Annotated in this window: 40 protein-coding genes and 3 pseudogenes; 5 read left to right on the top strand and 38 right to left on the bottom strand. The window is 47.2% G+C overall.

Annotated elements, in window-relative coordinates:
• Both ACVBDQ_RS13295 and ACVBDQ_RS13290 read left to right on the top strand, forming a co-directional pair.
• The coding region (locus ACVBDQ_RS13295) for an integrase core domain-containing protein (protein ID WP_446663267.1) at positions 1-997 on the top strand (997 nt) is incomplete at its 5' end.
• Positions 990-1,790, top strand: a complete 801-nt coding sequence (locus tag ACVBDQ_RS13290; RefSeq protein ID WP_446663266.1) for an ExeA family protein — start codon at positions 990-992, stop codon at positions 1,788-1,790. The genes ACVBDQ_RS13295 and ACVBDQ_RS13290, both read left to right, overlap by 8 nt.
• A 207-nt stretch (positions 1,791-1,997) precedes the next feature.
• Here ACVBDQ_RS13290 and ACVBDQ_RS13285 read toward each other — a convergent pair.
• A pseudogene (locus ACVBDQ_RS13285) lies at positions 1,998-2,390 on the bottom strand (transposase); the annotation flags it as partial.
• Positions 2,391-2,395: 5 nt separating this feature from the next.
• On the bottom strand, positions 2,396-3,922 hold the full coding sequence (locus tag ACVBDQ_RS13280; protein ID WP_446663265.1) for a YifB family Mg chelatase-like AAA ATPase: 1,527 nt from the start codon (positions 3,920-3,922) through the stop codon (positions 2,396-2,398).
• Positions 3,923-4,026: 104 nt separating this feature from the next.
• Here ACVBDQ_RS13280 and ACVBDQ_RS13275 point away from each other — a divergent pair.
• Positions 4,027-4,482: pseudogene (locus ACVBDQ_RS13275) on the top strand (alkaline phosphatase family protein); the annotation flags it as partial.
• A gap of 383 nt (positions 4,483-4,865) precedes the next feature.
• Here the strand turns inward: ACVBDQ_RS13275 and ACVBDQ_RS13270 are convergent.
• The 21 genes and pseudogenes from ACVBDQ_RS13270 to ACVBDQ_RS13170 all read right to left on the bottom strand — a co-directional run bounded on the left by ACVBDQ_RS13270 (position 4,866) and on the right by ACVBDQ_RS13170 (position 29,357).
• Complete coding sequence (locus ACVBDQ_RS13270) at positions 4,866-5,612, bottom strand: HIRAN domain-containing protein (protein ID WP_011232761.1); 747 nt, start codon at positions 5,610-5,612, stop codon at positions 4,866-4,868.
• A gap of 1 nt (position 5,613) precedes the next feature.
• Positions 5,614-6,486, bottom strand: a complete 873-nt coding sequence (locus ACVBDQ_RS13265) for a HipA domain-containing protein (RefSeq protein WP_014196909.1) — start codon at positions 6,484-6,486, stop codon at positions 5,614-5,616.
• A 148-nt stretch (positions 6,487-6,634) separates the two neighbouring features.
• Positions 6,635-8,068 carry a caspase family protein gene (locus ACVBDQ_RS13260; protein WP_014196910.1) on the bottom strand — a complete coding sequence of 478 codons (1,434 nt, stop codon included), beginning with the start codon at positions 8,066-8,068 and terminating at the stop codon, positions 6,635-6,637.
• A 211-nt stretch (positions 8,069-8,279) separates the two neighbouring features.
• The gene (locus ACVBDQ_RS13255; protein WP_446663264.1) at positions 8,280-9,902 is read right to left on the bottom strand and encodes a DUF262 domain-containing protein; all 1,623 of its coding nucleotides are present in this window, start codon (positions 9,900-9,902) and stop codon (positions 8,280-8,282) included.
• 826 nt (positions 9,903-10,728) lie between these two features.
• Positions 10,729-11,877, bottom strand: coding sequence for a DegT/DnrJ/EryC1/StrS family aminotransferase (locus tag ACVBDQ_RS13250; protein WP_446663263.1), 1,149 nt, complete (start codon positions 11,875-11,877; stop codon positions 10,729-10,731).
• 59 nt (positions 11,878-11,936) lie between these two features.
• Positions 11,937-12,563 (bottom strand): acetyltransferase, encoded by a 627-nt coding sequence (locus tag ACVBDQ_RS13245; RefSeq protein ID WP_446663262.1) that lies wholly within the window; start codon positions 12,561-12,563, stop codon positions 11,937-11,939.
• Between the two features lie 5 nt (positions 12,564-12,568).
• Positions 12,569-13,177: a sugar transferase gene (locus ACVBDQ_RS13240; protein WP_446663268.1), complete on the bottom strand. Its 609-nt coding sequence runs from the start codon at positions 13,175-13,177 to the stop codon at positions 12,569-12,571.
• A 38-nt stretch (positions 13,178-13,215) separates the two neighbouring features.
• Complete coding sequence (gene galE / locus ACVBDQ_RS13235) at positions 13,216-14,238, bottom strand: UDP-glucose 4-epimerase GalE (protein WP_069304548.1); 1,023 nt, start codon at positions 14,236-14,238, stop codon at positions 13,216-13,218.
• 24 nt (positions 14,239-14,262) lie between these two features.
• Positions 14,263-15,405, bottom strand: a complete 1,143-nt coding sequence (locus ACVBDQ_RS13230; protein ID WP_069304549.1) for a glycosyltransferase family 4 protein — start codon at positions 15,403-15,405, stop codon at positions 14,263-14,265.
• A gap of 60 nt (positions 15,406-15,465) precedes the next feature.
• Positions 15,466-16,794 (bottom strand): UDP-glucose dehydrogenase family protein, encoded by a 1,329-nt coding sequence (locus tag ACVBDQ_RS13225; RefSeq protein ID WP_446663261.1) that lies wholly within the window; start codon positions 16,792-16,794, stop codon positions 15,466-15,468.
• A 53-nt stretch (positions 16,795-16,847) separates the two neighbouring features.
• Positions 16,848-17,852, bottom strand: coding sequence for an NAD-dependent epimerase (locus ACVBDQ_RS13220; protein ID WP_069304551.1), 1,005 nt, complete (start codon positions 17,850-17,852; stop codon positions 16,848-16,850).
• Positions 17,849-19,009: a glycosyltransferase family 4 protein gene (locus tag ACVBDQ_RS13215; protein WP_069304552.1), complete on the bottom strand. Its 1,161-nt coding sequence runs from the start codon at positions 19,007-19,009 to the stop codon at positions 17,849-17,851. Before ACVBDQ_RS13215 ends, ACVBDQ_RS13220 begins: the two co-directional genes overlap by 4 nt.
• Positions 19,010-19,028: 19 nt before the next feature.
• Positions 19,029-20,168 carry a glycosyltransferase family 4 protein gene (locus ACVBDQ_RS13210; protein ID WP_446663260.1) on the bottom strand — a complete coding sequence of 380 codons (1,140 nt, stop codon included), beginning with the start codon at positions 20,166-20,168 and terminating at the stop codon, positions 19,029-19,031.
• A gap of 46 nt (positions 20,169-20,214) precedes the next feature.
• A complete protein-coding gene (locus ACVBDQ_RS13205; protein ID WP_069304554.1) occupies positions 20,215-21,696 on the bottom strand; it encodes an O-antigen polymerase in 1,482 nt (493 codons plus the stop codon).
• Between the two features lie 56 nt (positions 21,697-21,752).
• Positions 21,753-22,847, bottom strand: a complete 1,095-nt coding sequence (locus ACVBDQ_RS13200; protein ID WP_446663259.1) for a glycosyltransferase — start codon at positions 22,845-22,847, stop codon at positions 21,753-21,755.
• Positions 22,848-22,880: 33 nt separating this feature from the next.
• Positions 22,881-23,888 (bottom strand): glycosyltransferase family 2 protein, encoded by a 1,008-nt coding sequence (locus ACVBDQ_RS13195; protein ID WP_014196925.1) that lies wholly within the window; start codon positions 23,886-23,888, stop codon positions 22,881-22,883.
• 46 nt (positions 23,889-23,934) lie between these two features.
• The gene (locus tag ACVBDQ_RS13190; protein ID WP_014196926.1) at positions 23,935-25,335 is read right to left on the bottom strand and encodes a flippase; all 1,401 of its coding nucleotides are present in this window, start codon (positions 25,333-25,335) and stop codon (positions 23,935-23,937) included.
• A 26-nt stretch (positions 25,336-25,361) separates the two neighbouring features.
• Positions 25,362-27,200, bottom strand: a complete 1,839-nt coding sequence (locus tag ACVBDQ_RS13185) for a polysaccharide biosynthesis protein (protein WP_446663258.1) — start codon at positions 27,198-27,200, stop codon at positions 25,362-25,364.
• Between the two features lie 54 nt (positions 27,201-27,254).
• Positions 27,255-27,491: pseudogene (locus ACVBDQ_RS13180) on the bottom strand (UTP--glucose-1-phosphate uridylyltransferase); the annotation flags it as partial.
• A gap of 126 nt (positions 27,492-27,617) precedes the next feature.
• Positions 27,618-28,172, bottom strand: coding sequence for a hypothetical protein (locus tag ACVBDQ_RS13175; protein WP_100659036.1), 555 nt, complete (start codon positions 28,170-28,172; stop codon positions 27,618-27,620).
• 420 nt (positions 28,173-28,592) lie between these two features.
• A complete protein-coding gene (locus ACVBDQ_RS13170) occupies positions 28,593-29,357 on the bottom strand; it encodes a tyrosine-protein phosphatase (protein WP_014196930.1) in 765 nt (254 codons plus the stop codon).
• Positions 29,358-29,590: 233 nt separating this feature from the next.
• Between ACVBDQ_RS13170 and tagU the strand changes: the two genes are divergently transcribed.
• Positions 29,591-30,532: a polyisoprenyl-teichoic acid--peptidoglycan teichoic acid transferase TagU gene (tagU, locus tag ACVBDQ_RS13165; RefSeq protein ID WP_033026594.1), complete on the top strand. Its 942-nt coding sequence runs from the start codon at positions 29,591-29,593 to the stop codon at positions 30,530-30,532.
• A gap of 31 nt (positions 30,533-30,563) precedes the next feature.
• Here the strand turns inward: tagU and ACVBDQ_RS13160 are convergent, their stop codons facing one another.
• The 10 genes from ACVBDQ_RS13160 to spoIIID form a co-directional block, all read right to left on the bottom strand.
• Entirely contained in the window at positions 30,564-31,349 is a 786-nt protein-coding gene (locus tag ACVBDQ_RS13160; RefSeq protein WP_014196933.1) for an SGNH/GDSL hydrolase family protein, read from the bottom strand.
• Between the two features lie 59 nt (positions 31,350-31,408).
• Positions 31,409-32,107, bottom strand: a complete 699-nt coding sequence (locus ACVBDQ_RS13155) for a CpsD/CapB family tyrosine-protein kinase (protein ID WP_014196934.1) — start codon at positions 32,105-32,107, stop codon at positions 31,409-31,411.
• Complete coding sequence (locus tag ACVBDQ_RS13150) at positions 32,097-32,840, bottom strand: YveK family protein (RefSeq protein WP_013146583.1); 744 nt, start codon at positions 32,838-32,840, stop codon at positions 32,097-32,099. The genes ACVBDQ_RS13155 and ACVBDQ_RS13150 overlap by 11 nt, the downstream gene beginning before the upstream one ends.
• A 149-nt stretch (positions 32,841-32,989) precedes the next feature.
• Complete coding sequence (locus tag ACVBDQ_RS13145) at positions 32,990-33,358, bottom strand: hypothetical protein (RefSeq protein WP_144329654.1); 369 nt, start codon at positions 33,356-33,358, stop codon at positions 32,990-32,992.
• Between the two features lie 141 nt (positions 33,359-33,499).
• The gene (gene fabZ / locus ACVBDQ_RS13140) at positions 33,500-33,937 is read right to left on the bottom strand and encodes a 3-hydroxyacyl-ACP dehydratase FabZ (protein ID WP_023633276.1); all 438 of its coding nucleotides are present in this window, start codon (positions 33,935-33,937) and stop codon (positions 33,500-33,502) included.
• Between the two features lie 33 nt (positions 33,938-33,970).
• Positions 33,971-34,312: a DNA-directed RNA polymerase subunit beta gene (locus ACVBDQ_RS13135; RefSeq protein ID WP_023633277.1), complete on the bottom strand. Its 342-nt coding sequence runs from the start codon at positions 34,310-34,312 to the stop codon at positions 33,971-33,973.
• An 11-nt stretch (positions 34,313-34,323) separates the two neighbouring features.
• Complete coding sequence (locus ACVBDQ_RS13130) at positions 34,324-35,145, bottom strand: flagellar hook-basal body protein (protein WP_033026599.1); 822 nt, start codon at positions 35,143-35,145, stop codon at positions 34,324-34,326.
• Between the two features lie 18 nt (positions 35,146-35,163).
• Positions 35,164-35,994, bottom strand: coding sequence for a flagellar hook-basal body protein (locus tag ACVBDQ_RS13125; RefSeq protein ID WP_434411333.1), 831 nt, complete (start codon positions 35,992-35,994; stop codon positions 35,164-35,166).
• Positions 35,995-36,334: 340 nt separating this feature from the next.
• On the bottom strand, positions 36,335-37,336 hold the full coding sequence (mreB, locus tag ACVBDQ_RS13120) for a rod shape-determining protein (RefSeq protein ID WP_011232800.1): 1,002 nt from the start codon (positions 37,334-37,336) through the stop codon (positions 36,335-36,337).
• Positions 37,337-37,439: 103 nt separating this feature from the next.
• Entirely contained in the window at positions 37,440-37,703 is a 264-nt protein-coding gene (gene spoIIID / locus ACVBDQ_RS13115; protein ID WP_011232801.1) for a sporulation transcriptional regulator SpoIIID, read from the bottom strand.
• 310 nt (positions 37,704-38,013) lie between these two features.
• Here spoIIID and ACVBDQ_RS13110 point away from each other — a divergent pair, with 310 nt between their 5' ends.
• Positions 38,014-38,523 (top strand): BsuPI-related putative proteinase inhibitor, encoded by a 510-nt coding sequence (locus ACVBDQ_RS13110; RefSeq protein WP_011232802.1) that lies wholly within the window; start codon positions 38,014-38,016, stop codon positions 38,521-38,523.
• Between the two features lie 210 nt (positions 38,524-38,733).
• Here ACVBDQ_RS13110 and ACVBDQ_RS13105 read toward each other — a convergent pair whose 3' ends face one another.
• From ACVBDQ_RS13105 to spoIID, 5 genes are all read right to left on the bottom strand, one after another.
• The gene (locus ACVBDQ_RS13105; RefSeq protein WP_011232803.1) at positions 38,734-39,267 is read right to left on the bottom strand and encodes a chromate transporter; all 534 of its coding nucleotides are present in this window, start codon (positions 39,265-39,267) and stop codon (positions 38,734-38,736) included.
• Positions 39,264-39,845, bottom strand: coding sequence for a chromate transporter (locus ACVBDQ_RS13100; RefSeq protein ID WP_011232804.1), 582 nt, complete (start codon positions 39,843-39,845; stop codon positions 39,264-39,266). Before ACVBDQ_RS13100 ends, ACVBDQ_RS13105 begins: the two co-directional genes overlap by 4 nt.
• A gap of 25 nt (positions 39,846-39,870) precedes the next feature.
• Positions 39,871-41,475, bottom strand: coding sequence for a gamma-glutamyltransferase family protein (locus tag ACVBDQ_RS13095; RefSeq protein ID WP_446663257.1), 1,605 nt, complete (start codon positions 41,473-41,475; stop codon positions 39,871-39,873).
• Between the two features lie 416 nt (positions 41,476-41,891).
• Complete coding sequence (locus ACVBDQ_RS13090; protein ID WP_021321921.1) at positions 41,892-42,779, bottom strand: M23 family metallopeptidase; 888 nt, start codon at positions 42,777-42,779, stop codon at positions 41,892-41,894.
• Between the two features lie 188 nt (positions 42,780-42,967).
• Entirely contained in the window at positions 42,968-43,999 is a 1,032-nt protein-coding gene (spoIID, locus tag ACVBDQ_RS13085; RefSeq protein WP_011232807.1) for a stage II sporulation protein D, read from the bottom strand.
• Between the last annotated feature and the right edge of the window lie 548 nt (positions 44,000-44,547).

Raw genomic sequence — 44,547 nt, 5'->3', positions numbered from 1 at the left:
CGATGATGAGGATCATATTCTAGCATTGAGGAAGGAACATCCCACCATGCCCGTGACCCTATTCTACGAACAACTCACCAAGCAGGGGGACATTCCCACCACCCTCTCATACTTTACTATATACCGACTGTTGAAAAAACACAACCTGGTGGGGAAAGAAATCTTGCCGATGCCAGAGCGAAAACGCTTTGCGTATGACCAGATCCATGAGTTATGGCAAGGGGACTTATCCCATGGACCCACGATTCGCGTCCATGGGAAAGCCCAGAAAACGTTTTTGATCGCGTATATCGATGACTGCTCGCGGTTGGTGCCGTACGCCCAATTTTTCCCTTCGGAGAAATTTGACGGGCTGCGGATCGTCACAAAGGAAGCGGTGCTTCGTTGCGGGAAGCCGAAACGCATTTACTCGGACAACGGGAACATTGATCGGTCCGAGGTGCTGCAGTATGCGTGCGCCGAGATGGGGATTACGCTCATCCACACTCAGCCGTATGACCCGCAAAGCAAAGGGAAAATCGAACGGTTCTTCCGCACCGTACAGACACGGTTTTATCCGCTGTTGGAGCTGAATCCGCCGAAGTCGCTTGATGAGTTGAACGAGCGTTTTTGGAAGTGGCTTGAAGAAGAGTATCATCGAAAACCTCACGCCTCGCTTGATGGGAAAACGCCGCATGAGGTGTTTCAGTCTCAGGTGGAACAGGTGATGTGGATCGAAGACATCGATTGGCTGGACGCGATTTTTCTGAAACGGGAACACCGCAAGGTGAAAGCCGATGGCACGATCACCCTGAATAAGCAGCTATACGAAGTGCCGCCTCGGTTCATTGGGCAATCGATTGAGCTCCGCTATGACGAACGAGGCGTCTATGTGTACGAAGAGGGCAAACGGGTGGCGGAAGCCATTCGGGTGCGTATGGAGGACAATGCCTATGTAAAGCGCCATCGGTCGCCGTTTGCGGCGGTTTCGGCGAAGGAGGGCGAACAGGATGTATAAAACGTTTTATTCCCTCTCGCGGGAGCCGTTTGCGAAAGAAACCGACCCGTCTGAGGCGTATCAAGGGGCAGCGTTTCAAGAAGCGCTGCGGGCGCTGGAGTACGTGAAGCGAACGCGGGGAATCGGGCTGTTGATCGGAGAGCCGGGGGCGGGCAAGACGTTCGCCCTTCGGGCGTGGAAGGAATCGTTGTCCCCTTCGTTGCATCATGTGGTCTACTTCCCGTTATCGACCGGAGGCGTGATGGATTTTTACCGTGGGCTGGCCCTTGGGTTGGGGGAAGAACCGAAATACCGCAAGGTGGACCTCTTCCGCCAAATCCAGCAGGCGATCGAGCGATTGCATCATGAACGACGGATCACGCCGGTGTTCATTTTGGACGAGATGCATTTGGCCAAAGATGCCTTTTTACAAGACATCGCCATCTTGTTCAACTTTGAGATGGATTCGACCAACCCATTTGTCTTGATGTTGGCCGGGCTGCCCCATTTACAGGGAAAGCTGCGGCTCAATCAGCACCGTCCGCTTGACCAACGGATCATCATGCGATGCCGGATGGGGCCGCTCGAGAAGGAGGAGGTGGCGGGCTACATCGAGCATCGGATGAAACAGGCCGGGGCGAAGCATCCGATCTTCACCCCATCGGCATTAGAGGCGATTGCCCTGCAGTCGCGGGGATGGCCTCGGGTGATCAACACGTTGGCCACGACATGCCTGCTGTACGGGCATCAGCTGAAAAAGGACGCCATTGACGAAGAAGTGGTGCGCATGGCCGCAGAGGAAATGGGGTATTAGCACGAAAGGGGCCGAATCGGCCTCTTTTGTGCTTTCACTTTTCCATTTTCCATCGGTCCATCAGGCGCGCTGGAAATCTTCATCTGAAAGAGCGTGCAAACGTTCCGAAAGAATGTGCAAAATCCGGAACAATCCGCAAAAATTTTGCACATTATTTCAGAATCCATCTGAAATAATTTGAAAAAGGGATTCTGAAATAATGTGCTAATTTACAATATGAGCTTCTACAGGATTGAGATGAATATATCGACTCACTTCCAACATTCCACTGTCATTGTCAATCCATTTACCATAATAACGTTTTTCAAATACATGTCCCGTCAAACGATAGCGAGTATTATAATAATTCGCATACCGTTTGTTCATGAGCGCCATGACTTTCGAAATCGGCTCCTGTTTTGAGCGCAGCTGCAGGTGAAAGTGATTCGTCATAAGGCAATATGCGGCTACTTCAAATGGGATTTTTTCGTGAAGCTGGTGGAGGATATGAAGAAAAGCGAGAAAATCATTTGTTTCCTTGAATAGGGGATCACGCCGATTGCCGCGGCAAACGATATGATAAAACCGATGGGGCACCCAGATCCGCTTTTGCCGTCCCATTCTTTTTACCTCGCTGTTGCCTGTTGCTTCGTATATGTTTTCAGCCATCTTAGCGTCATCGCTTCCCAAAGCGATTCATCCGCTATCTCTTCGGTTCCCTTTAAATCGGAAATGGTCCTTGCCAACCGAATGATTTTCGTTTGTACACGATTGCTCCATTGATGTTGGGATGCCCATTGCTGCAACAGAAGTTGCTGCCTGTTGGCAAGCGGGCTTTTTTCCATTAATAACTCAAAAGAAACACGCCCATTCGTTATTTCTTTTCCGTAACGTTCATATTGCTTTCTTCTTGCTTCTTCTACTCTTTTCCTTATGGTTTCCGAAGATTCCGAAACCCTCGTTTCTTTGGTGAAATCAATGACTTCCAATGATAATAAAACATCCATCCGGTCATAAATCGGCCCGGAAACACGATTTCGATACGCTTGAATTTGTTTCGGACTGCATGTGCAATAGCGCGTTCTTGAGCCTAAATATCCACACGGACACGGATTCATCGCCCCAAGCAAAATAAAGTCCGCGGGATATGTCACCGTCGACGAAATACGGCTAATCGTCACTTTCCCCGTCTCTAACGGCTGGCGAAGCATATCCAGCGTCTTTTTCGCAAATTCCGCCATTTCATCGAGAAACAAAACACCGCGATGTGCCAGCGACACTTCGCCAGGCTTTGGGTGCGTTCCCCCGCCAATTAAAGAAACCGATGAAGCGGAATGATGCGGATGACGAAAAGGCGGATGGCCGCTCTCGATTTTTTCCCCTGCCAGCTGGTACAAACTGATCACCTCTAACTGTGCATCATGAGTAAGGCTCGGCAAAATCGTCGGAAACGTTTCCGCCAACAAACTTTTCCCGCACCCAGGCGGTCCAACCATTAACACGTTATGTCCGCCTGCCGCTGCGATCTCCAATGCACGCTTTGCTTGATGATGGCCAATAATCGATTGAAAATCCCGATGATGCTTTCGCGGGGAGTCCATGATTTCAGGAGTGCGAAAAGCTGGGGATAACGAAAGAACACGTTGTCCTTGCAGATATTGCACCGTTTCTTCCAATGTCTGAACAAAGATACAATCGAGATCTTTCAAATGATGAAGCGGAAGTGTGGGATCATACGGAAGGTATACTTTTTGAAAACCGAGCTTCTTTGCCGCCAATATCGCTGGAAGCATGCCATCCACCGGCTGAATCGCTCCATCCAACGATAACGAACCTAAAAACGCTGCATCGGGGAAAACCGGCGCTGTCAGCTTGCCCATTGCCTTCAAAATCCCAATCGCCATCGCCAAATCAAACATCGGGCTATGCTTTTTCCTCTCCGGCGGAGACAAATGAACAACGAGCCTTTTATCAAAAAAGTCGCATCCGAAAGCATAAAGCGAAGCAAGAACACGTTCCTTTGCCTCTTTCACCGACGCATCCGGCAACCCAACAATCACCATCGCCGCAATCCCAGGCACCTCCTGCACCTCCACCTGCACCCGATACCCTTCTAACCCCCTCAACCCAATGCTTAAAATCTTCACCGTCACTCATCCATCCCTCCCAATCACAGAACATTAGTTCTCACCCATCATTGTAATACCCTCCCCTTTATCTTTCAATTACCAATATTTCGACAAATTTCGGGTGGTGAGCGCCACTTCCGGATATCGCGAAAACGCTGCAAAAAGACGACAGAGTGGATGTCATTGCCTGGATGGAAAAAGAATCCGTGCACGTCATATCTGGAGTTCGGCCGGGAAGACTCATTTTTAAACCGAATGGGCCATTGGTGGATGAGTATGAACAATCGTGGGATCTAGCAGGAGATGCAGGCGTTTTGAATCTTACGGTAAAGAACAATAAGATTTTTTATGATGAATATCCGGATGCACTGGCCCGATTGTACAGCTCGCTGACTTCTCATGGAGGAAATTATCTTGTTGCAAGTGCTAAACCGGGATTTGAATTTATCGGTGAAGGCTCTCCAACTCATGTTGGAGGAGCAAGCCACGGGGGGCTTCATAAACAAGATTCGCTAGTGCCGATGATTATAACTGGCACCGATTCGTCCCCAAAACATTTGCGCATTATTGATCTAAAAGATTAGATTTTAACAATGATTGATTGATGAAGACGGGCAATTCAGCCTCCCGCTGACAACACTCATTCAGCAGGAGGCCTTTGTATTTCCTTCACCTTTCCACTATGCCATTTCTATGCGCTTGCAATAATTTCTTCAAGCGAATATTCCGCTTCTCAGTCCAGTTTCCTTATCCATCTTCTCCGATGAGGCGACAAAGCACGTCGGAGCGCTCAGTCAGTCGTTGGATTCCATGACGGCTTTGCGACTGGTCCCTTTTTCATCTGTTTCAACGACTTCGTTGGCGGAATAGCCTAAGCCGTTGCCGAGGGTTATAAATAGCCATGGCAATGGATCAAGCCATCCCTGCTAATGTTAAATCTTTGACAAACTTCGAAGCACGGCAGGTATTATCCCATAACAGGGGCTAATTCATCCAATGTTGCACCTTGGAAAGAAGGAATCTCGCACTCAAAGGCTACTTTCAGCCACCAATGAGGAGTTGATTTTTCATTCATATACACAACACGAACAGAAGGGTTCGCTCCATTTTCTAACAAGGAAAAGACGGCCTTACTATAAAAGGCTGGAACATATCCAAGCTTCTTCCCTCCGTGAGTATAGATAGCAACAGCATGGGGATCATAAGTGTTTGTTGGTTCTTGTACTAATTTCAACGTTTCGTTAATGGCTAGCCATGTTGCCCAATTTTGAGGAAGATTTTGATAGCGCATGCCATGAACAAAAAAGCTGACACACAGCTTTCCATCGTCTTCAAGACGCAGCGGTTGCTCAAAAGAATAAGTGTCGCTGGCTAACCGCCCACGTGTTTGTTGAAGCAAGTCCATCTTAGTGGAATTCTCATCCAGACCTAAATCGGACAAAATGGCTTTAAAATCCGCACGATCTGGTGACGGCAATCGGCGTTCAAACGCCGGAAACAGCTCCTTTGATCGATATATTTTAGTTGGGTCTGGGAAAGCCGGATGCAACATATACCCGTTATTCAATGCATCTTTCAGTTTTCCGTGACCAGAGGCATTATAGGTGTAAGTGAACTCATAATAGCCATCATAATGAGAAAGAGTTCCTATATGATAAAAAGAACGGGTTTTAGGATTTTGCCAAACCACTAAAAGTGTATGAACTTTTTTCATGTTATTGATCATCCCTTCCAATCCACTCCAATATTTTCTTTCTTCGAAAAGGCACTATATTCAATAACCAGTCTTTTTGTGCCTCGCTTAAAATATCTAATGATTGAATAAAATCAGAATACCTTATTAAATCAAATTCAACTAACTTTTGGATACTTTGATTAAACTCATCTGTAAAGTTTTTACTAATATATGTTAACAAGTCTTTAGCTTTGACCTTTTTCTTTTCAAATATACCCGCCTTAACCCTTGTTTTTTCCGTATATTTGTTCATTTCTTGGGGATTCGAGACCATTTGTATCAGCTTTTCATCTTCAAATCGAAACCCTAAAGAAGCACCGTTATCATAAATGGGAGAGAATTTTGCTCCTGTTTCAAGAAATAGCAATTGCCAATTAAATGGGTGCCTATCTTGATTGCCAATAAGAATATCAAACAATTGCATATCTATAAACTCTGATTTTATGGTCTCCCAATACACAAATTTCTTCATTATTTTGAATCCAGCATCAATGAGTTCCATGTCCTTCAACGAGGATTCTTGGAGCTCCTTATAATCGTCGACTAGCGCTGATAATAAAACTCCACCTTCTTCAGTCATTTTTGCATCATATTCCTTTACAAAATTTCGTAGAAGACATCCTCTTCTACCGTTTCTGGTTACAATCTCAACACTCATCATTTCTAAACCAAATATAGCTCCAATTTCAGCGGCAATTAGTTCTGTAATATCCTCCCAAGAAACTCCTTCTTTAAACTGCCGCGGGTATTTTATAAGATAATGTATTTTCTCTGGAGATATCAATTCCTCTTTCTCCAGTGTACTTTTTCTACCATACCCGACTCGTTCCCACTTACTGACATCTCTCAACAATGCTAATCGTTCCTTTTTCGTACAATCTTACTATGTATTTTAACACTAAATGATGCAAATTTATCATTCATCATAAAATTACGGCGTAACGATTTAAAATTTCGGTCATCAAAAACCAAAAAAGGACAATATGATTGGAAACTATTTTTTAAATATTTACTGATTCATTGATTTCTATTTTTGTTGGTTCCACATTTGCGTAATATTTTGGACGATAACCTTGGAGGCACACTTTTTTGATTACCCCATTCTCAACAACAAATGTTAAATCCTCAATTTCCTGTAGTGTCCCAGTTAAAATGAGTTGTTCTACCACTTTTCCTCGGATCTGTTCCATAGTGTAACCTTTTTCTTTCAAGATACGCAAAAGGTTTGAAATCACTTGTATCTTTGCATTAGAGGGGTTTATAATCATACTTTCTAACAATACGGAAGAATGATCATACCGAGGTAATTCTTCACCAAATAATATTCTCCTTACTCGCAACATAGCAATATCATCCGCTGATAATCTTTTTCCCATCAAATTGATAGACATTTCAGGAAAGGTAAATGAACTATAGTCCCCCAAACTTACTAGGGTTATAGTAACTGTTGTATCCTCCTTTTGGGATTCAACACGAATATTTTCAATCGTAACCATATCAGCAAAATTTCGGACTGAAAGAGCATATTGACCGCTATTTTGTTGCATCAATTTTAACGTTCTTTCCGTTTTGCTATCAGGATTCTTCAATACCAATTCATATGTGCCTGCTTTTGGTTCACGGTATTCGTCATATTCGCAAGTTAAATCACCTAACCAAAAATACGCTCCTGAAGAATTTACGATTTTCGTTTCAATAGCTGGACTCGTTCCGAAACTTTGACCTTCTCTTTTCACTACTCTTTTTAATAATAACGGTTTCCCTGTGAGGGTGCTTTTCATTACAGGTGTTTGATCCTTAAACTCTTCAGCAACTTTTTTGCTTACATAGGAGTACAAATTATATACATCAATCTCACCGTTTGCATCAGCAGCTTCGCCTTCCAACCCTCTAATGAGATAATCCGTAAAAGCACCGTGGCCATTTCTGTCCCACGCCCATTGATTTGACGTACATGCAGCGATCAATACTTTCCCCGACCCTTTTACCTCTAGGCCTCTTACCATTTCATGTTGTATATTTCTTGCAATGGCACCACTATGACAAGTATCAAAAAACGCCAGTACAGTACTAGCAATAGTATGATCAATCAAATCTCTTACATCTGTCATTTTAATCATGGAATCTTCTGGATTATAAGCATCGCCATCGAAAGGAACAAAATAACCTTCATTATTATGCAAAAAGCCATGACCTGCCCAAAAAAGAAATAATATATCATTTGGAGAAGCATCTTCAAAAAAGGACGTTAAAGCGGAGTGTAATATATCCCGCTTTGCAATGTTCCCTTGAAACACCTCTACATTTTCTTTTTTAAAAAACGACGGAGGTTCTAACAACAATCTTTTTATTTCACTAACATCATTAACTGTATTAGGAAGAGGGGAAGTATTTAAATATTGGTCTACTGCTATAAGCAAAGCTTTATAAACCATTGTTGATCACCCTATCGTATCAACATCTGAATTTGATTTTTGTATGGCAATAGAGATATGATTACGAACAATCTACAAATTGGAACTGTAACCCAACACCATCACTTTATATTCAGAATCGATTATAAAAATTTGTATTTACGACAACCAATTAACAGTCGGAACTTCATAGACAACAGTAGCTACATTCAAGAAACAACAGGCATAATCCCTATTGAATTCCCCAAATTTCCATCGCCTTTTTCACCAGTTTTTCTTGTCTTGAGAGAATCTGATTCTTTGTCCATTCCTTTTCCTCTAATATTTCTTTCGTAAGATCAAACGATACTTTTTTGTTTCGTTTTTCGTAAATTTCCTTTTTACGGTCAAATGAATAGTATTGTGCAGCAGAATTTTTCACACCGCTCAATAAAGTCAAATTTCCAAGCTTATGAACCAATTCTTGATGAACATCAGGCGTGAAACGTTGGATCCAATATTCATCTTTTAGCTTTTGCGGAAGGATGTGCTCCACCGTAATTCGTCCATGGAATTGTTTTACCACGCTCTGATCTTGGCTTTCTTGTTCCAAGCGAAGGAGTATTGCTTTTACAGCAGGAGAATGGTAAATATCCGCACGTATCAATTGTTCAAATTCTTTATTATCCGCATATTTTTTAACCGTTTCAATCAGTTCATCCGCTGAACATCCTTTATTGATCAAATTAATCACTTGATAATAAACCGTATTTCGTTTTGTTTTGCCAAGCCGGCGAACCCAGTTTTGGTACGTGATTTTTTCCATTAATTCAACAAAATCAGCGAATTCCATATCCGGCACCGGTTTATTTAGAAACGCAAGCACAGGAGGTATCCACTCATCATGAGCGACCCGATGGAGGGAAGAGATGAGTTTTTGCGTCTTAAGATGATTATCGAAATCGTTTTCCATAATTTTTTCATAATGATGAGCCGAGCGCAGGAGAAATTCAGCGAAACGAGCGGGAGCTTCTTTATATTCTTCAAGGATCTCATCAAACTCTTGATAAAGAATTTCCTGCTGCTTGTTCCCTTTGATCGAAGTCCGCAAATGGCTTAAGAAATTATCCAGCTGCCGAATGCCAACGATATTCTCCAGTTCATTCCAACATTCTTCCACTCGGCTTCTCTCAAGAGGCTTGCTTTCACAATATTCAAACAGCCGGTTTTTTAATAAATCCCCGTTGGAAAGAGACATTCCTCTCGCATTTAAGACATTAAAAAGCCGGTAGGCGGAGGTAAAGTTATCGGTGACCACAAAGACAACATATACATGTTCTAAAATATAATTGACCAACCGCCGCAACTCGACTTCGCTTAATTCTGAAACTACTTGTTTGATTTCAAGCATATTGTCATAAAACTTCGCTTGAGTTTCACTCATTTCTTGTGCAGAGCTTATATCTTCCCCCATGAGGATATACTTCTGGAAAAATGCTTGATCTTGCTTTCTGACTATCAGGCGAGGCTGCTCCGGTTCATCCGTATAAGGGTTTACCGGCATAATTCGTTTTTGAATATCCTCTACACTAGAAGGATGCGTGATCAACTGCTTCATAACCGCAAAAATAATATTTAAAGTCGTTAACCGCTGCTGGCCGTCTACGACTTCATAACGGCGGTTGCGTTCTTTTTCAATCGTAATAATCGATCCGATAAAGTATTCAGGGTCATTACGCTGATAAGCTTGGCAAATATCTTCTATCAACTCGCGCGCATGGCTTTTCTCCCAAGAATACGGCCGTTGGTAAGGAGGAATTTCATGAATTTTGTTTTCCGTCAGTATCTCGTTGATCTTTTTTTCACTTGCCTCCATTTAGCATCATCTCCCCCAGTAGCCAGATTTACTTTTACACATACATCTATAATACAGATTTTACGTTTTTACAACTCTCTCCTTTTTCACACATGTTAACTTCTTCTCAAAAACAAATCCATATCATAGTTTTGTAATGATTGATGAAGAAGTTTTATGTAAAAAAAGGATTCCTCGTAAGCGAACATAACAAAAAGAAGTCTTGAAGCATCTAGGATGTAGCCATTGAGAAGTCCACCAATGAAATGGATGCAGCGGGTATAGCTAGAAGAGGAAGCAGAGGATCTCTATAACCATGATGCAAAACATAGAGGGAATTCGTAATTTTACATTTCAGAACATATCCGTCGTAAATAAATTCGCACAAACGAATAAAGCAATCCCCCACATGCGTCAATAACCACATTCGCCAAAAGCGCCATCCTCCCCGGTTGAAACGATTCAGTTCCTTCTTCCGTTTTTGAATATAAATCATTTTTCCATCCACTCCAACTCCTCCAGCGACTGGACATCTTGAAGAATGTAGCGGATCGTTTTTTATCGACTTTGGCAGCTGTTGAAATAATGACATACATACCTTCCAATACTACTTATGATGATTCCCTTTAAAAATTGGTTTTAACTGATGAGCAAGCTCCCGAACCATGTCTTTCGCGGTTATATTGGCGGACAATTCCCCGCGTTGATACGCTTCAATTAAGATATGTTTGAAACGCTCGGTTTCTGGTCGCATAGTCTTTTTCTTCGGCACAACAGTCACCCCCAACGTAAAAATGCAATAAGCCTCCCGCTGAACGGTTTCAACAGGAGGCTTGCAAACGGTTATTTATCGCTTTATCGTTTTGACAAAGACGTCAATGACCCGGTTTTGTTCGTCGATGGTCATGCTAGAACCAGACGGCAAACAAATGCCATTGGCAAACAATTCATCCGAAACGCTCCGACCTTCCTGATGCGGATAATACGTTACCCCGCCAAACACAGGCTGCAGATGAAGCGGCTTCCATACAGGTCTTGCCTCGATATTTTCCTCAGCAAGCGCGTTGATAATATCCATCGGCGTCACGCCAAGCATTTGCCGATCGATAGTCAACGTTGTCAGCCAGCGGTTGGACATCGATCCTTCCAATTCGGGCATAAAGTGAACGCCTTCGATATCCCCTAACGCTTGCACGTAGCGGTCAAAAATCGCCCGTCTTGCTTTCACCCGCTCGTCCAACACTTCCAACTGCGCCCGACCAATCCCAGCGACAATATTGCTCATGCGGTAGTTATATCCTACTTGGCTGTGCTGATAATGCGGAGCCGGATCGCGCGCCTGAGTCGCCAAGAAGCGGGCTTTTTGCAACGCTTCGACATCATCGGAAACCAACATTCCTCCGCCAGAGGTAGTAATAATTTTGTTTCCGTTAAACGAATAAATGCCGAACTTGCCAAACGTGCCACTTTTCTTCCCTTTATATGTAGAACCAAGCGACTCCGCCGCATCTTCGACCACTGGCACTTGATAGTGATTGCAAATCGCTAAAATTTCATCCATCTTCGCGCTTTGACCATATAAATTAACCACAATCACCGCTTTCGGAAGCTTGCTTTCCTTCTTCGCCTCTTCCATCGCTCTTTCTAACGCCAACGGAGACATATTCCACGTATCAGGCTCCGAATCGATAAAAACAGGCTCTGCTCCTTGATACAAAATCGGATTGGCACTCGCGATAAACGTCAATGAGGAACAAAAAACTTTATCCCCTTGTTGAACATCCAACAACCGTAACGCAAGATGAATCGCCGCCGTCCCCGAACTAACCGCAGCCGCTCCTTTTGAACCTACATATTCCGCCAACTCTTTTTCAAACGCATCGACATTCGGACCAAGCGGAGCAATCCAATTTGTTTCAAACGCTTCATTGATATACTTTTGTTCGTTTCCGCTCATGTGGGGAGGGGAAAGAAAAATTCGAGATTTGCTAGTCATTCGCTATCATCCCTTATATGCTAAAGTTGATAATCTCCCTTAATAAAAAAATTATAACACTAATCTAGCAATCTAGTCGGACATCCGACTGCTTTCCTGAAATCTGGTATATCCCGTATTACCGTTGAACCCGCGCCAATAACACTCCATTTACCAACTTTTATTCCTGGTATGATTGTGGCAGATGCACCAACATGAGTTCCTTCTCCAACCGTAACGTTTCCTGTTAAAGTAGCGTTAGGAGAAATATGGGCATAATCCTCTATACGATTATCGTGCTCTACAATCGCCCCTGTATTAATAATGACATGTTTACCGATTTCCGCATTTGCGTTCACTACGCAATTCGGCATAATCACAGTTCCTTCTCCAATGCGTGCAGAAGGGCTAATAATGGCGGAAGGATGAATTAATGTAGCAAACTTTTCATTATCAACACCAATCCGCTTTACTATTTCGGCGCGTACTTGATTGTTTCCGATAGCGATAATCAACTTCGTATTCCGATCTCTATCTATAACGCTCGAAACGACAGAAATCGGACCATATAATACTCCATCCCGATTATGAATATCTTTATATTTATCGTCTAAAATCGCAATAATTTGGTAGCACCCCATTGCAAAGATGATATCTTGGATCACTTTGCTATGGCCACCTTCACCGACGACGACAATCGGATTCATCTACATCATCCACTCTTTTTTGCATTTTTAGTTCCAGTAAATTTTTCCATGGTAACATGTCCTTCATGACTAATGCCTTCTGATTTAAGCACTTTAATTGCGGTAAGAAAAAGAATCTTTAAATCAAGCCAAAACGATTGATGGTCCACATACCAAACATCTAATTCAAACTTCTCTTCCCATGAAATCGCATTGCGTCCATTCACTTGGGCCCAACCAGTTATCCCTGGCTTTACTTCATGACGACGGGCTTGTTCTGGTGTATACAGCTCTAAATATTCCATAAGCAACGGTCTAGGTCCTACTAGGCTAATATCCCCTTTCAACACATTAAACAGCTGCGGCAATTCATCAAGACTATATTTCCGAAGAAACTGTCCAAATGGAGTTAGTCTTAGATGATCAGGTAATAGCTTTCCGTTTTCATCTTGTTCCTCTGTCATTGTGCGAAACTTATACAAATAAAAAGGTTTGCCATGCAAACCAGGGCGCTGTTGCTTGAACAGGACAGGGGAGCCCAGCTTCCAACGCACAAGAATGGCTGTCACCGCCATGATCGGCGACAACACAATGAGTGCCATAAGCGCAACGATGAAATCAAACCCCCGCTTCAGAATATACGATCCCCCCTCTGTCATCGCAATGGCAAGGTCTATTCCGTGACACGTTCATATCCATTCGGATTTTGCGACTGCCACCGCCAAGCATCGCGGCACATGTCTTCAATTCCCCGTGTCGCGATCCATCCGAGCTCCCTCTTCGCCTTCGTCGGATTGGCGTAGCACACCGCCACATCACCTGGGCGGCGGTCAACGATTTTACGCGGGATGTTCACCCCCGTGACCCGTTCAAACGCTTCCACCACCTCGAGGACGCTGTATCCCCGCCCCGTGCCGAGGTTGTATGCTTCCACTCCCGTTGTCTCGAGAACCTTCTCCAATGCCTTTACATGACCCAAAGCCAAATCGACGACATGAATGTAATCGCGCACCCCCGTACCGTCAACAGTTGGGTAATCGTTGCCAAACACGCGCAGCTCTTTCAACTTCCCAACCGCCACTTGGGTAATGTACGGCATTAAGTTGTTCGGAATGCCGTTCGGGTCTTCCCCAATCCGCCCGCTCGGATGGGCGCCGATCGGGTTGAAATAGCGAAGAAGGGCGATGCTCCAAGAGGGATCGGACACATAGAGATCGCGCAACATTTCTTCAATCATCCATTTCGTCCGCCCATACGGATTCGTCGGCTGGAGCGGGAAATCCTCCGTAATCGGCACCCGATCAGGCATGCCGTACACCGTCGCCGACGAGCTGAACACGATGTTCTTCACGCCATATTGGCGCATGACATCACATAACACCAACGTCCCTGTGATGTTGTTATGGTAGTAAAGAAGGGGAACCGCCACCGATTCCCCTACCGCTTTCAATCCGGCGAAATGAATGACCGCATCAATCGGATGTTTGGAAAAAACTGCTTCCAATTGACCTCGGTCTAACAAATCCACTTGGTAGAACAGGAAGTGTTTTCCAGTAATCTCTTGAACCCGCCTCAGCGCTTCGGGCTTGCTGTTGGCGAATGAATCAATAACGACAATATCATACCCTGCGTTCAACAATTCCACGCAAGTATGACTGCCGATATAACCCGCGCCGCCGGTGATCAAAATCGCCATATCGGTTCCCCCGTTATATGAAAATTAGTCCCTTGCCGAGGACAAATATCGCATGTACACATCTTCCATTTCCAAGAGGACATTTTCCAAACGATAAGGTTGAATGCGTTCAAACGAAGCCTGTCCCATTTCTTCCCGCAGTTTTGGATCACGGATTAACTTGATGAAGGACTCGGTTAAAGCGTGATCATCCTCTAAATCGACGACAAATCCATTGATCCCATGCTGAACCAAATCCCTTGAACCTCTGATATTCGTCACAACTAAAGGCTTTTGCGAAGCCATGGCTTCCATGACACATCGCGGCAACCCTTCCCGAAACGATAGCAACGTCACGATATCCGAGTGCGATAAAATCATCGGGATATCATGGCGAAATCCTAAAAAATGAATATGGTTTAACTCGTTTTGTTCTACATACTGTTTCAGCTCTTCCTCGTTTTCTCCTTTGCCTACAATCAAACAATGCACATTAGAGGCATGTTGCAAAATTCCCTTCCAATTTCTTAGCAGGAATAAATGGTTTTTATTGCGATTTAATTCTGCAATATAAGTTATCACTACATCACTATTTTTAATGCCCAGCTGGCCGCGAATATTTGCATCTCCACGCACGCCGTACTGATCAATCGAGACGCCAACTCCGTGAACAAAAAAGAGGGATTCATCCTCCTTGAATCCCAACCTTTTCCCATTTTGATAATCTTCCCGATTCATCACCACCAACCCATCCGTCCATCTCGCCGCTAGTTTTTCGGCTGTATAATATACGAGCCAATTTTGGATCGAAGCCCCTTGATAGAAATGAAAGCCATGAGCGGTATACAGCACAGGTCCTTGGCCGCATTTCTTTGCCGTGTACCGCACCAAAAACGACGCCACTGGCGTATGGACATGAATGAGATCGAAACGATGCGTTTGAAATAACCGCTTCAGTTCCTTTACAGCCTGAATATTTGCCCGATCATACGGCGAGCGGGAAAACGGAATGTCCCAACAAATGACCCCTAATTCCTCGATTTCCTCTTTGCGCCCGTGATCTGGATTCGCAGCTGCATAGACTTCACAGCCTTTGTCTTGCAGTAGTTTGATGAACGGTTTGTGGAAGGCGGCCAAGTGAGCATACACAGTCGCAGAAAATAAAACTTTTCTTTTATGCAACGTCAATTGCTTTCACCCTGTTCTGCGTGTTACACGATGAATTCCTCAATACGTTTCGCTGGGATGTTAAATGCTGACAACGTTGGTTAACACACTTTGGCGGCCAATCGAGTGGTACTCAATCGCATGCTTTTTCACTTCTTCCAACGGATAACAATTCCGCCCATCAAACACAATTGGCGTTTTCATGTATTTTGCATACAAATCAAGCGGCAGCTGTTTAATCTCCTCCCACTCCGTCACAATCATGGCTAGGTCTGCATCTGTTAACGCTTCTTCCACCGATGAAGCATACACCACCTCATCGCCGATGATCCGTTTGGCATTTTCTGTCGCCACGGGGTCATACGCCGCAACTGAGGCGCCGTCTTGCAGCAGTTCCCGCGCAATGACAATCGAAGCCGCCTGGCGCATATCATCGGTATTCGGCTTAAATGCCAACCCGAGCAACGCCACTCTCTTCCCTCGCAAACTTCCGAAGCGGCTGCGCGCCTTTTCCACCAGCTTGAGCTGCTGCTTGTTGTTCACCTTAATGACCGCTTCTAACAATTCAAATTGATGATCGACATCCCCCGCAATTTGCACCAACGCTTTTGTATCTTTTGGAAAACACGAGCCGCCATAGCCGATTCCCGCCCGCAAAAACTGCGGCCCGATCCGCGTATCAAGCCCCATGCCGTATGCGACATCCTCGACATTGGCGCCGACCTTTTCGCAAATGTTCGCAATCTCATTGATAAAGCTGATCCTCGTCGCCAAAAAGGCGTTTGAAGCGTACTTGATCATTTCCGCGCTATAAATATCCGTTTTAAAAATTGGAATGCCAAACGGCTTGTTCACTTCCTCTATCACCGCCGCCGCCCGCTCATTGCCCGCCCCGATCACGATGCGATCTCCGTGGAACATATCGTAAATCGCTGAGCCTTCCCGCAAAAACTCGGGATTGGATACGATATCAAAACGAACGGGGCGTTGGAGATGCTGCTGAATCCACGCTCGGATTTTTTCATTCGTCCCGACAGGAACGGTGCTTTTCGTGACGACAACCACTCCATCCCGTTCGATATGCGCCCCAATATCTCTAGCCGCCTGCTCGACAAACCGCAAATCCGCCGAACCGTTTTCCTTCTGCGGCGTACCGACGGCGATGTAAATTACCTCGGCATCACAAAACGCTTCTTCATGACTTGTCGTAAAATGAAGACGGCCTCGTTCAATGTTCCGCTTCATCAACTCGTCCAAACCGGGTTCATAAATGGGAGAAATCCCTTCTTTCATCTTTTCCACTTTTCGTTCGTCAATATCGACGCATGTCACATGATGGCCGATATCGGAAAGGCAAACGCCAGTGACGAGTCCTACATACCCAGTTCCCACGACAGCGATTTTTTTCACTTTTGCTCCCCTTCCAAATCAAAAGAACCAGCACCTCGAAAAAGCACTGGCGTTTATTGATAGTACGCTTTATACCAATCGACAAACTTCTTGAGCCCATCCCGAATCGACGTGGAAGGCTGGAAGCCGACGGCCCGATGCAAGTCATCAATATCCGCATACGTTGCTTCCACGTCGCCTAGCTGCATTGGCAAAAACTCTTTTTTCGCCTCCATGCCAAGCAGCGATTCTAATGTTTGGATAAAATCAAGCAGTTTAACAGGTTGGTTATGGCCGATATTATAAATCTTATACGGGGCATAACTCGAGCTCGGGTCGGGATGAAAACGATCCCACTGTTCATTTGGAAGCGGGGACCGATCAAGCAAACGCACCATTCCCTCAACAATATCATCGATATACGTAAAATCGCGCTTCATATTTCCGTAGTTGAATACTTTGATGGGCTTTCCTTCTAGAATGCTTTTGGTAAACGAAAAATACGCCATATCCGGGCGCCCCCATGGTCCGTACACCGTAAAGAAACGAAGTCCGGTAGTCGGGATGCCGTACAAATGGCTGTATGTATGCGCCATAAGTTCATTCGCCTTTTTCGTTGCCGCATATAAACTCACGGGATGATCGACATTGTCGCTTGTCGAAAACGGCATTTTCGCATTCGCTCCGTACACCGAACTTGAAGAAGCATAGATCAAATGTTTGACGGGATTATGGCGGCATGCCTCTAAGATGTTGACAAACCCGACGAGATTCGAGTCGACATAAGCGTAAGGATTTTGCAAGCTGTACCGTACCCCTGCCTGCGCGGCAAGGTTGACGACATGCGTAAACGCATAGTTGTTAAAGAGCGCAAAAAGCCCCTCCCGATCCGCCAAATCAAGCTGAACAAACGTAAAACGGCTATACTTCTTTAATTCCAATAAACGATCCTCTTTCAACTTAGGATCGTAATAATCGTTCAAATTATCGATCCCGACCACTTCATATCCTTCTTCTAAAAGCCGTTTCGAAAAATGCATTCCAATGAACCCCGCTGCACCGGTGACAAGAATGGTCATATTGATGCCTCCGTTTTCTTTACTTGCCATAACTGTTGATACATGTTCACGATCCGTTCCACAACGATTTCCTCCGTAAAACTTTCTTCAATCCTTCTCCGGCCGTTATTTCCAAACTCTTTTCTCTTTCTTTCATCACTCAACATCACATGGATGCTTGAAGCCAATTGTTCCACATTCTTGTATTCCACTAACACACCTGTTTCTCCATCCACAACTAATTCTCTCGTCCCTAATACATTCGTAGCCACGACAGGTTTAGAAAAAGCCATGGCTTCCATAATGATTCGGGGGACGCCCTCCTTTTCAGAAGTTAACACAATGAGATCCGCCATCTTGATATAAGGATAAATATCGGTTTGAAATCCTATGATTTTGACTACATCCGAAAGACGATCATCTTTGATTTGCTGCTGAATTTGCTCTCTCAACGGTCCGTCTCCTGCCAAAAGGCAAACAAAATCGGATCTGTGCTGTTCTTTGACCCTCTTGATCCCTTCTAGTAAAAAAAAGTGATCCTTTACAGGTTCAAATCGTGCCCCGACCAAAATGACTTTTTGATCATTTGGGATGCCTAACCGATCTTTCAAGGCCGTAATCTGCTCACAGCTTATATGTTTATTTCGGTCATCCAGCTTAGATAAATCCACCCCGTTCCCCTCATAATACACACGTTGGCGCGGAGCATATTGCTCGATTTTTTTCATATCTTCCCGATTTTGCGAGGCGATCGCGTCACAAAACCAAGCGCCGATTTTCTCAAGAAAGCGATACGTATAATACTTAAGCTTGCTCTGCCCCTCATAAAAAGGCAACCCATGGCTAGTATGGATAACGACAGGCACACCAGCCAATCGCCCCGCAACACGCCCAATAATTCCTGCCTTCGCTGTATGGGTATGGACAATTTGATACTTCTCTTTACGGAACAACCTAACCATATGAAAAATAGACACAACATCATCTAATACATGAATTTTGCGATTCATATGGATAAAGTGAAGCTTGAAATCGTAGTTTTGCATCAACTTTTCGTTATAGCCTTCCTTGGAAGAAACAAGATGAATATCATATCCCCTCTGTTTTAATAACGTTAGTTTGTCAACTAATATTTTGTGACTGAAACTCGATGTGCAAACATGGGCGACTTTTATCATAACTGAAGCACCTTTTAACTTATTTTCTCGATAACAGGGACTGATAAATACTCTCGTACTTCTCCACTACTAAATCCAACGCAAAATGCGCCTCCACCCGCTGCCTTGCCTTCTTGCCCAATTGTTTGCGCTCTTCAGCTGAAAGGCTGAGACACCGTATGATGGCATCCGCAAGAGCTTGAGGATTTTCAGGAGGAACGACAAATCCCGTATCTCCGACAATGTATGCAGAATCCCCGACGTCTGTCGTGACGCAAGGGACTTCACAAGCCATGGCCTCGCCCAATACGATCGGAAACGCCTCTCCCGCTTTTGAAGAAGAAACATACACGTCAAACTGGGGCATTAACGTATGAATGTCATTTCTTCTCCCCAACAAATGGACATGTTTGTCGATTCCTTCCTGCCTGATAAGAGCTGACAATGTTTCATTTTCGTGCGTGATCCCATCTCCACATAACACAAAATGGACATTAGGGAGTTGTTCCACCACGAATCTTGCCGCTTTGATTAAATTAGGATGATCCTTTTGACCATGCCAACGCGCCGCATGGCCGACCAACAAACAATCATCCCCTAAGAAAAGCTCCTTCAATAAGGATTTAGAATGACGGTTCGGTTGAAACAATCCTAGATCGAAGCCGTTGGGGATGACCATCATTTTTTCCCTGCTATACCCTAATTGTTCATGACATTGCAATGAAGCATGGGAACAACATATGATTTTGCTAGATAAACGAGACAATAAACCGCACAATTTCGCAACAGCAATCGTTTGTCTTTTCTCGATCTTTGGATCCAAGTTGCTGTGATGAATCCCCCAGACAATATTCTTTACGCCTGCCAATCTCCCGGCCAACAACCCCATCAAGTTGGCATGATACATCCACGTTTGCAACACGTCGGGCTTTTCTTTTTTTAATATTTTAGCCAATTTGAATAAAAAGAAAGGGTTGGGGATTCCCCTTTTCATCCCTAACCCAATGACTGGAATGCCTAATTCTTTGATTTTTTCCCCTACCGGACCGACATCGGTTAACGAAATCACGGAAACCTCGAACTTGTTACGGTCGGTTTTGGATAACAACCGGTACAGCATCATCTCTGCACCGCCGGTGTTGAGGCCGGTGATGAGGTGGATTAACTTTATGCTTTTCATTTTCTTACACTCATTCCTTTTTACAAATGGTAAAATCGTATATCAATCACGTAATCCGTCTTTTCTTCTTATAAAACCGGTTGTTTAATACAATATGAATAAAGAATACAGAGAAAAATAAAATAAACAAATTAATTACAGACTCCTGCACAACAGAAGAAAAATTTATCCTGTTTAGGTTAAAAGCCTGAGGCATTAGCGAACCCACAATCATAATCCAATAGCCATTAGCTCTATGCTTAATTTCTGATATTTTTCTAAACAAAAGTGATAATAATAAAAATACGATAAAAACACCTGCTACACCAAAATTCACGTATGCTTCAGCTATCGGACTAAACCCCCATCCGATAATAGAGCTCCTAAACGGATAATAAACATCGTGAATATAATTCGCAAAATCTTGCGCAATGGTAAGAGGTTTTTCACCTGGATATAAACTTCTAGGCAATATATTAGGTATAGACATCACATACGAGTAACCATACAAGGTGGAAAAACCAAATTTTAAGTGCCAAAGCAGAGTAAAATAAGGACCAGCAGCCTCGTTCGATACAGGCAATAGCCATTCTACATTAAAGTCTTTTTGCACTTTGTTGACCAAGTCACTAATTGAAGCCTCACCATTTAAAATCAGAGGAATCATATATCTAACTTGTTGAAACACGGAAAATAAAACATATAATAGTATCAAGGAGAAAAGCACTCTTTTTATATTTATTTTTTTACCATAAAAATATATAGTAAAGAAAATCAAAAACGAGTAGAGCAAAAAACGCCGATCTCCTTGTATAATTAACAATGTGCACCAAGCCGCTAAAAGAACCATTAAAATAATACTTTTAAAGCTTTTTATGCTCAGTCTTCGAAGACTAAACGCTATTAAAGCTAACCCAGTAAAGATAAAAGAGGAGTAAGGTAAATTCCCCCTACTTTGAGAGAGTAAATCCATTCTAACTCCCCGGTCTAGTTTCAATGCATAAAAAAATCCTCCTATTCTATTGTAATCAAAGAATAAAAGAACGATACCTATCACAAATAGCAAAACCCCACTTACATAATATACATTGTTACCTGAGTTAAACAAAATTTTTTCTATTTCATATCTTTTTTCATTACTCTGCTTAAAGATGGTTTCTCCGACTAATAACCCTGAACACGCTAGAAACACTAATAAACTGGCCTTAATATATATATCAGCTTCAAAACTAATAGGATATTGGGTCTTAACTAAACCTTGTTGACTAAAACTAACGCCAACATTTAGTAGTAAAAAAACGTTGTATACTATAAAAAATCCGGAAAATATGAATCCAAAGTCCATAATATCAGCGGTTTTCTTTAATCTCTGTCTCATATAAAGTAATAGGATGGAACCATTGATACAACTCAATAAGGTAATAATAATCCCTTTTCCAAATACTCCTTCATTTATATACCCGACTAATACGGAAAAAAGACCTATTATACTTGATAATACAATTAACAAAACAGTTTTCAAATACCGATAAGTATCTATATTAAGCATAATTGTATGCTATCCTCCAATAGGTAATAAAGCTCTCGAGAATTTATGTAATCTGATTACATAAAAAGTTTAAAGTAATTTTTAAATACCTCAATATCAGTAAATAATTTATAGCTATGATTACTATACTTTCCTTTTTTATACTCTAATTTCTTTAAAATTTCTTTAGCTAGTCCCTTTTCATCTCCTACCCTTACCAAGCGACCATACTTTCCATTCTCTAATATCTCTCTCGGCCCACTCGGACAATCTGTAGATATTACATTTGCTCCACAAGCTAAGGCTTCTACCAAAACAGTAGGCAATCCTTCCCATTTAGAAGAAAGAACAAATACTGAACAACGTTTCATATATGCATACGGATTCTGCACAAACCCTATGATGTCCACATCCTGCTCTAATCCCATATCCTTTACTAAATTTAACAACTCTTCCCGCTTTTCGCCATCGCCCAAAATCACTAATTTCGCTTCCTTTTGTTTTCGTACATGATAAAAGGCTTTTATAAGCGTAGGGTAATCTTTAGCTTCTGTCAATCGCCCGACAGCTAAAATGACTGGATGTTGCTTATTTTTAAACCAAGGATGATCCACTTCCTCATTCGCTTTTTGAAATAAATCATCCGTGACGATTGGGTTATAAATCACTTCAATTTTTGATCGAGGAAAGTTTAATGTTTTCGATAAATCATCCGCTACACCGTTAGACACCGCAATGACATGATCAGCCATTGGATAGAAGAGTTTCATGAAAAAAGGCATGAGTTTCGTGCGAAAATTTGCAGGATGCAACAAGGAGCGGCTTAACGTACTATGTTCCGTAACGAAAATCCTCGTTTTGGACAAAGAGGCTTTTGCAGCCAAAATCGCGATAATGTTGGCATGATTTAACGCGGATATTAAAGCAAACGGCTTGTTCTTGCGCAAATACTTCGCTAATGGGAATAGACTCAAAGCGACGCGCGATGCGTTTAAATTGACAATACGAATATCACTTGGGATTTGGGACAGGTAAGGCCCTTCTGCTTGGGCCAAAACCATGTCTACTTGAAAGTTGTTTTTGGCAAATGCTTTCGCTAAGTTCACCATTACCCTCTCGGTTCCCCCGCCGCGGAGGGAGGGGAGGAAAAGCGCAATACGATGCCGATTCATATCAATAAAGCTCCTTCACCTAAAAAATATTGTTTAAACGGAGTGCCCCCATAACAAACTTTTTAACTGCTTAACACTTGCTTTTACTACTCCAATAGCCAACCCAAGGAAGTAATTGATTGTATATAATTCATTTAACAATCTATTTACATGGCTCTGTTCTTTTAAAAATTCTAATATATAACGATTGCCTAAATACCTATCTCTTTCCCTTCTCCATTTTCTATAAAAATCCCTATGAATGGAACTTAAATTAACAGATGATATTACTCTAAAATAATACGTATGCATATATTTTAAATATAAAAACTCATCCTTATATTTTCTGTAGAGATTACTTCGTTTCAAAAAACTTTCAATTTCATCAAACACCTTGTAAATATCATACATACTCGATTTGTAGGAGTGCATTGCACTATTTTCCCTCTGTATATAATGCAAAAAAGATTTCTCTATTTTAATCACTTTTTTAGCCTGTAGCATTAAAAAAAAGTTAATCAATAGATCCTCTCCAACCCTGATTCCCTCAACATATCCAATATTATAGTTAGTAAATAAATCCCTCCTGTACAATTTAGTCCAAACACTAGCTTTAATATTCCCAAGAAAGAAATCTTTAATCGGTTCTTCATTTATTAACCTTCCGTCTATAAAAGGCAGAAGAGTTCCATTATCATAATCAATATATGCATTCGCAATAACAACATCTGCCCGATTCTTTTCAGCAACTTCATACATTTCCTCTAAGGCGTTTTGTTCAATCCAGTCATCCGCATCTATTTGATAAATATACTTTCCTGTGGCTTGGAACAATCCGCGATTTCTTGCTGCTGAAACTCCTCTATTTTCAGAGTCAATTACCTTTATTCTATTATCGAAATTTGCAAACTTCAGAATAATATCTAATGTATCATCAGTCGAACCATCATTAACCACAATGATTTCAATATCTTCTAGGGATTGGTTAGATACAGAAGTTAAACATCTTTCAATATAATTTTGCACATTATAGGCAGGAATAATTACACTAACTTTAGGCAATAGTGAACACTCCTTAATGTCTTTCAACAGCATAGCACTGCATTAATCATTCATTTTTATACGATTTCAAGTACAACCGCAACTCTCTATCTAATACTAAGACTAGGGAAATAAATATTAAGACAAAGAGTATGCTCCCAATCAATGGATCAATATAACTTTTAAACAGATTGCCCATAAAGAAAACAGTCAACAGAATAACCAAATTATATATAAATCCCTTCCACAATATTAGAAAACCATACTTTTTATTAAATAACAATAACCCAATTAGTAAGAAAAATTCCGTAATAACAACAGCAATAGCACTCCCTAACGAATGCAGAGCCTCTCCTAGATAATAGTTGCTCAAGACAGCTACTATCGACACAATAAACATTACTAGTGTCCTTTTCTTTTGTTGACCCTTGGTCGTTAATGAATCAGCAAGTGGATAACTAATTGATTGCAACAAAACTACAATGCAAATGATCGAGAGCAAAGACGAAATTTCCCCCCAATGTAGGCCAAATAAAATATTTACCCACCAATCTGAATACAGTAAAAATGGGATAACCATACATCCACCTAATAAAGTCATGATCTTTAATTCTATAGTCGTCATTTGTAAATGTTTGTCATATTCTTTGTTTGTCCCATATTTAAACAAAACGGGATAAAAGGCTGCCGCCACTATACCCGGTACTTGATAGAGCATAGAAGGAATTCGATATGCGGCAGAAAAATAGCCAACTTGTTTGAAATCAGAAACCTTTTCCAAAATAATTAATGGGATCTGGGGCAATATCATGATTAACAGCCCGCCTACTGTAAAACTCAAGAGGTCGTTCAATAAATTTGTCTCCCATCCTCTTAACAAGGAGACCCTCTGCAATAATAGAAAAAAGCTAAATAATCCTCCAAGTAAACTAGAAAAACCATAGATACCCGCCAACAATAATAAATGCCATTTAAAAATTAAACCTAGAATCAAAGTAGTTGCTGTTATTAGTCCCGACACCGCTCTAATAAGAGCTGTATAATGCATTTGTTGCAAAGCTTGGAAATACACAGCCCCTATCCCCTGCATGGCGCCCCCTACTATAGTGGGATAAACCATTAAATAAATTGTTTTTTTAACATACAGATCTTTATATAATAATTCAACTACTACATAAAGGACGATAGAAACAGCAATAACAAAAATGACTCTAAGCTTAAAATGACCTCCTACCAGCTTTCCTAGATCGTTTACATCACTTTTTGTCGCCTCTCTGATAAAGGTGTGCGACAAACCCATATCAGTAAAATACCCTGCGATATTAGATATGGCTAACGCTAGGCTAAGTATTCCATAATCATTGGCCCCTAAATATCTAGCAACCATAATGGTTGTTAAAGCTGAAAATAAACGCAAAATTACATTGCTGATAAACAAGTAGGTCGCATTTTTTAAAATTAGATTCATAAGTCATTCACTAGCCCGCTTTAATATTATAATGATGATAGATCCACAATATTCACCATCGGATTTACCACAACCCGCCCATTTGCAATCCCCACTACCGTCTCCCTTACCTCTTCCTCACTCATTCCTTCAAACCGTTCCATAAAGTCGCGGAGGATGGCTTCGTCCACCGCCGTCGCCTTCCCAATATGGATTTTCGGAAACACCTGCTCTGGATGAACTTCGTTTTCGTTAAGCAGTTCTTCAAACAATTTTTCGCCAGGACGGATGCCTGTAAATTCGATGCCGATTTCTTCGACGGTATATCCGGATAGTTTAATCAAGTTTTTCGCGAGATCGACGATTTTGACTGGTTCGCCCATATCTAAGACGAAGATTTCGCCGCCTTTAGCGAGCGCGCCGGCTTGGATGACGAGCTGAGATGCTTCCGGGATCGTCATAAAATAGCGCGTCATATCCGGATGGGTGACAGTGACAGGCCCACCTGCTTGAATTTGCTTTTTAAATAACGGAATAACGCTACCGCGGCTTCCCAAGACGTTTCCGAAACGAACGGCGACAAATTTCGTCTTACTCTGCTTGTCCAGTTGTTGAATAATCATTTCTGCAAAGCGTTTTGTCGCTCCCATCACATTGGTTGGGTTGACGGCTTTGTCAGTCGAAATGAGTACAAAAGTTTGGACACCAAACGTATCGGCTGCTTCGGCGACGTTTTTCGTGCCGAAAATGTTGTTTTTGACCGCTTCTTTCGGGTTGTATTCCATTAACGGAACGTGTTTGTGCGCCGCTGCGTGATAGACGACATCCGGCTTATGTTCTTCCATCACTTCAAACATGCGCTCGCGGTCTTGAATGTCGCCAATGACTGGGACAATGTCGATTTGGTCTTTATAGTGATTGCGCAGTTCCATGTCGATTTGATAAATGCTGTTTTCGCCGTGTCCAAGCAGGATGATTTTTTTCGGACGAAACTGGCATACTTGCCGGCAGATTTCCGATCCGATCGAACCGCCGGCGCCCGTGACTAAAATGACTTTGTTTTCGATGTAGCTGGAGATGCTTTCGATATCGAGTTCGACCGGTTCCCGTCCAAGCAAGTCTTCCACTTGCACATCGCGGAATTGGCTGACAGATACTTTCCCTGTTACAATGTCCTCGAGTCTCGGAATGATTTGTGTTTTTGCTTTCGTTTTCGCGCATTGCTCAAAAATGCGATTCAGTTCCTTTTTTGTCAACGACGGAATCGCAATAATAATGTGCTCAATGCGCAACGCTCGAACAACATCTTCAATGTCTTTTGTCGTTCCGACAACCGGAATGTTGAAAAACTGCAGTTTTTGCTTGTTCAGATCATCGTCAATAAAGGCAATCGGTCTCAGCTCCGCATCCGGATTGTTCACTAACTGCCGCGCGACCATCATTCCTGCGGATCCCGCTCCGATAATCAGCGTCCGCCGTTTATTCGCGTTTGGTGTTATGTAACGGTCGCGGAACACTCTCCAGACAAAGCGCGAACCACCGATGAGAATAATATGGATCATCCACGTAATCATTAACGCGCGGACGTAAATATCTTGAAAGACCACAAACTGAACAACCGACGTTGTGATAATCGAAAAGGTGACTGCCTTGATAATCGCCGTTAATTCGCCAATGCTTGCGTACTCCCATGCCTTATGGTACAAACGGTATGTAAATGCAAAAAAATGATGGCTAACAAGCAGCGTCAACGCCGATAAAAGAACCGATTTATACTTCCATATTTGTATTTCTGGATGAAGCGTAAACAAGCTGACGTAAATCGCCGTTAACACGATTAATGAGTCCAATATTATTAAAAACGTTAATCGTTTTCGATATGCCAACGCACTGCGTCTCCCTTCGTATAATAGATAACGAGCCATGTTCGCCATGGCTCGTTATGATGCATTCGTATTTTGTTTTGTTTCCGCAATAATTTTCTCCATAAATGCGAGTAAATCGTCTCTTAATTCATCGTATTGCAACGCAAACTCAATCGTCGTCTTAATAAATCCGAGCTTTTCGCCGACGTCGTAGCGCTTTCCTTCGAATTCGTAGGCGAAGACGCGCTGGATTTCGTTGAGCTTTTGAATCGCGTCGGTGAGCTGGATTTCGCCGCCGAGACCATCGCTTTGCGCACTTTTTTCAATTGATGGAACCCCCTATGTATTTTGGCCCATATGCCCCCGCGCATCGGTGCAACGCTGGCTGCGCCGATGCGCCGATGCATATGGGCATAAAAAACAGCCCCTTTTTGGGACTTAGTTTGGCATTTTTGATTTCAGATTTAAAATCTCTTTTTCATGATCGATCAGTTTGTCGAACATCACATCGGATCGGCGCTGCAAGTACGAGACGGTGACATCGACGGATTTTCTTATGCTGGTGACATCGTTTAAAATGAGTGCTTGATTGTGTTTGGAAACGCGCAGCTCTTCGAGGATTCGTTCTTGCGTCTGCTTCATGCCGGCCATCTCGTTTTCTAATGTTTGTTGGCCTTGTTGCAGCTGAGTGATGTCTTTTTGGATTTGGGAAACCGTCGTTTCCAATGTTCGTTGACCTTCTTGCAGTTGGGCGACATCACGCTGCAACGCCTTCTGCCCTTCTTGGAGCTGGGCAACATCCTTTTGAATTTGGGAAACCGTGGTTTCTAATGTCCGTTGACCTTCTTGCAGTTGGGTGACTTCCTTCTGAAGCTGGGATACGTCTTGGCGAATGTGTCCGACTGTGCCTTCCAACCGCTCAAGCCTGTCGTGGACTGGTTTCAGTTCTTCTTGCAAGACGGAACGAAGCAATTCTTTCAGCTCTTGGCTCATGGCTTCACCTCCTTGCTCTGATTATAGCATGGCCAGTGAAGCACATAGAAACAAAATAAGTTAGATCGGGCATCTAACCCGCCCTCACGCCACACCCTCGACGACGGGCGTCTAAGGTGCCAGGACCGTCATCGTCCCCACCCACGGCATGGCCGAGTGCCTCCATTGATAACGGTAAGGAGACATCACCGAACGAAACGGCATCAACGAAGAAAACGGCCTGTCTTTAAGACAAAGAAGCCGCCGCTATGAATCTCTTGCTGCGCGAGCCAAACTGTCTTAAAGAAAGAGCCGCCGCTATTGGATGTCGGTCGACATCATTCTGAATCGTTCTACAAGAAACAAGCCATGTTTCGACAACGAACGGGCAAAAGAAAAGAAGTATTTCTAAATTATTTTATATCATACTGCCAACTATTTCTAAAAGAGGCCAAGGAACTTTTTCTTTTTCACCCGCTGTGGTTCGTCGCGGAACACGGCTTGGCCGCGAACGAGCAGCTCGGCGTTCTCTTGGAAGTAGTACACCATGTCTGTCCCGTATTCTTTCCGGATCACCTCGTACGCCTCGCGGAGGCGAAACGGCCGCGTTTTCGTGTTGTGGGCGTCCGAGGCGATGAAATGGGCCAAGTTCGCTTCGATCAGCTGAAACGAGAACGTTTTGATTTTCTTGCCGAAATGGCCCGTAATGCTTGATGCCGTCAGCTGGGCCAAGGCGCCGCGTTTGACGAGCTGGTAAAGCCGCTCGGGGGTTTCGATGATCTCGGCGTTTCGCTCCGGATGGGCGATGATCGGGATAAACCCTTTCACTTGGGCATCAAAGAGGAGTTGCTCCGCATACTTCGGCACATGATCGGGCGGAAATTCGATCAACATGTATGATGTATCGGCAAGCGTCATCACCTCGCCTCGGGCAAGGCCGTCAAGCAAGTCGCCGTGGATGCGCACTTCTTGGCCTGGAAGCACGTTCAAGGCGATGCCGCGCCGTTTCAATTCGTCATTTAGTTCCGCCGCCAAGGAAAGGACGGCTGGTCTTGGGTTGTCATGCGTTCCATTTTGATGATGGGGAGTGGCGATGATCGTTGTAATCCCCTCCTTGGCTGCGGCTTGCGCCATGGCGATGGCGTTCTCCATCGCCGCCGCTCCGTCGTCAACGCCAGGCAAAATATGGCTATGAATGTCGATCATCGTCCACTCCTCCTTTTTTCGCTCTACTAAACACCTATTATGGTAACATAGGAAAAACAGGCTATCAATGGGTGAGGTTTGTCGAACATTGTCGAAATGGAAGGCAAATTCCACTGATTAGGGGGCAAGCTGGAACGCCCGCCAATGCGGCTGTCAGTTGTCTTCTTTTCGAAAACGGTCTATAATCGAAATGGTATGCACGAAAATTTCTGAATGGAAAAGGAAGAGTGCCCATGAGAGCAGAACGTCGAAAAAAGAAGAAAACATGGCTCCGCTGGGTGACGGGATTGCTCGTCGTGTTATTCGCTGGAGCAGGAATATTCGCCTATTCCATTTATCATCATGTGAAACAGACGGCGAACCAAATGCACGAGAACGTCAACTGGAAGTCGGAGAAGCGGAAAGAAAACGTTTCGTTTGAACGGAAGACGCCGATTTCCATTTTGTTGATCGGCGTCGATGAACGGAAAGGGGATAAAGGACGCGCCGATACGCTCATCGTCATGACGGTGAATCCAAACAAGCAGTCGATTGACATGGTGAGCGTGCCGCGCGATACGAGAACGGAGATTATCGGAAAAGGGACGAAAGATAAAATCAACCACTCGTACGCCTTTGGCGGAGTGGAGATGACGATGGCGACGGTGGAACACTTTTTAGATATTCCCATTGACTACTACATTAAGGTCAACATGGAAAGCTTCCGCGACATCGTCGATGCGGTCGGCGGAGTGACGGTGAACAACCCGTTCGCGTTTACGTATGAAGGAACGCACTTCCCGAAAGGCGAGATTACGTTGAACGGGGACGAGGCGCTGAAATACTCCCGCATGCGGAAAGAGGACCCGCGCGGCGATTTCGGGCGCCAGGACCGGCAAAAGCAGATCATTCAAGCGATTATTGAGAAAGGCGCCAGCTTCTCGTCGCTCACGAATTACAGCGATGTGCTCGCAGCGATCGGGAAAAACGTGAAAACGAACTTGACGTTTGAGGAAATGAAAGAAATTCAAGCGAATTACAAAGACGCCCGCAAGCACATTAAGCAGCTGCATATTACGGGACAAGGGACGAAAATCAATGGCATTTATTACTTGATCGTGCCAGAGAGCGAACGGCTGGCGATTTCGAATGAGTTGAAAGAGCATCTGGAGCTGAAAGCGACGGCGGCGAAGTAAATGAGACGCGCACCTTAAGAGGTGCGCGTTTTCATTGGGCGATGAAGCGCTTGGCGAGCGCATCGGCCCAAAGCGCGGCTCCTTCCTCGGTCGGCAAGTCGGTTTGCGGGTCGACGTAGCGGTTCAGCTCTTCGCTTTGATCGTCAGGCCAGGCGTGCCAATGGTTGAGGTAAGGATAGCCGTTCTCTTTCGCGAACGCTTCAAGCTGCTCGACTTGGCGCGGGTAGTAGGTCGCGTTGTAAATCGGGTTCGGCGGCTGCAAGATCACGACCGCATTCGGGGCCGCCGATTTGAGCTCGTCGATGATCGATTTGATATGGGCAAGAGTGTCGTCGATCGTCACGACACCGTTGTCGTTTAACAAAAACGGTTCAAGCAGGACAAGATCCGGCTTGTCCTTGGCCCAGTCGGCGGCGATGCGCTGTCGGTCGGCGTCGGCGGTGGTCAAGCCGTCGTATTCGTGGACGGTGATGTGAAACACGCCTTTCCCGTAGGCGTCATCGAGCGCTTGTTTCAACCGCTCAGGCCAGCCGCCGTTCTCTGGCGTTGATTCGGAGCCGGCGATGACGAGGCGGATCGGACGGTGTTCCTCCACCGCCCGCTTGATGGCAGCTTGCGCGGCCGCTGGCAGCTGCTTGGCGCGGGCGAGGATCACTTCCGTTTGGCTCGTCTCCGTTTCTTGCTTGGCGGATGTTTCGACTTTCGCCCGCGCCGCTTGCACCGTGGCTTCGATTTTTCGCTCCCAGTACAAGTGACCGGTGATCAGAAAGGCAAGGCAAGCGGCGGTGAGCAAAAGGATGAAGACGAAGTTTCTCAACGGTTCTCTCCCCTTTTCTCTATCAGAACGGCTTCCCGCGGTCGGGAAGCCGTTTGTGGTTACTTGTATTGATAGTAGTAATAGTACCCGCCGTCACGGTGCTTCCGCTTGTTCAAGACAACGCCGAGCAGTTTGGCGTTGGCCGCTTCGAGCAGTTCTTTCGCCTTGACCGCCGCTTCGATTTCGGTGCCGCCGCTTTCGATGACCAGCACCGTGCCGTCGCATTGGTTGGCTAAAATTTGTGCATCCGTCACGGCGAGGACGGGCGGGGTATCGAAGATGACAAGATCAAACGTCTCATACAACTGTTCGAGGCATTGCGCCATCGCGTTCGAGCTGAGGAGCTCGGCAGGGTTCGGCGGAATCGGGCCAGACGTTAAGATTGATAAGTGGTCGATTTCGGTCGCTTGACACGTCGGCAAAAGCGGCGCCGAGCCCGTCAAGACGTTGGTCAATCCCTTGTAGTTGTTTAAGCGGAACGTGTAATGGACGGTCGGCTTGCGCAAGTCGGCATCAATGAGCAATGTCTTTTTCCCTTGTTGAGCGAAGACGACAGCCAAGTTCGCCGCGGTGGTCGATTTTCCCTCGCCAGGGCCGGTTGACGTGACAATTAGGGAGCGGAGCGGCGCATCAATGAATGAAAATTGGATATTCGTTCGGATCGTTCGGTATTGCTCCGCGATGGGGGATTTTGGGTTGTCGACCGTGATCAGTCTCCGCTCCGCTTTGCGGATCGATGTTGCTGGTTTACGAGCCAATGGTTTCACCTCTTGTTTGTGGAATGGCGGATTCGCGTCTCGCTTTTTGGCCGCCTTCCGCCGTGATTAAACTGACCGCGCCGAGCACCGGCAGGCCGAGATGTTTTTCGACGTCTTCTTCCGTTTTGATCGTGTTGTCCAAATACTCAAGCAGGAAGGCAAGTCCGACGCCAGTCATGAGGCCGACGACGAAGGCGATGGCCATATTGAGAAGCGGCTTCGGCTTGACCGGGGCTTGATGTTCTTTCACTTCCGCTTTCGAGAGAATGGTGACGTTGTCGATGTTCATGATTTTGACGATTTCGTTTTTGAACACTTCCGCCGTTTTGTTGGCGATCTTGGCCGCCATAGCTGGATCTGGGTCTTGGACGGTGACAGAGAACACTTGTGAGTCTTTTTCGCTTGAGACTTGAATTTGTTCGTTCAGTTCGTCAAGCGTCCGGTCAAGGTGGAGCTCGTCTTTCACTTTTTCCAAAATCGTCGGGCTTTTAATGATGACGCTGTACGTGTTAATGAGCTGCACGTTCGTTTGGATTTCGTTGAAGTTGTAGAGCTGCTGCTCGGATTTCGCCTGGTTGACGAGAATTTGCGTCGACGCCTCGTAAATCGGCGTCAATATAAAGTAGCTGACCACACCGCTTACAACGGTAGCAAGCGCGGTGATCAGGACGATGAGCCAAAGCCGTTTGCGCAATGTATCGAACAGCTCGCGCAGGCTGATTGTTTCTTCCATTGTGTCCCCCCCTATGATTCTCCTGTCCGCATTTTTCGACAATCGATGGACATCCCCATTATAGCGGATATCAACAGACATATCTAGCCGAAATCGGTACTAATTTTGGCCAAATGAAAAGGCCGCCCGACAGGCAGCCTTTGTTTGCGCTATTCGTCTTTATTGTCTTTGTCATTTGCATCCCGCGGATCTTCAATCGGGTCTTCGCGGTCCGGAACCGTATCGCGCTCATCGTCGCCCGGTCCGTTGTTCGTGTCGTCTCCCGGCGGGAGTTGATTGTTTTGGTTGTCGTTCAAATCGGTATCGCGGTTGTCCGGGATGCCGTCATTGTCTTTGTCGTTGTCGACGTTATCGTTTTGGTTGATGTCATCAGCCGGGTTCATGTCTTGGTCGTTGACATCGTTTTGGTTGTTTGGCGGCGGAGGATTGTTGTTGTCGCGGTTCATATTGCATCCAGCCGCTAAAAAGAGGGCGACAAGGGCGCTGAACAGCCGGATCAGCAACGCTTTTTTCTTCATCCTATCTGCTCCTTTCTATTGGTTGTGGTGACCTTATGTAAGGCCGGTCCTTGTTTATCTTTCCCAGAAAGAAACTTTTCATTCGCACGCTATATAGCGCAGCCGACAAAAAAACGCGCTCCCCGAAGGAACGCGTTTTGTTCAGTCAGCTCGTTTGTCGCCAAGAGCGAACATCAACTCCGTTTCGCAGACAAGCTCGCCGTCGACGGTGGCGATGCCTTTGCCTTTGCCGATGGCGCCGCGGGCGCGGAGGATTTCGACTTCCAAGCGGAGCTGGTCGCCCGGCTTGACTTGCTTTTTAAAACGGCAGTTGTCGATGCCGGCGAAGAAGGCGAGGCGGCCCTGGTTTTCCTCGCTCTGCAGGAGGACGACGGCGCCGACTTGGGCGAGCGCTTCGACGATCAACACGCCAGGCATGACCGGGTATTCAGGGAAGTGGCCGGCGAAAAATGATTCGTTGGCGCTCACGTTTTTGATGCCGACGGCGCGCTTGCCTTCTTCGATTTCCAGAATGCGGTCGACAAGCAAAAACGGATAGCGGTGCGGGATGATGGACTGGATTTGCTGGATGTCAAGCATGGACAAACTCCTTTCTCTCGTTTGGCGGCTTCATCAGCCGCGATCCGTTCCTTTCTCGACGATATCGATGATGTGCTTCCACGTGGACGGGCGGAATACATCGAGCGGCTTCCCATCGCCGATGGCGCTGTAGCCGACGACCGCGCCGGCGGCGAGGCTTGCGGCCATCAAGACGATCACGATGATCAGCCGAAGCCAGATCGGGATGAGCCGGGTGCGGACGAACCGGCGCGGCGCGGCCGCTTCCCCTTCCGGCAGAAGGGCTTTGGCTTCCGGTTCGGCGGGAGTCAGCGGGCTCTTTCTTACTCGGCCTTTCCGCCTCGCCATCCGGGAAGACGGCGAGCGCATAGGTTCTTGATGCCTCTCGTCACTCATCGCGATCCTCCTTATGAGGAGCGCATGCCGTTAATCAGCCCGAGCATTTGTTCGGAGATGGAAACGGCGCGGGCGTTGAGCTGATACGCTCGGCTTGTCGCCATCAGGCCGACCATTTCCTCGCCAAGGTCGACGTTCGCTTGTTCGAGCGCGCCTTGCTTGACGCTGATTTGGCCGCGCAAGCTGCCGTTCAGTTCTTCGGCCGCGCCTGGGACGTTGGGAAGCGCATAGACATTGCCGCCGCGGGCTTCCAGAAGCTGCGGACGGCGGATCATGGTGACGCCCAAATTGACGCGGGCGACAACGCGGCCGTCGGTATTGGTTGCCGTCAACGTCCCAGTCGGGGACATCTGTACGTCATGCGCATCGGCGGGAAGCACAATCGGCGCGTTCCTTTCATCAAGCACAAACAGGCCGTCGCTTGTCGTCAAAGCAAGCTGGCCGTTCATGGGCGCAAGCGAAAAGTTGCCGGCGCGGGTGTAGCCGATCGTTTCCGCACCGTTTTGATCGGCCAGACGGACGCGGAACCATTGGTTTTCGTCCGTCAAGGCAAAATCCAGGCGGCGGCCGGTTTCCACCAGCGCACCTTGCTTGGTGATGAGCATCGTCGAAGCGAGACGCGCCCCGTTGCCGTAGCGCACGCCCGCTGGCGTTTGCCGGGGCGCTTCGTCGTTCGGCAGGCGGTCGATTTGTTGGGTCAAGAGCTCGGCAAAGCTCGCTTCGCGCCGTTTAAAGCCGACGGTGTTGCTGTTGGCGATGTTATGGCTGATCGTATCGAGCCGCTGTTGCAAGGCATTCATCGTGTTGGCGGCGGTGAGCATCGAACGGAGCACGGGCTTGTCCCCCTTTCATCATTTCAGGCGGCCGACTTCGTTGACGGCCTTGTCCAAGCTGCGGTCGTACGCTTGGACGATTTTTTGGTTTGCTTCAAATGCGCGGTAGGCAGCGAGCAAATCGGTCATCGTCCGCTCAATGTCGACGTTCGACCGCTCGAGAAAACGCTGTTTCACCGTATACGTCACATTGCCGGGCGCCTGCGGCAACGGCCCTGTCGTGCTGCGGAATAAGCCGTTTCCTTCCTTGACCAACGTTTGCGGATTGGCGGCGAATGCAACGCCGAGACGGGTGGCCGTCCCATTCTCATCGATGATCGTTCCATCGTCGCGGACGGCAAACCGCTCGCTTGAGAGCGGAATGCGCTCGCCATTGGCATCAAGCACATACCAGCCCTCTTGCGTCGTCAAGTAGCCGTCCGGGCTCAAGGCGAAATGACCGTTTCTTGTGTAGCGGACCTCCCCTTGACCGTTGGCGACGGCAAAAAACAGCGCGCCTCGCTGGCCGCTCGCCCGGTCGACGGGGACTTGTCCGTCCACAAGGGCGATATCGGTCGCCAAGCCGGTTTCTTTCACATCCCCTTGGCGGAAGTTCGGGATGAGTTCTTGCATATAGACGCCCGTAACGAGCGGCCCAATGACGGTTTGCGTCGGGATGGCGCGCCTTGAGGCGGTCGGGATCGGTTGATCCTCGAGGCGGCTCATCAACAGTTCCGGAAACGCTCTCATCGCGGCCGCATCGGCTTTGTATCCCGGCGTTTCGGCGTTCGCCAAATTGTTCGTCAACCAATCCACGCGCCGCTCTTGCGCCAACATGCCGCTCGCGGCGGTGTACAACCCTCTCAACATGACCAGCACCTCGCTTGTCCGATCGATCAGAAAAAGCCGCGGCCGCTCTTTGGGCAGCGGCGGATGGGGTGTTCCCTATGGTCAAGCGGGCGGCGCGTTGCCCTGCCGCTCCGCTCCTTTCCATTCCATCTTTCATTATAAGCGGGCAAGGGCAGCCGCGGCATCCCCCGCCATTCCTTTTTTGCCCGCCTCGCTTGTCCCGGCGGCGGTTGTATCCATTTTGATCAAGCCATGAGAAAAACGTCCTTCCAAAGCGGTCTGCGCCTGAATGACGCAAAAGGTTGACTCTATAAGGTTGATCCAGATGAACCATCTCTTGGCCAAAGGGCATGACGGCTTTTTAAATCAATTGCGATTTTGGCGCCCGATCGATGTTTTCCAGCATAATCCCGGTGCCAAGAGCGACGCAGTCCATCGGATTCTCCGCGACGAACACCGGAAGCTTCAGCTCTTCTGACAGCAATAAATCGATGCCATGAAGCAATGCACCGCCACCCGTTAAAATGACGCCGCGGTCGATAATATCCGCCGACAATTCCGGCGGGGTGCGCTCGAGCACGCTTTTGGCGGCTTGTACAATCAACGACACCGGCTCGCGAAGCGCCCGTTCGATCTCCTCCGATCGAACGGTGATCGTGCGCGGCAGTCCGGTGACGAGATCGCGGCCGCGGACGTCGATTTCTTCGGACCGTGCGCCTGGGAATACCGTTGCGACCTTAATCTTGATTTCCTCGGCCGTTCGCTCCCCAATGAGCAGCTTATATTCGCGCTTGATGTAGTTTAAAATCTCCATATCAAACTTGTCCCCGGCCATTTTAATGGAAGAGGCGGTGACGATGTCTCCCATCGAGAGAACCGCGACGTCAGTCGTGCCACCGCCAATATCAACGACCATGTTTCCGCACGGCTGAAAAATGTCCATTCCGGCGCCAATGGCTGCGACTTTCGGCTCTTCCTCCAAGTACACTTTTTTGCCGCCGCTTTTTTCCGCTGCCTCTTTGATCGCTTTCCGTTCCACGGATGTTGTGTTCGTCGGGCAACAAATCAAAATGCGCGGTTTGGCGAAAAAGCCTTTTAGGTCGAGCTTGCTTAAGAAATGCTTCAGCATGGCTTCGGTAATGTCAAAATCCGCGATGACGCCGTCTTTGAGCGGCCGAATGGCAACAATATTCCCAGGAGTACGTCCGACCATTCGTCGTGCTTCTTCGCCCACTGCCAGCACTTTGTTCGTGTGTTTATCGATCGCCACGACGGACGGCTCATTGAGCACGATGCCTTTGCCTTTGACGAAAATGAGGACGTTCGCCGTGCCTAGGTCAATGCCGATATCTCGTGAGAACATACATGCTCCTCCTTGCCTCTGCCCTAAAATCATTCCTAATTGTTTATTCTACCATATTTGCCTCCCGGAATGATACTGCAAACGGCAGATGGCAAGGAAAAAGTCAGTTGTTTTTCACCGTCTGCTTTTTATACTTTTTCTTCGTTGCTTCCCCGCCGCGCAAATGGCGGATCGATTTATGGTAATCGAGAATTTGTTTGACTTCTTGGGCCAGTTCCGGGTTGATTTCCGGCAGCCGCTCGGTCAAGTCTTTATGCACGGTGCTTTTGGATACGCCAAATTCTTTCGCAATGACGCGAACGGTTTTCCTTGTCTCCACGATATACTTGCCAATCTTGATCGTACGCTCTTTGATGTAATCGTGCACACCACTCGCCCTCCCTAGGTTGGATGTGAGAAGTGAGAAGTGTGAAATGAGACTCGTCTTGCCAATGATGGGCGCCGCTTTCGTTGGATGTCTTAGAAGCGTCTTCATCGCGTCGCTTGCCGGTTGTGAACGATCCCCACCTCAACCACTCTCATTGCTGTTCAATTTGTAACATTTTATTAGACAAATCGGGCATATATACCAGAAATATCAAGGCGGACAACGGTTTTTTCACAATTTTTTTGCGGTTTGTAACGAGAGCGAAATGGGAAACGACTATATTATAAAGAGGTAAAAAGGAGGCACCGACATGGGCAAAGGAAAAGTGATCGGCATCGCCGCGGCGTTAGCAGGGGTAGCGGCAGCGAGCGCACTGCTCGTGCATGTCAATGCTGACGAACGGCCGCAAGCGAAAGACGATTTGCTTGCCCCAGCGCCATCAGGCAAACCGGCGCCCGCGGGCGGAAAAGGCATCATCGCCGGGACGCTTGAGCCATCGCTGACATATGAAAAACAAAACGGGGCATACGTGTTTACCTTCACGGTGAAAAACCAAACCGAACGCGTGCAAACGGTGACGTTTACGAGCTCGAAAAAGTATGACTACGTTTTATACCGCGATGGACAAAAGATGAAGCAGTTCAGCGAAGGGAAGATGTTTGCGCAAATTTATGAGGAACGGCCGTTAAAACAGGGGGAAGAGCTGTCGTTTCAGGAAACGTTCCGCGACCTAGAACCGGGGACGTATACGCTTGAGTGGTGGCTCGCTGATCCAAACTGGCCGAACGCGCGGGCGAAGGCGACATTTACGGTCGAGTGAAGGCGCTGCCGGTTTGCCTTCGCGGCTGTTGCCGCGCTCGCCATCCGGCGTCTAAATTAGGAAAACGCTCCTGTCCCGAGCGCTTTTTGCGGCCTTTTCCAACAGGAATTTCTGCATCGATGTTCTTTCTTGCCCGCACTGCCACAAAAAGAGGGATGCTCACCCATGGATGAAGCATCCCGTTGCAGCGCCGAAAAGATTTTCCCTGCATTACGACAAAAAGAAAGCCCCATACACAAGCGCCAAGACGATGACGTACGCTGGGTGGATGCGCCATTTGCCCAGCAGCAAAAAAGCGCTCGCGGCGGTGAGAAACGCCGTTTGGCCGAGCCCGGCCCCTTCGTACGATTCGCGGAAAAGGTCGATCGCCATAATCCCGAGCATCACGGCGATCGCTGGGCGGATGTAGGCGGTGAGCCGCTTCACTTGCGGCGCGTCTTTCCATTTGTACAAGAGCCCAAGCAGCGCCAACAGCAAAACGAGCGACGGAGCGACGCTGGCAAACACTCCGATGGCAGCGCCAAGGACGCCGGCTTGTTCGTATCCGATATAACCTGCCATTTTCGTCGCAATGGGGCCGGGAAGAGAGTTGCCAAGCGCCAGCACCTCGCTGAATTCGTTGACCGTCATCCAGCCGTAGCGGTCAACGACCTCGTGCTCGATGAGTGGGATGGAAGCCGGGCCGCCGCCGTAGCCGAGAATGCCGGGCCAAAAAAAGGCGAGAAACAGCTGCCAGTAGATCATGACGACGCCCTCCTTTCTCCGCCTTTGTCTCTATCCACCGCCTTCGGCTTGCTTCGGCCGACAAACGCGGCCGCAAGCAACACTGCGACCACAAGCGCCGGATGAAGGCCGAGCCACTGCAAGGCCAAAAAGCAGGCAAGAAGGAGCAGGGCGGCCGGCCGCCAGCCGAGGGCGGCGCGCGCCTGTTTGGCGAACTGCCACGTCATCTCGGCAAGCATGACGGCCACGACCGGCACGACCGCTTTGGTCATCCCAGCGACCCATGGTGTGTCTTTAAACGAGGATAAGGCGGCCAACAGCACGATCATCAACACGACCGTCGGGGCCGTCGTCGCCAACACGGCGTTCACTAAACCGAGCGCGCCGCCGACACGGTAGCCGATATAGCCGGCAAGCTTCGTGGCGATCGGGCCGGGCAAAGCATTGGCGATGGCCAGAATTTCAGCGAATTCTTCATCCGCCATCCAGCGGTATTTCGCCACCACTTCAGCGCGCACAAGCGGGATCGAAGACGGGCCGCCCCCATATCCAAGCATGCCGACGCGGAAAAAAGCGAGAAACAAATGCCACTGGTTCATCGAAGTCATCCCTTTATCGTGAGTCTCACCAAGCGGCGACCGCCCCGTCCGTGCGCGGCTCCGTCCCGGCGGCAAGCACGCCGGTGTCAGGATCGCGCCAAATGATTTGTCCGCGGCCGAACGGACCTCCGTCTAAGGCAAAGCGAATGTCATGCCCTTTGCGTGCGAGCGCTTCGGCGATATGGCGCGGGAAGTGCGGCTCGACGAGCACCGTTTTTCCTTCCATCCACTGCCAGCGGGGAGCATCGAGCGCCGCTTGCGGGTTTAAGTCAAAATCGATGGTGTTCATGATCACTTGCAAATGCCCTTGCGGCTGCATAAATCCACCCATGACGCCGAACGGGCCGACCGGCGTGCCGCCTTTGGTCAAAAAGCCGGGGATGATCGTATGGTACGGCTTTTTCCGCGGCGCCAACCCGTTCGGATGGTGTTCATCGAAGACAAAGTTATGGCCGCGGTTGTGCAGGGCGATGCCCGTGCCTGGGACGACGAGGCCGGAGCCGAAACCCATGTAATTGCTTTGAATATAGGACACCATATTCCCTTCGCCGTCGGCGGCGGCCAAATAGACCGTGCCGCCTTTGGGCGGCGTCCCCGGCTCCGGCGTGAGCGCCTCTGCGCCGATTTGCGCCCGGCGCATCGCGGCAAACGACCCCGACAACAGCTCGTCTGGGCTGCAGCTCATATAACGGCGGTCGGCGATGTACGCTTTGCCATCGGCAAAGGCCAGCTTCATCGCCTCGATTTGCCGGTGGTGCGTCTCGACATCCGGGACGCTTGGCACGTCAAACCCGCTCATGATGTTGAGCGCCATCAACGCGACAAGTCCCTGCCCGTTCGGCGGAATTTCCCACACTTCATAGCCACGGTAGGAGACGGAGATCGGCTCGACCCATTCCGGTTCGTACTCGGCGAGGTCGTCCGCCGCCAAAAAGCCGCCGTATTGCTTCGAGAAGGCGGCGATTTTTTCCGCCAGCTCGCCGCGGTAAAAGCTTTCCGCCTCCGTTTCGGCAATGGAGCGGAGCGTCGCCGCATGGTCCGGAGACGCCCACACTTCCCCGATCTTCGGCGCGCGGCCGCCCGGCGCAAACGTCGCAAACCACGAGGCGAACTCCGGCGCGTTCAGCGCTTCTTTGTACACCCGATAAGCGTTCGCCCAGTATTTGCCCAGCACCGGCGATACTGGGTAGCCGTTTTCCGCATAGGCGATCGCCGGAGCGAGCGTTTCGGCAAGCGGCAGGCGGCCGAAGCGCTTCGCCAGCGCCGCCCACGCCGCCGGCGCGCCCGGCACGGTCACCGGGGCAAAACCGTACTTCGGCATCTCCGTATAGCCGCGCTCTTTCAACGCTTCGATCGAGATCGCTTTTGGCGCATAGCCGCTCGCATTCAGCCCGTACAGTTTCCCATTCGTCCAGACGAGAGCGAACGCATCGCCGCCGATGCCGTTCGACGTCGGTTCGACAACCGTTAAGCAAGCAGCCGCAGCGATCGCCGCATCGATGGCATTGCCGCCTTTTTTCAACACCTCAAGCCCCGCCTGCGCCGCGAGCGGCTGCGATGTCGCAACAACGCCGTTTTTGGCGAACACCGTCACTCGCTGCGATGGGTATGGGTGGTATAGGTAGTCCATGGCCACGATCCCCTTTCTTTCGTTAAGTGAAGAATAAAACGTTTCACAAACGAAACTGTTTCCGTTTTCATTTATTTTAAAGGAAAGAGGGGGTTATTTCCATCCTTGTTCCCAAAAAATGAAAGAATATTCAAATCATAATTTTTGGCGGTTCATCACCGAAAGATGTACTGAACTTTTAGACACAAACATAACATCGTCCCTCCCGATCGAACAAAAAATAGCCATGACTTTTTGGGCACCTATCATGAAAAACGTTTTTTATCTTATGGTGAAGAGCTTTTTTGGCTGCCGTTTTTCCCACGTCTGACTTTAGAAGCGGCAAAGCAAAAAGACCCGCCCGCTTGTCTTGTCTTGGCAAACGGACAGGCCTTTTCGTCGCGTTTTTCGTTTCCTCTTGCTCGACGCCTTGTCGATTACGCTCTTGCCATGCCGATCGAGGCGTCTGGCGTTTTGTAGGATGAAGCGTCGTTGTTTTCGTCTTGATTGTTGTCGCTTGGCGTCGTCGAATGGTCGTCAGCCGATGGTTGTTCATTCGCTGGGTTTTCGTCTGTCGGCGCTGTTTCGTCACTTGGCATCAATTCTTTTTCTTTGCTCGTGGCGGCGCGATCGGTTCCCGTTTTGTCTTCCGCTTTGTCAGTCAAAGCCGTCAACGGTTTGTCGACATAGTCGATCGGGTTGACCGCCCGGCCGTCTTTGCGAATTTCAAAGTGGACGTGGATGCCGGCTTCTTTGTTGAATTCGCTTTGCCCTGCCTTGCCGATCACTTCACCTTGTTTCACCGTGTCGCCGGCTTCGACTTTCACATCAGCGAGCGATTGATAGACGGTCGTGACCCCTTGTTCATGATTGATTTCGACAACATATCCCAAAATCGGGTCTTTTTCCGCTTTCGTCACCGTGCCGCTTAAGGAAGCGGTGACATCAAACGTTTTGCCGTCTTGGCGCACAAGATCGATGCCTTGGTTCGGGTGGTACGTATGATCATAAAAGACGAGGGCTGCTTCCTGTTCTGCTTCCGATGCTTTGTCATCGTAGAATGGCGTTTTCACTTGCACCACATTTGGATCAAGCACCGGCATCGCAATCGTTTCGACCGTTTCATTGACCGGAACAGCCGGATTTTCTTGCTGGGCGGTGCCGTTTTTCGCCACGTTGTCTCTGCCCGTATTCTCCTCTTTGCCCAATTGGAACCAAAGCGCACCAGCGACGATTAATGCGGCAGACGATAAATAGATCGCCGGAAATACCCAACGTTTGCGGAACAGACGCTTCAGCGACGATTGTTTTTGTTCCTCTCTCATGTTCATCACCTCAGCAACCATTTTGAACAGAAAGAGGAAAAGATATACACATAGAAAATAATTTTTTCACTTATTTTTTGACATTCGACTAGATTTTATGCAAAAAAATGAGGGGCGCATGGCGAGGGGCGTCTCCCTGCCGTTTGCCCCGAACATTTGACAGAAAACCGGGGCGGCAGAACCCCGGTTCATCCATTTTTCGCGGTCAATTTGTTTAAAAACGCCGTCGCCGACGAAATATGAACGCCGCGGTAATAATATTTGACGATGTCAGCGTACGTTTTCCCTTCTTTGGCCATAAAGTTGGCTCCGTATTGGCTCATGCCGACGCCATGGCCGTAGCCTTTCGTCGTAATGATGATGTCATCTCCGTTGCGCACCCAGGTGAAATCACTCGACGGCAATCCGAGCCGTTCGCGCACATCGCGGCCCGTAAACGTCTTGCCGCCAATCTTCACTTCGCCGACGCGTCGGCCGGGAGTGCGCGATACAATGACGCCGACTGAGCCGTCAGCGGGCAGTTCGACCCCCAGTCTTCGCTCGAATTCCGCCACTGGCATCGTTTTTCGCTGGTAAAACTTCGGGGATTGTTTGTCCCATGGGCTGGCGACGCTTTTTAAATACGGAAAATCGCTTTGCCAATAGGCTTCCGAATTTTCCGTATAGCCGTTGCTTGTCGAAAAAAACAGCGCCTCGATCGGCTCATTGTTGTATGTCAAAATTTGCCCTTGCGTGTCCATCACCGCTTTTGTCACTTTTTTCATTTTCCAATCGTAGTCGCTGCCCCATAGTTTTCGCAGTTCGTCATCGCTGTAATAGACTTGATGAGCCACCGTGTCGGTCACATTCGCTCCTTTTGGCAGGCGAAACGGCTGGTTGGCGAGCAATTGCTTCACGATGTACGTTCTTGCCGTCAACGCTTGCGCCTTTAATGCCTCGAGTTCAAATTCGGCCGGCATTTCCGCCGCAACGACGCCGATGACGTATTGCTCGAGGGGAATATGTTCGACGCGTTGTTCTTTGCTTCGATAGACCGCCACGTCGATGGACGGTCCTTCGGCTGCCTGCGACCGTTGGACTTGTTCTTGCTTGTGCAGTTGTTCGGCCAATTTGGCCACCTTCCCGTCATAAAATGGAAGAACGAGCGCCGTCGGAATGACGAGGATGGCGACAAACAGCGAGAGAGCGAGCGCCATCACCGGTTTCAGTCGTTTCACCATAGCCGAGCCCCCAATATGCATTTTCCAAGCACAAGCGGACATCGCGAATGAATGCCTGCGTTGGCTTCGGTTCGTTACTATAGTTATGGGCTCGGACAAGTATATATGACAGTTTTCTTTCCAGCCAAAACCTCCATGAGCGCGTTTCGCACTCCGCCTAAAAGGCTGGTGAAAAACAACGGATTCGCTCAGTTTGTGAGAAATCGCAAGGAATGACGCTATGGTGTTGCAAGGTTTTTCCATTTGAGAAACACTGTTGGAGAACAGCATTTCCCCTTAAATCGCCATCCTGCTAAACATGAAGCCGTTGAAAAAAGTCGGTGACTGAATAGGGGGCGATGGAACAAGGGGGTTCTCGAAAGCACATGTTTCACCACCGTCGCGACTTGCTTCGCGCGATGCGATCAAGCTTATGGTGAAATTTCATCCTATTTCGCGCAGGAGACTCCCACTTCAACGACCAAAGGGAGTAAGTGGGAGAGGAATGCGCGTTCCCCCCTTTCTTTTGTGTATGATATAATAAAGGCGTGGAGAAAACCGTTCAATAA

It is taken from the genome of Geobacillus sp. CCR, assembly GCF_052906625.1.
Note: the sequence above shows the minus strand (reverse complement) of the source record. Positions and strands in the feature narration are given on the sequence as shown.

Bases quoted from the DNA above. Each gene is read 5' to 3' on its own strand.
- ACVBDQ_RS13145 (WP_144329654.1), bottom strand. From the start codon at position 33,358: ATGAAGAAAAAAGCGTTGCTGATCCGGCTGTTCAGCGCCCTTGTCGCC.
- galE (WP_069304548.1), bottom strand. From the start codon at position 14,238: ATGGCGATTTTGATCACCGGCGGCGCGGGTTATATCGGCAGTCATACT.
- ACVBDQ_RS13205 (WP_069304554.1), bottom strand. From the start codon at position 21,696: ATGCTTAATATAGATACTTATCGGTATTTGAAAACTGTTTTGTTAATT.
- ACVBDQ_RS13260 (WP_014196910.1), bottom strand. From the start codon at position 8,068: ATGGTTTATAAAGCTTTGCTTATAGCAGTAGACCAATATTTAAATACT.
- mreB (WP_011232800.1), bottom strand. From the start codon at position 37,336: ATGTTCTCACGAGATATCGGCATTGACCTAGGCACGGCGAACGTCCTC.
- ACVBDQ_RS13200 (WP_446663259.1), bottom strand. From the start codon at position 22,847: ATGAATCGGCATCGTATTGCGCTTTTCCTCCCCTCCCTCCGCGGCGGG.
- ACVBDQ_RS13110 (WP_011232802.1), top strand. From the start codon at position 38,014: ATGGGCAAAGGAAAAGTGATCGGCATCGCCGCGGCGTTAGCAGGGGTA.
- ACVBDQ_RS13170 (WP_014196930.1), bottom strand. From the start codon at position 29,357: ATGATCGACATTCATAGCCATATTTTGCCTGGCGTTGACGACGGAGCG.
- ACVBDQ_RS13125 (WP_434411333.1), bottom strand. From the start codon at position 35,994: ATGTTGAGAGGGTTGTACACCGCCGCGAGCGGCATGTTGGCGCAAGAG.
- ACVBDQ_RS13255 (WP_446663264.1), bottom strand. From the start codon at position 9,902: ATGGAGGCAAGTGAAAAAAAGATCAACGAGATACTGACGGAAAACAAA.
- ACVBDQ_RS13190 (WP_014196926.1), bottom strand. From the start codon at position 25,335: ATGAATCTAATTTTAAAAAATGCGACCTACTTGTTTATCAGCAATGTA.
- fabZ (WP_023633276.1), bottom strand. From the start codon at position 33,937: ATGCTTGACATCCAGCAAATCCAGTCCATCATCCCGCACCGCTATCCG.
- ACVBDQ_RS13135 (WP_023633277.1), bottom strand. From the start codon at position 34,312: ATGAGTGACGAGAGGCATCAAGAACCTATGCGCTCGCCGTCTTCCCGG.
- ACVBDQ_RS13215 (WP_069304552.1), bottom strand. From the start codon at position 19,009: ATGATAAAAGTCGCCCATGTTTGCACATCGAGTTTCAGTCACAAAATA.
- ACVBDQ_RS13100 (WP_011232804.1), bottom strand. From the start codon at position 39,845: ATGAACCAGTGGCATTTGTTTCTCGCTTTTTTCCGCGTCGGCATGCTT.
- ACVBDQ_RS13150 (WP_013146583.1), bottom strand. From the start codon at position 32,840: ATGGAAGAAACAATCAGCCTGCGCGAGCTGTTCGATACATTGCGCAAA.
- ACVBDQ_RS13290 (WP_446663266.1), top strand. From the start codon at position 990: ATGTATAAAACGTTTTATTCCCTCTCGCGGGAGCCGTTTGCGAAAGAA.
- ACVBDQ_RS13245 (WP_446663262.1), bottom strand. From the start codon at position 12,563: ATGAATCCGATTGTCGTCGTCGGTGAAGGTGGCCATAGCAAAGTGATC.
- ACVBDQ_RS13220 (WP_069304551.1), bottom strand. From the start codon at position 17,852: ATGACCATTCTTGTCACCGGTGCAGCGGGGTTCATTGGAATGCATTTT.
- spoIID (WP_011232807.1), bottom strand. From the start codon at position 43,999: ATGGTGAAACGACTGAAACCGGTGATGGCGCTCGCTCTCTCGCTGTTT.
- ACVBDQ_RS13175 (WP_100659036.1), bottom strand. From the start codon at position 28,172: ATGAGCCAAGAGCTGAAAGAATTGCTTCGTTCCGTCTTGCAAGAAGAA.
- ACVBDQ_RS13105 (WP_011232803.1), bottom strand. From the start codon at position 39,267: ATGATCTACTGGCAGCTGTTTCTCGCCTTTTTTTGGCCCGGCATTCTC.
- ACVBDQ_RS13210 (WP_446663260.1), bottom strand. From the start codon at position 20,168: ATGAAAAGCATAAAGTTAATCCACCTCATCACCGGCCTCAACACCGGC.
- ACVBDQ_RS13250 (WP_446663263.1), bottom strand. From the start codon at position 11,877: ATGACTAGCAAATCTCGAATTTTTCTTTCCCCTCCCCACATGAGCGGA.
- tagU (WP_033026594.1), top strand. From the start codon at position 29,591: ATGAGAGCAGAACGTCGAAAAAAGAAGAAAACATGGCTCCGCTGGGTG.
- ACVBDQ_RS13095 (WP_446663257.1), bottom strand. From the start codon at position 41,475: ATGGACTACCTATACCACCCATACCCATCGCAGCGAGTGACGGTGTTC.
- ACVBDQ_RS13270 (WP_011232761.1), bottom strand. From the start codon at position 5,612: ATGAAAAAAGTTCATACACTTTTAGTGGTTTGGCAAAATCCTAAAACC.
- ACVBDQ_RS13090 (WP_021321921.1), bottom strand. From the start codon at position 42,779: ATGAGAGAGGAACAAAAACAATCGTCGCTGAAGCGTCTGTTCCGCAAA.